The sequence below is a fragment of the Staphylococcus sp. GDY8P72P genome (assembly GCF_016890655.1).
Lineage (GTDB): Bacteria > Bacillota > Bacilli > Staphylococcales > Staphylococcaceae > Staphylococcus > Staphylococcus arlettae.
This window is the reverse complement of record NZ_JAFEQJ010000006.1, coordinates 376337-434007: the sequence shown is the minus strand read 5'-3', so window position 1 is coordinate 434007 and position 57671 is coordinate 376337. Positions and strand designations below refer to the sequence as shown.

General features: G+C 33.8%; 47 protein-coding genes (1 of these 47 cut by a window edge). 43 read left to right on the top strand and 4 right to left on the bottom strand.

Going from position 1 to position 57671, the window contains the following annotated elements; genetic code table 11:
• The 4 genes from pknB to JVU85_RS03215 all read left to right on the top strand — a co-directional run.
• Positions 1-1703 carry the 3' portion of a Stk1 family PASTA domain-containing Ser/Thr kinase gene (gene pknB / locus JVU85_RS03230; RefSeq protein ID WP_002510945.1) on the top strand. The gene continues 331 nt to the left of window position 1, outside the view, so 1703 of the gene's 2034 nt are visible here — the last part of the coding sequence; its start codon lies off the left edge, out of view; the stop codon is at positions 1701-1703.
• A gap of 208 nt (positions 1704-1911) precedes the next feature.
• Positions 1912-2787, top strand: coding sequence for a ribosome small subunit-dependent GTPase A (gene rsgA, locus JVU85_RS03225; RefSeq protein WP_021458909.1), 876 nt, complete (start codon positions 1912-1914; stop codon positions 2785-2787).
• Positions 2787-3431 carry a ribulose-phosphate 3-epimerase gene (gene rpe / locus JVU85_RS03220; protein ID WP_002510946.1) on the top strand — a complete coding sequence of 215 codons (645 nt, stop codon included), beginning with the start codon at positions 2787-2789 and terminating at the stop codon, positions 3429-3431. Before rsgA ends, rpe begins: the two co-directional genes overlap by 1 nt.
• Positions 3432-3435: 4 nt before the next feature.
• A complete protein-coding gene (locus tag JVU85_RS03215; protein ID WP_002510947.1) occupies positions 3436-4074 on the top strand; it encodes a thiamine diphosphokinase in 639 nt (212 codons plus the stop codon).
• Between the two features lie 60 nt (positions 4075-4134).
• Here JVU85_RS03215 and rpmB read toward each other — a convergent pair whose 3' ends face one another.
• On the bottom strand, positions 4135-4323 hold the full coding sequence (gene rpmB, locus JVU85_RS03210) for a 50S ribosomal protein L28 (RefSeq protein ID WP_002510948.1): 189 nt from the start codon (positions 4321-4323) through the stop codon (positions 4135-4137).
• Positions 4324-4559: 236 nt separating this feature from the next.
• On the opposite strand from rpmB, the gene JVU85_RS03205 reads away from it, so the two are divergent.
• The 5 genes from JVU85_RS03205 (at position 4560) to recG (ending at position 10516) form a co-directional block, all read left to right on the top strand.
• Entirely contained in the window at positions 4560-4931 is a 372-nt protein-coding gene (locus JVU85_RS03205; protein ID WP_002510949.1) for an Asp23/Gls24 family envelope stress response protein, read from the top strand.
• Positions 4932-4946: 15 nt separating this feature from the next.
• Complete coding sequence (gene fakA, locus JVU85_RS03200) at positions 4947-6605, top strand: fatty acid kinase catalytic subunit FakA (protein WP_002510950.1); 1659 nt, start codon at positions 4947-4949, stop codon at positions 6603-6605.
• A gap of 318 nt (positions 6606-6923) precedes the next feature.
• Positions 6924-7589: an L-serine ammonia-lyase, iron-sulfur-dependent subunit beta gene (gene sdaAB / locus JVU85_RS03195; RefSeq protein WP_002510951.1), complete on the top strand. Its 666-nt coding sequence runs from the start codon at positions 6924-6926 to the stop codon at positions 7587-7589.
• Positions 7590-7601: 12 nt separating this feature from the next.
• Positions 7602-8471 (top strand): L-serine ammonia-lyase, iron-sulfur-dependent, subunit alpha, encoded by an 870-nt coding sequence (gene sdaAA / locus JVU85_RS03190; protein ID WP_204172080.1) that lies wholly within the window; start codon positions 7602-7604, stop codon positions 8469-8471.
• Between the two features lie 2 nt (positions 8472-8473).
• Positions 8474-10516, top strand: a complete 2043-nt coding sequence (gene recG / locus JVU85_RS03185) for an ATP-dependent DNA helicase RecG (RefSeq protein WP_204172079.1) — start codon at positions 8474-8476, stop codon at positions 10514-10516.
• A 58-nt stretch (positions 10517-10574) separates the two neighbouring features.
• On the opposite strand, the gene JVU85_RS03180 is transcribed toward recG, so the two are convergent.
• Positions 10575-12155 carry a M4 family metallopeptidase gene (locus tag JVU85_RS03180; RefSeq protein ID WP_021458906.1) on the bottom strand — a complete coding sequence of 527 codons (1581 nt, stop codon included), beginning with the start codon at positions 12153-12155 and terminating at the stop codon, positions 10575-10577.
• 318 nt (positions 12156-12473) lie between these two features.
• Here JVU85_RS03180 and fapR point away from each other — a divergent pair, with 318 nt between their 5' ends.
• The 14 genes from fapR to rplS all read left to right on the top strand — a co-directional run bounded on the left by fapR (position 12474) and on the right by rplS (position 26375).
• Complete coding sequence (gene fapR, locus JVU85_RS03175; protein WP_021458905.1) at positions 12474-13043, top strand: transcription factor FapR; 570 nt, start codon at positions 12474-12476, stop codon at positions 13041-13043.
• Positions 13036-14016, top strand: coding sequence for a phosphate acyltransferase PlsX (plsX, locus tag JVU85_RS03170; RefSeq protein ID WP_021458904.1), 981 nt, complete (start codon positions 13036-13038; stop codon positions 14014-14016). The genes fapR and plsX overlap by 8 nt, the downstream gene beginning before the upstream one ends.
• Positions 14017-14943, top strand: coding sequence for an ACP S-malonyltransferase (gene fabD / locus JVU85_RS03165; RefSeq protein ID WP_002510958.1), 927 nt, complete (start codon positions 14017-14019; stop codon positions 14941-14943).
• A complete protein-coding gene (fabG, locus tag JVU85_RS03160; RefSeq protein WP_021458903.1) occupies positions 14936-15673 on the top strand; it encodes a 3-oxoacyl-[acyl-carrier-protein] reductase in 738 nt (245 codons plus the stop codon). Before fabD ends, fabG begins: the two co-directional genes overlap by 8 nt.
• Before the next feature lie 133 nt (positions 15674-15806).
• The gene (locus JVU85_RS03155; RefSeq protein ID WP_002510960.1) at positions 15807-16040 is read left to right on the top strand and encodes an acyl carrier protein; all 234 of its coding nucleotides are present in this window, start codon (positions 15807-15809) and stop codon (positions 16038-16040) included.
• A 219-nt stretch (positions 16041-16259) separates the two neighbouring features.
• Positions 16260-16973: a ribonuclease III gene (gene rnc / locus JVU85_RS03150; protein WP_369946027.1), complete on the top strand. Its 714-nt coding sequence runs from the start codon at positions 16260-16262 to the stop codon at positions 16971-16973.
• 54 nt (positions 16974-17027) lie between these two features.
• A complete protein-coding gene (smc, locus tag JVU85_RS03145) occupies positions 17028-20597 on the top strand; it encodes a chromosome segregation protein SMC (protein ID WP_021458901.1) in 3570 nt (1189 codons plus the stop codon).
• Positions 20594-21814, top strand: coding sequence for a signal recognition particle-docking protein FtsY (gene ftsY, locus JVU85_RS03140; protein ID WP_002510963.1), 1221 nt, complete (start codon positions 20594-20596; stop codon positions 21812-21814). Before smc ends, ftsY begins: the two co-directional genes overlap by 4 nt.
• Positions 21801-22136, top strand: a complete 336-nt coding sequence (locus tag JVU85_RS03135; protein WP_002510964.1) for a putative DNA-binding protein — start codon at positions 21801-21803, stop codon at positions 22134-22136. Before ftsY ends, JVU85_RS03135 begins: the two co-directional genes overlap by 14 nt.
• 14 nt (positions 22137-22150) lie before the next feature.
• On the top strand, positions 22151-23515 hold the full coding sequence (ffh, locus tag JVU85_RS03130) for a signal recognition particle protein (protein WP_002510965.1): 1365 nt from the start codon (positions 22151-22153) through the stop codon (positions 23513-23515).
• A gap of 717 nt (positions 23516-24232) precedes the next feature.
• Positions 24233-24499, top strand: coding sequence for a 30S ribosomal protein S16 (gene rpsP, locus JVU85_RS03125; RefSeq protein ID WP_002510966.1), 267 nt, complete (start codon positions 24233-24235; stop codon positions 24497-24499).
• A 180-nt stretch (positions 24500-24679) separates the two neighbouring features.
• Entirely contained in the window at positions 24680-25186 is a 507-nt protein-coding gene (gene rimM / locus JVU85_RS03120) for a ribosome maturation factor RimM (RefSeq protein ID WP_002510967.1), read from the top strand.
• Complete coding sequence (trmD, locus tag JVU85_RS03115) at positions 25186-25920, top strand: tRNA (guanosine(37)-N1)-methyltransferase TrmD (RefSeq protein ID WP_021458900.1); 735 nt, start codon at positions 25186-25188, stop codon at positions 25918-25920. The genes rimM and trmD overlap by 1 nt, the downstream gene beginning before the upstream one ends.
• A gap of 104 nt (positions 25921-26024) precedes the next feature.
• Positions 26025-26375: a 50S ribosomal protein L19 gene (gene rplS, locus JVU85_RS03110; RefSeq protein ID WP_002510969.1), complete on the top strand. Its 351-nt coding sequence runs from the start codon at positions 26025-26027 to the stop codon at positions 26373-26375.
• A gap of 55 nt (positions 26376-26430) precedes the next feature.
• Here rplS and JVU85_RS03105 read toward each other — a convergent pair whose 3' ends face one another.
• Positions 26431-29043 carry a YfhO family protein gene (locus JVU85_RS03105; RefSeq protein WP_021458866.1) on the bottom strand — a complete coding sequence of 871 codons (2613 nt, stop codon included), beginning with the start codon at positions 29041-29043 and terminating at the stop codon, positions 26431-26433.
• A gap of 5 nt (positions 29044-29048) precedes the next feature.
• Positions 29049-31646, bottom strand: a complete 2598-nt coding sequence (locus tag JVU85_RS03100) for a YfhO family protein (RefSeq protein ID WP_204172078.1) — start codon at positions 31644-31646, stop codon at positions 29049-29051.
• 294 nt (positions 31647-31940) lie between these two features.
• Here JVU85_RS03100 and ylqF point away from each other — a divergent pair, with 294 nt between their 5' ends.
• From ylqF to JVU85_RS03000, 20 genes are all read left to right on the top strand, one after another.
• The gene (gene ylqF / locus JVU85_RS03095) at positions 31941-32813 is read left to right on the top strand and encodes a ribosome biogenesis GTPase YlqF (protein ID WP_002510972.1); all 873 of its coding nucleotides are present in this window, start codon (positions 31941-31943) and stop codon (positions 32811-32813) included.
• Positions 32806-33591: a ribonuclease HII gene (locus JVU85_RS03090; RefSeq protein ID WP_002510973.1), complete on the top strand. Its 786-nt coding sequence runs from the start codon at positions 32806-32808 to the stop codon at positions 33589-33591. The genes ylqF and JVU85_RS03090 overlap by 8 nt, the downstream gene beginning before the upstream one ends.
• 95 nt (positions 33592-33686) lie before the next feature.
• Positions 33687-34853 (top strand): ADP-forming succinate--CoA ligase subunit beta, encoded by a 1167-nt coding sequence (gene sucC / locus JVU85_RS03085; protein ID WP_002510974.1) that lies wholly within the window; start codon positions 33687-33689, stop codon positions 34851-34853.
• A 21-nt stretch (positions 34854-34874) separates the two neighbouring features.
• Positions 34875-35783 (top strand): succinate--CoA ligase subunit alpha, encoded by a 909-nt coding sequence (gene sucD, locus JVU85_RS03080; RefSeq protein ID WP_002510975.1) that lies wholly within the window; start codon positions 34875-34877, stop codon positions 35781-35783.
• Positions 35784-36003: 220 nt separating this feature from the next.
• Entirely contained in the window at positions 36004-36879 is an 876-nt protein-coding gene (dprA, locus tag JVU85_RS03075) for a DNA-processing protein DprA (RefSeq protein ID WP_021458863.1), read from the top strand.
• A 212-nt stretch (positions 36880-37091) separates the two neighbouring features.
• Positions 37092-39158 carry a type I DNA topoisomerase gene (gene topA / locus JVU85_RS03070; protein ID WP_021458862.1) on the top strand — a complete coding sequence of 689 codons (2067 nt, stop codon included), beginning with the start codon at positions 37092-37094 and terminating at the stop codon, positions 39156-39158.
• A gap of 174 nt (positions 39159-39332) precedes the next feature.
• Positions 39333-40640, top strand: a complete 1308-nt coding sequence (gene trmFO / locus JVU85_RS03065) for an FADH(2)-oxidizing methylenetetrahydrofolate--tRNA-(uracil(54)-C(5))-methyltransferase TrmFO (protein WP_002510977.1) — start codon at positions 39333-39335, stop codon at positions 40638-40640.
• 108 nt (positions 40641-40748) lie between these two features.
• Complete coding sequence (xerC, locus tag JVU85_RS03060) at positions 40749-41639, top strand: tyrosine recombinase XerC (protein ID WP_021458860.1); 891 nt, start codon at positions 40749-40751, stop codon at positions 41637-41639.
• Positions 41640-41641: 2 nt separating this feature from the next.
• The gene (hslV, locus tag JVU85_RS03055) at positions 41642-42184 is read left to right on the top strand and encodes an ATP-dependent protease subunit HslV (RefSeq protein WP_021458859.1); all 543 of its coding nucleotides are present in this window, start codon (positions 41642-41644) and stop codon (positions 42182-42184) included.
• A gap of 115 nt (positions 42185-42299) precedes the next feature.
• Positions 42300-43703 (top strand): ATP-dependent protease ATPase subunit HslU, encoded by a 1404-nt coding sequence (hslU, locus tag JVU85_RS03050; protein WP_021458858.1) that lies wholly within the window; start codon positions 42300-42302, stop codon positions 43701-43703.
• A 25-nt stretch (positions 43704-43728) separates the two neighbouring features.
• Positions 43729-44502, top strand: coding sequence for a GTP-sensing pleiotropic transcriptional regulator CodY (gene codY / locus JVU85_RS03045; protein ID WP_002510981.1), 774 nt, complete (start codon positions 43729-43731; stop codon positions 44500-44502).
• Positions 44503-44721: 219 nt separating this feature from the next.
• On the top strand, positions 44722-45513 hold the full coding sequence (gene rpsB / locus JVU85_RS03040) for a 30S ribosomal protein S2 (RefSeq protein ID WP_021458857.1): 792 nt from the start codon (positions 44722-44724) through the stop codon (positions 45511-45513).
• A 92-nt stretch (positions 45514-45605) separates the two neighbouring features.
• Entirely contained in the window at positions 45606-46484 is an 879-nt protein-coding gene (gene tsf, locus JVU85_RS03035; RefSeq protein ID WP_204172077.1) for a translation elongation factor Ts, read from the top strand.
• A 135-nt stretch (positions 46485-46619) separates the two neighbouring features.
• Positions 46620-47342 carry a UMP kinase gene (gene pyrH, locus JVU85_RS03030; RefSeq protein WP_002510983.1) on the top strand — a complete coding sequence of 241 codons (723 nt, stop codon included), beginning with the start codon at positions 46620-46622 and terminating at the stop codon, positions 47340-47342.
• Between the two features lie 15 nt (positions 47343-47357).
• Positions 47358-47912, top strand: a complete 555-nt coding sequence (gene frr / locus JVU85_RS03025) for a ribosome recycling factor (RefSeq protein WP_167867919.1) — start codon at positions 47358-47360, stop codon at positions 47910-47912.
• Between the two features lie 253 nt (positions 47913-48165).
• On the top strand, positions 48166-48930 hold the full coding sequence (locus JVU85_RS03020) for an isoprenyl transferase (RefSeq protein WP_002510985.1): 765 nt from the start codon (positions 48166-48168) through the stop codon (positions 48928-48930).
• 16 nt (positions 48931-48946) lie between these two features.
• Positions 48947-49729, top strand: a complete 783-nt coding sequence (locus tag JVU85_RS03015) for a phosphatidate cytidylyltransferase (protein ID WP_031266489.1) — start codon at positions 48947-48949, stop codon at positions 49727-49729.
• 341 nt (positions 49730-50070) lie between these two features.
• A complete protein-coding gene (rseP, locus tag JVU85_RS03010) occupies positions 50071-51357 on the top strand; it encodes an RIP metalloprotease RseP (RefSeq protein WP_021458855.1) in 1287 nt (428 codons plus the stop codon).
• A 19-nt stretch (positions 51358-51376) separates the two neighbouring features.
• The gene (locus tag JVU85_RS03005) at positions 51377-53080 is read left to right on the top strand and encodes a proline--tRNA ligase (protein WP_002510988.1); all 1704 of its coding nucleotides are present in this window, start codon (positions 51377-51379) and stop codon (positions 53078-53080) included.
• A gap of 167 nt (positions 53081-53247) precedes the next feature.
• Complete coding sequence (locus JVU85_RS03000) at positions 53248-57564, top strand: PolC-type DNA polymerase III (RefSeq protein WP_204172076.1); 4317 nt, start codon at positions 53248-53250, stop codon at positions 57562-57564.
• Positions 57565-57671 lie beyond the last annotated feature (107 nt).

The following is a 57671-nucleotide window of genomic DNA, read 5'->3' as shown; positions in this document are numbered from 1 at the left end:
TGAATTTTACTAATCAAATTCTTGATGGTATTAAACATGCACATGATACGGGTATTGTACACAGAGATATTAAGCCTCAAAATATATTAATTGAAAAAGACAAAACACTTAAGATACTTGATTTTGGCATTGCTAAAGCTTTAAGCGAAACGACAATGACGCAAACAAATCACGTCTTAGGAACTGTGCAATATTTGTCACCAGAACAAGCAAGAGGTGAAGCAACTGATAGTGGTACAGATATTTATTCAATTGGCGTAGTATTATATGAAATGCTTGTAGGTAAACCACCTTTTAATGGTGAAAATGCAATTAGTATTGCTATTAAACATATTCAAGAAGCAATACCTAATGTTTCAGATCATCGTACAGAAATTCCTCAAGCATTAAGTAATGTAGTATTGAAAGCTACTGAAAAAGATAAGGCAGATCGCTATCAATCTATAGATGCAATGACAACAGATTTAAACAGTGCATTGTCATCTGAACGTGCCGCTGAGGATAAATATGTATCCGAAGATATGACAACTCAAACGATTGCTATTGATAAAGATGAAATAGCAAATAAAGCCAAACAAGAACAAAATAAAGACATCGACCAAACGATGCAAATACCAATTGTAGAACAACAAAAATTCCAGTCATCAGAAGAGCAAATCTATGCGGTGCCAACTAAAAAAAGATCCAAATATAAGAAGTTCTTTTATGCCTTCATATTCGTTTTATTATTATTTGGCTTGTTCGGTTTTATAGCTATGGGGATGTTTGGCAATAAATATTTAGAAACTCCTGATTTAAGTGGTAAAACAGAAAAAGAAGCTGAACAAACATTAAAAGATAATAATTTAAAATTAGGTGAAATATCTAGAGCATATAGTGACAAATATGATGAAAATAAAATCATTAAAACATCACCTAAAAAAGGTCAAAGATTAGAAGAAAAAAGCACAGTTGATATAGTATTATCAAAAGGACCTAATAAAAAAGAAATGCCGAATCTTTATGGTTTATCTAAAGAACAAGCATTAGATAAATTAGAAAATCTTGGTTTTGATAATGTAAAAGTCACTGAATCATATACGAAAAATAATACACCAAAAGGTTTAATTGAAGATCAAAATAAAACTGCAGGCGATAGAGTTAAATTGTCTAGCCAAATTAAACTAACGCAATCTTTAGGTGTTAAACAAGTACATGTCGACAATTACGAGAAAAAACCATTTAAAGAAGCGAAAGAAGCGCTAGAAGCCAAAGGTTTTGATGTTGCTGTAACCGAAGAGCGCAATCATGATAGCATTAAGAAAGACTCGGTTATTAGTCAATCTCCAAAAGATGAAGAAGTTGATGAAGGTTCAACAGTTAGTTTTGTAGTTTCTAAAGGTAAAGAAGAAAAAGATGACAAAGAAGACAAGGCTGACAAAGAAAAAGACAAAGAAGAAGACAAAGATGATGAGTCAGACGTAAAAACATATACTGAAACTTTCAATATAAATTATGGTGGCGAAGACGATGAGAGCCAAGAAGTTAAAGTTTATGTTCGTGACAAAGATCATTCTGGTTCTTCTGCAACTCAAACTTTCAAAATTAAAGATGACAAAACAATTAAAATACCTATGAAAATAGAAAAAGGTGAAACTGCAGGTTATACTGTCCGTTTAGATGGCAAAATAATCGCAGATAAAGACATACCATATGATTTTTAATAATTGATGGAAGGCTAGATAAAGTAGTGAATTGAGTGACTGAGAAGTGCTCGATTTGGCATAAAGTGAAGTTAAGTGCATGTATAAGCTTTACTTTATGTCATTACTACTTTTTATCTAACCTTTTTTAATTAATATTATTTATTATTTAATTTTATAAGCCTTTGCTATAATAATAGAAGTAAACATACTGAAGAGAGGTGCTAGATTGAAAACAGGCCGTATTATTAAATCTTTGAGTGGCGTTTATCGTGTAGATGTCGATGGTGAAATGTTTGATACTAAGCCTAGAGGATTATTTAGAAAAAATAAGTTTTCACCTATAGTGGGTGATGTAGTGGATTTTGAAGTTGAGAATATTACTGAAGGATATATACAAAATGTGCATACTAGAAAAAATGAACTTAAACGTCCACCTGTGAGTAATGTAGACCATTTAATTATAGTGATGAGTGCGATAGAACCATCATTTTCTACACAACTATTAGATCGATTTTTGGTTATTGCTCACTCATATCATATGCGGCCGCGCATTTTAGTTACGAAAAAAGATCTTTTGACGACGGAAGAAGTTCACAAAATTACAGAGCTTCTAACAATTTATGAAGCTATGGGTTACCAAACACAATTCGTTGGATTAGAAGATGATATTTCTGCAATTTTTGACGCTTGGGGAAATGGTTTAGCAGTATTAAGTGGTCAGTCAGGTGTTGGTAAGTCCACTTTATTAAATCACTTTTTCCCAGAGTTAAATATTGAAACGCAATATATCTCTAAATCATTAAATCGAGGTCGTCATACTACACGACATGTAGAATTGTATGAACGGCATAATGGTTTTATTGCAGATACTCCAGGTTTTAGTGCATTAGATTTTGATCATATTCAAAAAGAAGAACTAAAATCGTATTTTGTCGACATTGCTGAATATGGGGAGTTGTGTAAATTTAGAGATTGCAACCATATAAAAGAACCAAAATGTAATGTCAAAATTGAGTTAGAAAATAACAACATTGCCCAATTTCGTTATGATCATTATGTTCAATTATACAACGAAATTAGTAACAGAAAGGAACGATACTAATGGCAAAAATTTATCCTTCATTATTATCAGCAGATTTTTTAAAATTACAAGAAGAGTTAACACAAATAGAAGCATCAGGTGCAGATGGTGTCCATTTTGATGTGATGGATGGACAATTTGTTCCAAATATATCAATAGGATTACCTATTTTAGAAGCAGTACGTAAAGGAACAACATTACCCATTGATGTCCATTTAATGATTGAACAACCTGAACAATATGTTGAATTATTTGCGCAACACGGTGCAGATATGATTTCAGTACATGTAGAAGCAACACCTCATATACATAGGGTAGTGCAACAGATTAAAAATCAAAATGTGAAAGCTGGAGTGGTTTTGAATCCGGGTACACCTATAGATGCCATTAAACCAATTATAAACATGGTAGATTATGTTCTAATTATGACAGTGAATCCAGGTTTTGGTGGCCAGGCATTTATCGAAAATAGTCTAGCTAAGATAGAAAGTTTAGCTGAGTTGAAATCACAACTAAATTTAACTTTTGATATTGAAGTTGACGGTGGCATTAATGATATGACAGCTCAACAAGTCATTAACAAAGGCGCAACAATGTTAGTCGCTGGTTCCTATTTCTTTGGACATAATGATTATGCAACTGCGACAAAACAACTGAAAGGTTGATAATATGAAAGCTAAAATTCTATGTGGTAACCGTAATTTGCCGGCTCAATTACTCGAAACCGCAAATGATGACCACTGGATTGGTGTAGATAGAGGCGCGCTCATTTTAATACAACATGACATTACACCTAAGCTGGCTGTCGGAGATTTTGATTCAGTCACAGATAAAGAAAGAATGTTACTTGTTGAAACGCTGAACATAAACCCCGTTGAGGCTGAAAAAGATGATACAGATCTAGCACTAGCAATAGCAGAAGCAATTGATGCAGGATATGATGATATAGAAATATATGGTGCTACTGGGGCGCGATTGGATCATTTTATGGGTGCTTTGCAAATTTTAGAAAAGCCTGAATATCATCAAGGTAATGTCAATTTGCGTATCATTGATGCTCAAAATGAAATACAATATTTACCACAGGGTCAGCACATAGTTAGTAGAGATGAATCTTATCAGTATGTATCTTTTATACCAGTCATTTATCCAGTTACGATTACATTGCAACATTTTAAATACGAATTATTCAATCAGACATTAGCACTCGGTTCTACATTAACAGTGTCTAATGAGTTGAATGAGGAACGGGGCAAAGTGATAATCGATAATGGTAGTTTGTTAATGATTAAAAGTAAAGATGCTTAAACATAAAAAAAGACCAATCCTCCACATAAGGACTGGTCTTTTTAATGTGCATTATATTTATTAAACTCTAGTAACTTTACCAGATTTTAAAGCACGTGCAGAAACCCAAACTTTTTTAGGTTTTCCGTCTACAAGAATTCTAACTTTTTGAAGGTTAGCATTCCATCTACGTTTAGTAGAATTTAAAGCGTGTGAACGATTGTTACCAGTTGAAGCTTTACGACCTGTTACGTAACATTGTTTGCCCATGAAAGTACCTCCTTTAATAAATATAAATACACGTGTCTACTACATACTTGGATAATATATCATAAATTGAAAGTCATGGCAATAAAATTATAAATATTTAACATTGTACTTTTACAGTGAATAAATTATGCTATAATTATACGATGTGAAATATTGTAGATTTTTCTACGATGCGTTAATTGTAATTCTAAACAATCAAACATCTGTTGAGGGAAAATTTTGAGGGGGCCTATAAAATGACATTGGAAATTAAAAATGATTATGGTAATATCAATATTTCAAATGAAGTGATAGCTAACGTTGTTGGTAGTAAAGCAGTGGAATGTTATGGCATTGTAGGAATGGCTTCAAGACAACAAGTTAGAGATGGCATTGCAGAAATACTTGGGCATGAAAATTATGCTAAAGGTATTGTGGTTAAAGAAAATTTAGGTGAAATAGTTGTGGATATGTATATTATCACAAGTTATGGTGTCAAAATATCTGAGGTCGCAAGTAATGTTCAATCTACAGTTAAATATACATTGGAACAAACATTAAAAATAAAAGTAAAAGCAATTAATATATACGTACAAGGTGTGCGCATAAATAACGGCATGAAAAACTAGGAGGATATTATAGAAATGGTTAGCACAATTAATGGTAAGCTTTTTGCCGATATGATAATACAAGGGGCGCAAAACTTATCAAAACATGCAGACTTAGTGGATTCACTCAACGTGTATCCTGTTCCTGATGGTGATACGGGGACAAATATGAATTTAACAATGACTTCAGGAAGAGAAGCAGTCGAGCACAATTCATCCAATCATATAGGAGCATTAGGAAAAACATTTTCAAAAGGGCTCTTAATGGGTGCGCGAGGTAATTCAGGTGTGATTTTATCCCAAATTTTCAGAGGTTTTTGTAAGGCACTTGAAGAAAACGAAGAAATCAATGCACAACAACTCGCTGAAAGTATACAGGCTGGTGTTGACACAGCTTATAAAGCAATCATGAAGCCAGTTGAGGGGACAATATTAACTGTAGCTAAAGATGCTGGCAGTGCAGCAATTGATAAAGCACAATCGACAGAAGATTGTTTGGAACTTATGTCTTTCGTTGTAGAAAGTGCCAAAGAATCTTTAGATAATACACCTAATTTACTACCAGTATTAAAAGAAGTAGGTGTAGTTGATAGTGGCGGTAAAGGCTTAGTATTGGTCTATGAAGGATTTTTAGCGGCTTTAAAAGGTGAAACTATAGAAGATAATAGCCAAAAAATAGACGCTGAATCATTAGTGACTGAAGCACATGATTTTCATGGTGTGATAAATACTGAGGATATCGTTTACGGTTACTGTACTGAGATGATGGTTAAATTTGATGAACAAGCTAAAACATTTGATGAAAATGAGTTTAGAGAAGATATGAGTCAATTTGGCGATTCATTATTAGTAATTAATGATGATGAAATTGTAAAAGTTCATGTACATACTGAAAAACCTGGTGATGTCTTTAATTATGGTCAGCAATACGGCGAATTAATTAAATTGAAATCCGAAAATATGCGTGAACAACATCGAGAGGTAATTAAAAAAGAACAAAACAACCAAACAGCTCAAACTGAAACTACCACTTCTAACGTAGAAACTGCAGTTATTACGATTTCTATGGGTGAAGGTATCTCTGAGTTATTCAAATCGATGGGTGCTACACATGTAATTCATGGTGGTCAAACGATGAATCCATCTACGCAGGATATCATTGATGTGATTAAACAATCAAATTGTAAACGTGCGTTGATTTTACCTAATAACAAAAATATTCAAATGGCTAGTGAACAAGCAGCAGATATTGTAGATGTAGAAGCACTTGTAGTGCCTACACGTTCAATTCCACAAGGCATTGCAGCGCTGTTTAATTATGATAAAGAAGATACGTTAACTGACAATAAAAAACGTATGCTTGAATCATTATCTGTAGTTAAATCCGGTGCAATTACTTACGCGGTAAGAGATACTACAATTGATGGTGTGGAAATTAAAAAAGATGCATTTATGGGCTTAGCAGAAGACAAAATTGTGACAAGTAATGTTGAGCAAAATATAGCGGTTCAACAATTACTACAAGACATGATTGAAGAGGACAGCGAAATCATTACTATTATTGCAGGAGCAGAGGCTGATGATGATACGACTGCAGCCATTGAACAATGGTTAGAAGCGGAATACCCAGAAATAGAAATGGATTTACATCATGGTCAGCAACCAGTATATCCTTATTTATTTTCAGTGGAATAAATTAAAAGGTAGCTGGTACAGTATCTTTTAATAATATGGTTTTGTTTAAATTAGTTTTTTAGGCGTTTAAATCATAACAAGATACTGGTTAGGGCGGGAATAGGAAATCAATTTTTGTTGGATTTGATTTCACTTCCGCTCTTTTTTGTGCTGTTTATTTAAAGTTTCATCGTTGAGCAATGGTTGAAGTAGCATTATGAATAAGCATTATAACCAGTTTCGGTTTATAAAAGCTTACTCTCTTGTTATAATAATGTAGCATTAGGAAATGTAAGCGCAACACTTTAGAAACATTAAAATTAAGAGTGGGGTATAATTATGAAATATAAAAGTGTATTTGATATTATAGGTCCGACTATGGTTGGACCATCATCGTCACATACTGCAGGTGCTGTAAGAATTGGTTTAGTAGCCAAAGACTTATTTGGTCAAGTTCCAAAACAAGTAGATATATATTTATATGGTTCTTTCATGGAAACGTATCAAGGGCATGGTACGGACGTTGCACTTGTAGGTGGCTTATTAGGTTATGATACAGATGATGATCGTATTAAAAGTAGTTTACAAACAGCAGAAGAGGTCGGAATGAAAGTAAACTTCATAGAAATGGCAGAAGAACGCTCACATCCCAACACTGCTATTCTAAATATGCGTGATGGTGAAAAAGAAATTTCTGTAGAAGGTGTGTCTATTGGTGGAGGAAAAATAGAAGTAGTGGCGATCAATGGCTTTAATATCGCTATCAGTGGTAATTATCCAGCACTACTAGTCTTCCATAAAGATACATTTGGTACGATAGGGCGTGTTGCGAATATTCTTGGGGATTCGAGCATTAACGTTGGTAGCATGCAAGTCTCAAGAAAAGAAAAAGGCGATCAGGCATTAATGACTTGCGAATTAGACGATGCTATAAACGAAGATATTATAGAAAAAATTAAAAACGTCGATGGTGTAGTGACTGTTTCACTCATGGGCGACGCCTAATGGAGGTATAGCATGTTTAAAAGTGTAAAGGAATTAGTGGAAATTTGTGAAACAGAAAATAAAAAAATTCATGAAGTAATGTTAGAACAAGAAATGAGTATCACTGGACTAACAGCTGATGAAGTATATGCAAATATGGATAAAAACTTACAAACTATGGAAAATGCATTGGATGAAGGACTTGAGGGCGTGACATCAACTACTGGTTTAACTGGTGGTGATGCAGTACTTATTAAAAATTATATTGCTAGTGGTCAATCATTAGCAGGTAATACGCTCTTAGATGCAGTAAGCAAAGCAGTTGCTACAAATGAAGTTAATGCTGCTATGGGCAAAATTTGTGCTACACCAACTGCAGGTTCTGCTGGTGTCGTTCCAGGTGTATTATTTGGTTTGAAACCGAGTTTAAACCCGTCAAGAAAAGATATGTTAAATTTCTTATTAACTTCAGGTGCTTTTGGTTTTGTTGTAGCTAATAATGCATCAATTTCTGGTGCAGCAGGTGGTTGTCAAGCAGAAGTAGGGTCTGCAGCAGCAATGGCAGCCGGTGCTACAGTAGAATTAGCTGGAGGTACGCCACAACAATCGGCCGAAGCTTTTGCAATTTGTTTGAAAAATATGCTAGGTTTAGTATGTGACCCTGTCGCTGGATTGGTAGAAGTACCTTGTGTAAAGCGTAATGCAGCGGGTGCATCAAATGCGATAGTTTCAGCAGATATGGCACTTGCTGGAGTTACATCAAGAATACCGACCGATGAGGTTATTGAAGCAATGTATAAAATTGGACAAACAATGCCTTCAGCTTTACGTGAAACTGGACGTGGTGGTTTAGCTGGAACACCTACAGGGCAACGTTTAAAACAAGAAATATTTGGTGATTAATTATGTCAAAAGTCAATTTAATAGAGAGTCCGTATCCTTTAACTAAAATAAAAGGTTTGGGGCCGAAGCGTTTGGTAGTATTAAATGAATTGAATATCCATACAGTTGAAGATTTAATTTTATATTTACCAATGCGCTATGAAGATAATACTGTAATTGACTTAAATCAAGCAGATGATCAATCTATGGTGACAGTTGTGGGTGAAGTTTATTCAACACCAACTGTCGCTTTTTTTGGTCGCAATAAGTCAAAGTTAACTGTACATATAATGGTCAATCAAATTGCTGTTAAATGTGTATTTTTTAATCAACCCTATTTAAAGAAAAAAATTGAGTTACATCAAATGGTCACTATTAAAGGGAAGTGGCAACGTAATAAACAGGAAATTAATGGTACTCGTATGTTCTTTCAACAAAGTAATACAGAAGAACAATTTGAACCTGTTTATCGGATAAAAGAAGGTATCAAGCAAAAACCATTACGTGAGATGATTCGTCAAGTATTACAAGATGTTACTATTCACGAATGGCTGTCAGATGAACTAAGAAAGAAATACAAGTTGGAGTCGTTGTCTGACACGTTAAAAGCTTTACATTTTGCAAAAGATAAACAGTCATTGATGAAAGCACGTCGAACGTATGCATTTACTGAATTATTCATGTTTGAATTACGTATGCAATGGTTAAACCGCTTAGAAAAATCTTCGGATGAAGCAGTTGAAGTAGAATATAATATTACGTTAGTCAAACAATTTATTGAACGCTTACCTTTTGAATTAACAGATGCGCAAAAAAATAGTGTGAATGAAATTTTTCGTGATTTAAAGGCACCTATTCGCATGCACAGACTACTGCAAGGTGATGTGGGATCAGGCAAAACTGTGGTTGCTGCAATTTGTATGTACGCCTTAAAAACGGCCGGCTATCAATCTGCGTTAATGGTACCGACTGAAATATTAGCTGAACAACATGCAGAAAGTTTAGTTCAGTTATTTGGTGATACTATGAATGTAGCTTTATTGACAGGTTCAGTAAAAGGGAAAAAACGAAAATTATTGTTAGAGCAATTAAAAGCAGGAGAGATAGATTGTTTAATTGGGACACATGCTTTGATTCAAGATGATGTTGTTTTCCAACAAGTTGGTTTAGTGATTACCGATGAACAGCATCGTTTTGGAGTGAATCAACGCCAATTATTACGCGAAAAAGGCGCTATGACTAATGTATTATTCATGACTGCGACGCCTATTCCTCGTACATTAGCTATTTCTGTATTCGGTGAAATGGATGTCTCATCAATTAAACAGTTACCAAAAGGACGAAAACCTATCATCACTTCATGGTCAAAACATGAAGCATATGAACAAGTTCTAAATCAAATGACAGCAGAATTACAGAAAGGTCGACAAGCATATGTCATATGTCCACTCATTGAGAGTTCTGAGCATTTAGAGGATGTTCAAAATGTTGTTGCCTTGTTTGAATCATTGCAACAATATTATGGTGAACAACGTGTAGGCTTATTACATGGAAAGTTGACTGCAGACGAAAAAGATACTGTAATGCAGCGGTTTAGTAATCATGAAATTGATATTTTAGTATCGACGACAGTAGTAGAAGTAGGTGTGAATGTACCTAATGCTACATTCATGATGATATACGACGCCGACCGCTTTGGACTGTCGACGCTTCATCAGTTGCGTGGTCGTGTAGGACGAAGTGAACATCAAAGTTACTGTGTATTAATTGCCTCTCCAAAAACTGAAACAGGGATAGAGCGAATGACAATTATGACACAAACAACAGATGGTTTTGAATTAAGTGAGAGAGATTTAGAAATGCGTGGACCAGGTGACTTTTTTGGAGTAAAACAAAGTGGCTTGCCTGACTTTTTAGTTGCTAATGTTGTAGAGGACTATAAAATGTTAGAAGTTGCGAGAGATGAAGCTGGTGAGCTGATACAATCAGGAGCGTTTTTTACTGATGCGTACACCCATTTAAGAGTATTTATCGAAGAAAACTTATTACATACAAGTTTTGATTAAATAATAATAACTAGAGGCTAGGACAAATTTTTGTCCTAGCCTCTAGTATTAATTAATATTATGACTCTGTGACACCTACATCATTCCATGCTTTGTCTACAGCGTCTACTTCTGAGCTATCTTCTCCATAAAGTTCTGTTGCGGCTTTAGTTAATGCGATTTTCGCATCTACAAAGTTAGAATTAGAACTTAAGTATTGTGTTAAAGCTAGATAATAAATTTCTTGAGCTTTGTCTTTACCAATTGCTTTAATAGTTAAATAACCAGCTTTATTTGGAATACCACTATTTGTATGGACGCCGCCATTATCATCAGTACCTGTATAATATTGATCCATATGTGCAGGTTGATTATAATCTTCCGGATTGGATAAACTTCTTAAAGCATCACCGTCTTTACCTGGAGTATATATATCTTCACCCAACAACCAATTTTCCGGATCTACAAAGTACCCAAAGACATCAGAAAATGATTCGTTTAATGCACCTGATTGATCTTGATAAGTTAATTGAGCTGTTTTTTCAGTAACGGCGTGTGTTAATTCGTGTGCTACAACATCTTTAGATCCAGAAAATGGTGCGAATTGCTCACCATCTCCATCACCATAAATCATAAATTGTCCAGTCCAAGCCGCATTATTATAATCCTTACCATAATTTACAATGGATTGTATTTTTGCGCCGTTATTATCATAACTATCTCTATCAAAATTATTTAAGTAATAATCATAAACCTTATTAGCATAAAAATGTGCATCGACACCTGCACGTTGTTTTTGATCAGTGAATTCTGCAGTATCATTTAATATTTCATTATAGTTGATTTCACTTTGATTTGCGGTAAAAGTTTGAATTGCACCATTATGTGTTGTATCTAAAAGAGAATATTTATTATTTGCTTTATCAATATGTAAAGGTTTCTTAGTATCTCCATTCACACCCGTACCACTGCCTTCAGTAGCAATATTTTCAATGACGTTTTGTTTTTTGATAACTTCGCCTGTTTGTGCATCAATTTGTATTTTCCAATGTGCAGGTTTAGGATCGATATAATTTAAGTCAATATTATAAACTAAACGCTGTTTGTCACTGTTAATTGTGAGTTCATTATTACTCACGATGTCATAGCCTTTTGCGTTTTTAACTTTATCTTGGGATTGATTAATTGCGTCAAAGGCTTTTGTAACCGCACTGTCTTTTGACAGTTTAGCTGTATTGTCGGCTGTGATATGTGGCTTATCAATGCTACCATTAATTAAAGATACATTATTATTTTTGTCGATATGAACTTTAATCGTACTATCTTCAACTGTGACTCCATCTACTTTTGGCTTTAAACTGTAGTGCGTTGTACCATTTTTATCTTGTTGTTGATTAATAACTTTATATTGAGCGAATGGATTTTTGACCTGAGCCTCTTTGTGCTTTTTCGATGAATGTTCTATGATTTGCTGTGCGTTATTTTGCAATAATTGCTCTACATCATTACTATTTGATATTGCTTTTTGTCCAACTTCTTTTTGGAGTTGTTGACCTTTCAAACTGTTACTTTTAGTTAATGATTCAGCATGAATACTATTATTTGAAAGTAAAGCAACAGCCGAAAATGAAACTAATGATAAAGTTATAAATTTTTTCATTACTAGCCTCCGTAACTTCAGTGGTCTGAATTTTTGTATAAACATTTTCACATTTAAAGTAAAATTAAAAAGTGAAATTAAATAAATTGTACGTTTATATTATTTGAAATTCAATAGAAAGACAAAAAGAAATCAAAAAAATTAGAATTTTTCATAAAATTTAATGGTGGAAAATTTTAGAGTGCTCATGGTAGGAATTTTCGTTTTTAGCAAATTTTGATAAACTATGCTACATAATTGTTGAGGATTAGAAATAGAAAGTGTTATGATATGTGAGGAATGTTTAAGACTTGGTACTAAATAATAGGAGGGTTCGCCATGAAATTAAAAAAACAGGCAAGACAAGAAGCAATCAAAAATGAAATTGAACGCAACCCTTTTATTACAGATAATGCTTTAAGCGATAAATTTGCAGTGAGCATTCAAACGATTCGTTTAGACCGTACGCAATTGAATATTCCTGAACTTAGAAAACGTATTAAACATGTAGCTAAAGAAAATCATGATAGAATTCGCTCCATTGATGGCAGTGAAATCATTGGGGATGTAATAAATGTAGAGCCAAATAAGCAAGCTGTGTCGATGATTAATATAGGCGAAGACTCAGTATTTTCGCGGAACTATATTGCTCGAGGCCATGTGTTATTTGCTCAAGCAAATTCCCTGTGTGTTGCATTAATACATAAACCTATTGTTTTAACTAGAGAAAGTAAGGTAACATTTTTAAAACCAGTAAAATTAAATGATGTGGTAACCGCAGAAGCTTATGTTATCAATAATGACCATAAATATTATGAAATTGAAGTAAAATCATACGTAAAAGAGCAACAAGTTTTTGGTGGCACCTTTAAAATGTATTATACAAGTGAGGATGAAGGAAATGGTTAAAATTGCGATTGATATGATGGGTGGAGACGATGCTCCTCAAATCGTGCTTGAAGCTGTAGAACAAGCAGTGAAAGATTTTGAAGATTTAGAAATCATTTTATTTGGAGATGAACAGCAAAATACAATTCAACACGATCGTGTTGATTTTCGCCATTGTAGTGAAAAAATTACGATGGAAGACGAACCCGTACGTGCAATTAAAAAGAAAAAAGATAGCTCAATGGTGCGCATGGCAGAAGCTGTTAAATCAGGTGAAGCTGATGGCTGTGTTTCGGCCGGTAATACAGGTGCTTTAATGTCGGCTGGTTTATTTGTAGTAGGACGTATTAAAGGCGTTTCTAGACCAGCATTAGTATTAACATTACCAACAATTTCTGGTAAAGGTTTCGTATTTATGGATGTAGGTGCTAATGCAGAAGCTAAACCAGAACATCTATTACAATATGCGCAATTAGGTAATATATATGCGCAAAAAATTAGAGGTATTAAACAACCTTCAGTAGGGCTATTAAATATTGGCACAGAAGCTGCAAAAGGGAACTCGTTAACAAAAACTACTTTTAATTTAATGGAATCCCAAAATGAGTTCAATTTTAGTGGTAACGTTGAAGCTAAAAGTTTAATGGAAGATGCAGCTGATGTTGTTGTCACAGATGGGTACACTGGAAATATGATTTTGAAAAATCTCGAAGGTGTAGCTAAAGCTTTTGGTAAAATGTTTAAACAAACGTTACTAAGTAGTTTTAAAAATAAATTGGCAGCATTGGTCTTACGCAAAGATTTAACACAACTAACACAAAAAATGGACTATGCTGAATATGGAGGTTCAGTATTGCTCGGAATTGATGGTATTGTGGTTAAAGCACATGGTAGCTCAAGTGCCAAAGCCTTTTATTCAGCTATTAAACAAGCGAAAATAGCAGGTGAACAAGAGATTGTCAAAACAATGAGAGAAACGGTTGGTGAAGCATAAATGGGTAAAACAGCAATTATTTTTCCAGGTCAGGGATCACAAAAAGTTGGTATGGGTCAAGACTTATACAATGTGGATGATTCTGCTACAAACATCTTAAACCAGGCACAAACTGCTTTAGATTTTGATGTATTAGAAACAATGTTCACAGATTCAGAAGATAAATTGGGCCAAACAGAAAACACACAACCAGCATTATTAACGCATAGTGTAGCGTTACATGCAGCATTAAATGACATTGATGCAGATTTTACTATGGGTCATAGCCTTGGTGAATATTCAAGTTTAGTAGCAAGTGGTGTATTGCAATTCGAAGACGCAGTTAAAATTGTAAGAAAACGTGGCCAGTTAATGTCTGAAGCATTTCCTAATGGTGTAGGTAGTATGGCAGCAGTACTTGGCTTAAATTACGAAGAAGTTGATAAAATTTGTCAGTCATTATCTTCATCTGAAGAGTTAATTGAACCTGCAAATATAAATGCGCCAGGACAAATTGTTGTGTCAGGACATAAATCGTTAATTGACAAGCTTGTAGCTGAAGGAAAAGAACTAGGTGCCAAAAGAGTAATGCCTTTAGCTGTTTCAGGACCATTTCACTCATCTATGATGAACGTGATTGAAGCACAATTTTCAGAGTACATTAATCAATTTGAATGGCACGACGCTGCATTTCCAGTCGTTCAAAATGTCAATGCTAAACCAGCTACAGATGCAGCAACGATTAAACAAAATATGATCCAACAATTATATTCACCAGTACAATTTATCCAATCAACAGAATGGTTAATTGAACAAGGTGTAGATCATTTTATTGAAATTGGTCCTGGTAAAGTATTATCTGGGTTAATTAAAAAAATCAACAGAGATGTTAAATTAACTTCTATTCAAACAATTGATGACGTAAAAGGATGGGTTGAACATGAGTAAAAGTGCATTAGTAACAGGAGCATCTAGAGGTATTGGTCGTAGTATAGCACTACAACTTGCCGAGGAAGGATATAATGTAGCAGTCAATTACGCAGGTAGTAAAGATAAAGCAGATGCAGTTGTTGAAGAAATTAAAGCTAAAAATGTAGATAGTTTTGCAATTCAAGCAAATGTTGCTAACGGTGATGAAGTTAAAGCAATGATTAAAGAAGTTGTGAGTCAATTCGGTTCAGTGGATGTACTAGTAAACAATGCTGGTATTACACGTGATAATTTATTGATGCGTATGAAAGAACAAGAGTGGGACGATGTAATAGATACAAACTTAAAAGGTGTCTTCAATTGTATCCAAAAAGTAACACCTCAGATGTTGAGACAAAAAAGTGGCGCAATCATTAATTTATCAAGCGTTGTTGGTGCTTTAGGTAATCCTGGTCAAGCGAATTATGTAGCAACTAAAGCAGGTGTTATAGGATTGACAAAATCATCTGCACGAGAACTTGCATCTAGAAATATTACAGTTAATGCAGTGGCACCGGGCTTTATAGTTTCTGACATGACTGATGCTTTAAGTGATGAACTTAAAGATCAAATGTTAGAACAAATCCCATTATCACGTTTTGGTGAAGATACAGATATCGCTAACACAGTAGCATTTTTAGCGTCAGATAAAGCAAAATATATTACTGGACAAACGATACATGTAAATGGTGGCATGTATATGGACTAATATTAGTCCTTTATATATGACATATAAGCTTGTCATTTTGCCCATTGTGTTTCTAAATACTACTTGTATTTCATAGGATAAAATGGGAAAATAAAAAGGTCTATCCTTAGACCTTAAAAGGAGGTGAATCGACGTGGAAAACTTCGACAAAGTAAAAGATATCATCGTTGACCGTTTAGGTGTAGATGCTGACAAAGTTACTGCTGAAGCATCATTTAAAGACGATTTAGGCGCTGACTCACTTGATATTGCTGAATTAGTTATGGAATTAGAAGATGAATTTGGTACTGAAATTCCAGATGAAGAAGCTGAAAAAATCAACACTGTTGGTGACGCTGTTAACTTTATTAACAGTCTTGAAAAATAATAAATTAAAATCTGAGCCACATTTACATGGCTCAGATTTTTTTCGTACAAACATTTATAAACTAAAGTAAGATGTATTTCATTAAATCAAGTATAGAAAGAATCATGAATATCTTAGTTTTCTCTTTAGTTTTGGAAGAAATTAACGTAAAATCTACTGTGTATGACTTATTTATGTTTACTAGGAGGTAGTGTATTGACCAACAACAAAAAGATAGAAATGGTTAAAGATTTTAGAGAGAGATTTCAACACAAGATGACTGAATTAAACCTACAATATAATAATGTCGAATTGTATCAACAAGCATTCTCTCACTCAAGTTTTATAAATGATTTTAATATGAATCGTTTAGAACATAATGAACGTTTAGAATTTTTAGGAGATGCGGTATTAGAATTGACGGTTTCACGTTATTTGTTTGATAAATACCCTGAGTTACCAGAAGGGAATTTAACGAAAATGCGTGCCACAATAGTTTGTGAACCCTCACTTGTAATATTTGCCAAAAAAATACGACTAAATGATTTGATTTTATTAGGTAAAGGCGAAGAAAAAACAGGGGGACGTTTGCGCCCTTCACTTGTTTCCGATGCGTTTGAAGCTTTTGTAGGTGCATTATATCTTGATCAAGGATTGGATTCAGTGTGGTATTTTGCTGAACGGATTATTTTCCCATTTGTTGAAGCTGATGTATTAGATGGTGTCGTAGATTTTAAAACGCAATTCCAAGAGTTTGTACACCAACAAAATAAAGGTGACGTAACGTATCGACTCATTAATGAAGAAGGTCCAGCGCACCACAGGTTATTTACATCTGAAGTTATTTTAGAAGATACAGCTGTAGCTGAAGGAAAAGGTAAAACAAAAAAAGAATCTGAACAAAAAGCAGCTGAAAAAGCATATAAAACAATGAAAAGTAAGTTGTCATTATAAAAGTAACCAACTGAACACTAGGTGAAATTGAAATGACTTATTAAGGAGAATAGCATGGTATATTTAAAGTCGATAGACGCATTTGGTTTTAAGTCATTCGCTGAACATACAAATGTTGAATTTGATGAAGGTGTAACAGCGATTGTAGGCCCAAATGGTAGCGGTAAAAGTAATATAACTGATGCAATTAAATGGGTATTAGGGGAACAATCAGCGAAATCTTTACGTGGCGCAAAAATGGAAGATATTATTTTTTCAGGAGCGGAACATCGTAAAGCACAAAACTATGCAGAAGTAAGATTAAGACTAGACAATCACTCTGGTAAATTGCAAGTTGACCAAGATGAAATAACCGTTACACGTCGTTTATATCGGAGCGGAGAAAGTGAATATTATTTAAATAATGATAGGGCGAGATTGAAAGATATCATTGACCTGTTTTTAGACTCTGGTTTAGGGAAAGAAGCATTTAGTATTATTTCACAAGGTCGTGTAGATGAAATTTTGAATGCCAAACCTATTGACCGTAGACAAATATTAGAAGAGTCAGCAGGTGTGCTCAAATATAAAAAACGTAAAGCCGCGTCAGTTCAAAAACTAGATCAAACTGAAGATAATTTGAACAGAGTAGAAGATATATTATATGACTTAGAAGGTCGAGTAGAACCTTTACGTGAAGAAGCGACGATTGCGAAAGAATATAAGCATTTAACTAAAGAAATGGAACAAAGTGATGTAATAGTCACGGTACACGATATTGAAAGTTATAACCAAAATATTAATGAATTAGATACAACATTAAATCAACTTAAAAGTAAACAAGAGGCTAAAGAAGCTGAAAAATCACAACATGCACGTACTATCGAAAAAAATAAAGGCGAAAGATACCGATTAGATGAAGTTATCGAGTCGTTAAATCAGCGATTAGTCGATGCAACAGAGGCAGTAGAAAAATATAACGGACAATTAAACGTATTAGAAGAGCGCCAAAAAAACCAATCAGCAACGAATGCAAGATTTGAAGAAGAACAAGCTAATTTAGCAGATCAAATAGCGCAATTAGAAGAAGAAAAAACGCAAGCACAAGATCAGTTGCAAACTTTAGTAACAAAACAGAAAGACTTAACTACTGAAATTAACAAATATGAGTCCCAACTTTATGTAACTGATGAGCAACATGACGAGAAATTAGAAGAAATTAAAGACCAATATTATACGCTCATCTCTGAACAATCAGATGTGAACAATGACATACGGTTTTTAGAACATACCATTCAAGAAAATGAAACAAAACAATCGCGTCTTGATTCAAGATTACTTGATGTCTATGAACAATTGAAAACAATTCAAGCAGATATTACACAAACACAACAAAATTTTGATGAAGCACAAGGCAAGTTGAAAAAAGTTGAACGAGATTTATCGCAGTGTGAGCAACAGCTAACACAAACGAAAGCACAGCAAAAAGAATATGAAGATAAGTTACATCAAGCTTATCGTTACAATGAGAAGTTGAAATCTAGAATTGATAGTTTAGCTACTCAACAAGAAGAATACAGCTTTTTCTTTAATGGTGTAAAACATATTTTAAAAGCAAAAAATGACAAATTAACTGGAATTCATGGTGCAGTAGCTGATGTCATTCAAGTACCATCACAGCTTACAAAAGCGATAGAAACAGCTTTAGGTGCATCGTTGCAACATGTCATCGTAAACTCAGAAAAAGATGGTCGTGCGGCGATACAATACTTAAAGCAACAAGGATTAGGGCGTGCAACATTTTTACCACTTAATGTCATACAACCAAGACACCTTGCTACAGATATTTATCGTACTGCACAACAAGCAACAGGATTTATGTCAGTAGCGGCAGAAGCAATTAACACCGACCAACAATACGAAAAAGTCATTCAAAACCTTTTAGGCAATACGATTATTGTAGACGATTTAAAAAATGCGAACGCATTAGCACGAGATATTAAATATCGTACACGTATCGTGACGCTAGAAGGTGATATTGTTAATCCAGGTGGTTCTATGACTGGTGGCGGTGACAGAAAATCAAAAAGTATATTAGCACAAAAAGATGAGCTAACAACTTTACGTCAGCAACTGTCCGACTATCAACAACAAACCACTACTTTTGAACAACAATATAAAGCGTTGAAAACACAATCTGATGAATTGAGTGAGCAGTATTTTACTTATAGTAAAGACTATAATGAGGTGAAAAAAGTTGCTTATGAATATGAATTGGAATTAGATAAATTACGTAAAAGTGAAGCGCATATTAAAAATGAACACGAAGAATTCGAGTTTGAAAAAAATGATGGTTATCAAAGTGAAACGAGCAAAGCAACGTTACAAAATAAGAAAAAACGTTTGGCCGAAATTACAGAAGCGTTAGCACAACTAGAAAATGATATCGAAGTCTATACTAAGTTATCAAAAGAAGGTAAAGAAAGTGTTACGCAAATGCAGCAGCAATTGCATCAAAAACAATCAGATATGGCTGTAGTCAAAGAAAGACTTAAAGGGCAACGCCAAACTGTTGAACGTATCGACAAGCAGTTACAATCTGCTACGGAACAGCAATCAAAAATTGAAGAACAAATTGCCTTCTTCAACTCTGAAGATATGACGGGTCAAAAAGCATTTGATAATGTACGTAAAAATATAGAACAAAGTAAAGCCGAAAAAGAACAGTTTACGGAACAGCTTAATGATGTAAAAGCGCAACGTGTGACTATCAATGAAGAAATAGAGGCTAACGATATTAAATTGGAAGAAGCTAATAGAGATATTTTATCCATCGAAAATCGTTACCAAGACATCAAAGCTGAACAATCACGACTAGATGTATTAATTAATCACGCAATTGATCATTTATCTGAACAATATCAATTAACATTTGAACGTGCACGAGACTTATATGATAATGAAGAAGAAATCGAAACACTACGTAAAAAAGTTAAATTAACCAAAATGTCAATTGAAGAATTGGGCAATGTTAATTTAAATGCGATTGAACAATTTGAAGAAATTAATGAGCGTTATACATTTTTAAATGAACAACGTACAGATTTAAGAGAAGCAAAAACTACTCTTGAGCAAATTATTACGGAAATGGATCAAGAAGTTAAAGACCGCTTTAAAGAAACATTTCATGCAGTACAAGGTCATTTTGAGGAAGTATTTAAAACTTTATTCGGTGGTGGACAAGCAGAATTAAGATTAACAGATGATGATTATTTAGCAGCAGGTGTCGACATTATAGTCCAACCGCCAGGGAAAAAATTACAGCATTTATCCTTACTAAGTGGTGGAGAGCGTGCGCTAAGTGCGATTGCTTTATTATTTGCAATATTAAAAGTACGTTCAGCACCATTTGTTATACTTGATGAAGTAGAGGCCGCACTAGATGAGGCAAATGTGATTCGCTATGCTAATTATTTAAAAAATCTGTCTGATCAAACACAGTTTATTGTAATTACACATAGAAAAGGCACGATGGAATATTCAGATCGTTTGTATGGTGTTACGATGCAAGAATCAGGTGTGTCTAAATTAGTAAGCGTTAATCTTAATACGATCGATGACGTCATGAAGGAGGAACAGTTATGAGTTTTTTTAAACGATTAAAAGATAAATTTACAGGTTCGGAACAACAAAACGAAACACTTGATGAACAAGAACTACAGCAAGATGAAACACTGGATACTCAAGAACAAACAACTGATGAAACAAAGAAAAAGCCTAAAAAATTAAAAGAAGCTGACTTTGATGAAGATGGTCTAATATCGATTGAAGACTTTGAAGAGATCGAAGCTCAACGTTTAGGTGCGAAATTTAAAGCTGGTTTAGAAAAATCACGACAAAACTTCCAAGAACAATTAAATACTTTAATCGCACGATATCGTAAAGTTGATGAAGATTTCTTCGAAGCTTTAGAAGAAATGCTCATAACTGCTGATGTTGGTTTTAATACAGTAATGGAACTTGTTGATGAGTTACGTGATGAAGCACGAAAACGTAATATCCAAGAAACAGAAGATTTACGTGAAGTAATTGTTGAAAAAATAGTAGAAATTTACCATCAAAATGATGATCAATCTGAAGCTATGGATCTACAAGATGGAAGACTTAACGTTATTCTAATGGTTGGTGTTAATGGTGTAGGTAAAACAACAACAATTGGTAAGCTAGCACATCGTTATCAAGCAGAAGGCAAAAAAGTTATGCTTGCTGCTGGAGATACTTTTAGAGCGGGAGCAATTGAGCAACTCAAAGTATGGGGAGAACGTGTTGGTGTAGAGGTCGTTAGTCAAGCAGAAGGTTCTGACCCTGCGGCAGTTATGTATGATGCGATTAACGCTGCTAAAAATAAAGATGTAGATATATTAATTTGTGATACAGCTGGTCGTTTGCAAAATAAATCCAATTTAATGAATGAATTGGAAAAAGTAAAAAGAGTCATCGGACGTTCTATTCCAGAAGCACCACACGAAGTATTATTGTGTTTGGATGCTACTACTGGACAAAATGCCTTATCTCAAGCAAAATCATTTAAAGACGTAACTAATGTAACAGGAATAGTATTGACTAAGTTAGATGGAACAGCCAAAGGTGGTATTGTGTTAGCTATACGTAATGAGTTGCACATTCCAGTTAAATATGTCGGATTAGGTGAAAAACTAGATGACTTACAACCGTTTAACCCTGAAAGTTATGTTTATGGCTTATTTGCAGATATGATTGAAGAAAATGTGGAAGAACTACCAGCAGAAGATACTTCTGATGATGTTACCGATGATGAGGGTCAATCACATGACACAAAATGATTTAATTAAAACTATTCGAATGAATTATTTATTTGATTTTTACCAAGCGTTGTTAACTGAAAAACAGCGTAATTACTTGCAAATGTTTTACTTAGAGGATTATTCTTTAAGTGAAATTGCAGATACTTTTAATGTGAGTAGACAAGCTGTTTATGATAATATTAGAAGAACTGGCGATTTAGTTGAAGATTATGAAACTAAATTAGGACTTTATCGTAATTTTGAAAAGCGAAAAGACTTATATGACCAAATTAAACAACACAGTGATAATGCAGAGCGTGTTTTATCATATATTAAACAATTAGAAGAAATTGATGAATAGAGGAGGGATTCGATATGGCGTTTGAAGGATTATCCGATCGTTTACAAGATACGATGCAAAAAATCCGCGGCAAAGGAAAAGTAACAGAAGCCGATATTAAGATGATGATGCGCGAAGTTCGACTCGCATTGTTAGAAGCCGACGTTAACTTTAAAGTTGTAAAAGACTTTGTCAAAACAGTGTCAGATCGAGCACTAGGATCAGATGTAATGAAATCATTAACACCTGGTCAGCAAGTGATTAAAATAGTTCAAGATGAATTAACCCAGTTAATGGGTGGCGAAAATTCAACTATTACAATGGCCAATAAGCCACCAACAGTAGTTATGATGGTAGGTTTACAAGGTGCAGGTAAAACAACAACAGCAGGTAAATTAGCTTTACTTATGCGCAAAAAATATAATAAAAAACCGATGTTAGTTGCAGCAGACATCTATCGACCTGCAGCAATTGATCAATTGCAAACAGTAGGTAAGCAACTAGATGTACCAGTCTATAGCGAAGGCGATCAAGTAAAGCCTCAAGAAATTGTGGAAAATGCCTTACAACATGCTAAAGAAGAACATTTAGATTTCGTAATCATTGATACAGCAGGTAGATTGCATATTGATGAAGCTTTAATGGATGAATTACAAGATGTTAAAACAATTGCGAAACCAAATGAAATCATGTTGGTTGTCGATGCTATGACTGGGCAAGATGCTGTCAATGTTGCACAATCATTTGATGAGCAATTGGAAGTTTCAGGAGTTACATTAACAAAATTAGATGGTGATACACGTGGTGGTGCAGCATTATCAATCCGCTCGGTAACGCAAAAGCCTATCAAATTTGTTGGTATGAGTGAAAAATTAGATGGCTTAGAACCATTCCACCCAGAAAGAATGGCTTCTCGTATTTTAGGTATGGGTGATGTTTTAAGCTTAATTGAAAAAGCTCAACAAGATGTCGACCAAGATAAAGCGAAAGACTTAGAGCAAAAAATGCGAAGTTCTTCGTTTACACTAGATGACTTTTTAGAACAATTAGACCAAGTGAAAAGCTTAGGACCACTTGATGATATTATGAAAATGATTCCTGGTATGAATAAAATGAAAGGATTGGATAATTTAAATATGAGCGAAAAGCAAATCGATCATATTAAAGCTATTATTCAATCTATGACACCAAATGAGCGAAATGATCCTAATACTTTAAATGTGTCGCGTAAAAAACGTATTGCTAAAGGTTCTGGACGTTCTTTACAAGAAGTGAATCGTCTTATGAAACAATTCAATGAAATGAAGAAAATGATGAAACAATTTTCTGGCGGTAAAGGTAAAAAAGGTAAGAAAAATCAAATGGAAAACATGTTAAAAGGTATGAATTTACCATTTTAAACGATGTGACTGGGACATAAATCCCATTGTCAAAATAAGAAGACGAATCCTTAATATGGATTCGTCTTTTTGATATTTAAAGCTTTACGATTTTGACCGTGCGTGCTTGCCTAGGGGTATGGTTCGAGCCTGTAGTCTCTCACACATACTATTCCCCTGGGCGTCAGCACGTTACAAAATCAGTACAATATGTATTTTGTTATTTAAAAAACAAGACACATTCGTATCATTTAATAAATATTACAAAAATAAATAAACGATGTACTTTAAGTATAAAGTTTCTCGTATGACTTAAATGACATTATCAATGAAAATTTAATTTGATATTTAAAGCTTTACGATTTTGACTGTGCATGCTTGCCTGGGGTATGGTTCGAGCCTGTAGTCTCTCACTCATATTATTCCCCGGGCGTCAGTACGTTACAAAATCGGTGCACTATGTATTTTATTATGCAAAAATTAGGATCTTCAAAACAAACAAAAGTTGAACTATAACTTGGTTTTGTCTTGATGGTATTGTATATACAAAATCGCAATATAATATTATATCGACTTTATGTAATAAATGATGTCTCGGACTCATTATTTTAGCTCAATAGCACAAATATTATTTTCTTTTAAATAGTAAAGAGAAAACTCTTTACAACTTAACTATTAACTGGTAATATTATTTCTTGTAGAAAATAAATTATAGAAATCAAAGGAGAGAATCAAACAATGGCAGTTAAATTACGTTTAACACGTTTAGGTTCAAAAAGAAATCCATTTTATCGTATAGTAGTAGCAGACGCACGTTCACCACGTGACGGTCGTATCATCGAACAAGTAGGTACTTATAATCCAAATAATGTAAATGCTCCAGAAGTTAAAATTGACGAAGCATTAGCATTAAAATGGTTAAATGATGGTGCTAAACCAACAGATACTGTACGTAATATCTTATCTAAAGAAGGTATCATGAAAAAATTCGACGAGCAAAAATAATCGTTGATTATAAAGTGTGATATTTAAGAGTACCATATAGGGTACTCTTTTTTTATAGGCTAAAGTTGAATTTACTCATAGGCAACTGTAACAAAATATATAAACAGAGACTATAGCATGTTATAATTTACGTGATTAATAAAAGTTTGAAGATGAGTATTTTATTTCGGAGGAACATATATGAAAGTTGAAGTAGGTAAAATCGTCAATACACATGGCATTAAAGGTGAAGTAAAAGTAAAATCAAATTCAGATTTTACAGATACACGTTTTCAACCAGGCGAAGTGTTAACGATAGAACAAACACACAAAGAACCAGTAATGTTAACTGTAGCATCACATCGTATGCATAAGGGCCTACATATGCTTACATTTGAAGGTATTAATAATATCAATGATATTGAGCATTTGAAAGGGCAAGTATTATTGCAAGAACGCGATCATGAGGAAATTGAGTTAGCTGAAAATGAGTTTTATTATTCAGATATTATTGGCTGTACTGTCTTTGATGATGAAGATACCCCGATAGGTAGAGTTATCGAAATTTTTGAGACAGGTGCAAATGACGTATGGGTTGTAAAAGGAGATAAAGAATATCTAATACCTTATATTGCTGATGTGGTTAAGGAAGTAGACGTGGAAGGTCGTACAATCCATATAACACCACTGGAAGGATTGTTGGATTAATGAAAATTGATTATTTGACGCTATTTCCGGAAATGTTTGATGGAATATTGAATCATTCGATTATGAAGCGAGCACAAGATAAAGGGGTCTTGCAAACGAATACTGTTAACTTTAGAGATTTTGCTGAAAATAAACACAACCAAGTAGATGATTATCCCTATGGTGGTGGACAAGGAATGGTATTGAAACCTGAGCCAGTATTTAATGCTATGCAAGTAGTTGAACATACTGAAGCAACACGTGTCATTTTGATGTGTCCACAAGGTAAACCATTTAATCAAGCGTTAGCACAAGAACTAAGTGAAGCAGAACATTTAGTATTCATTTGTGGTCATTATGAAGGTTATGATGAACGAATCCGTACACAGCTAGTAACGGATGAAGTATCTATTGGTGACTATGTTTTAACAGGTGGTGAATTGCCCGCCATGACTATGACTGATGCTATCGTTCGTTTAATACCTGGTGTATTAGGTAATCAACAATCACATGAAGACGATTCTTTTCAAGATGGTTTGCTTGAGTTTCCACAGTATACTCGTCCAAGATCGTATTTAGGACATGATGTGCCAGATGTATTGCTCTCAGGCAACCATGCACATATAGAGCAATGGAGACATGAACAAAAGCTGATTAATACTTGGGTTAAAAGACCTGATTTATTAGAACAGTATCCGTTAACAACAGAAGACCAAAAAATATTAGAAACTTATAAAAAGCAATTGAAAAAATAAATAGTCTGTGCTAACATAATTTAAGTGTGCAAAGCACGAAAATCACTATGGTCCGCTGCTATATATTTGTCAAGGCAAGAACATAGGCTGAAGGAGAGAAAAAAATGACTAATCACAAATTAATTGAAGCAGTAACTAAGTCACAATTACGCACTGATATACCTTCATTCCGTCCAGGTGATACTTTAAAAGTTCACGTACGTATTATTGAAGGTAATCGCGAACGTATCCAAGTATTCGAAGGTGTAGTTATTAAACGTCGTGGTGGCGGCGTGTCAGAAACTTTCACTGTTCGTAAAATTTCTTCAGGTGTAGGCGTGGAACGTACATTCCCTGTACACACTCCTAAAATTGAAAAAATTGAAGTTAAACGTCGCGGTAAAGTACGTCGTGCTAAATTATACTACCTACGTAGCTTACGTGGTAAAGCTGCTAGAATTCCTGAAATTCGCTAATCAGTATAAGACGAATAAAAAGACGAGCCTATATTTAGGCTCGTCTTTTTTGTGTTTAATGTTGCTTTTTGCGTACCCATATCGTGAAGCCAATACTCAATAATATGCTCAGTCCAGATATGGTAATTAATACCCAAAAATGTGGGGGTCTATAGTGTAATGTTAATTTTTCTTGACCCTTTTCAGCAGGTATTACAGTCATAATACCATTACCCTTTAGGACAGGGATTTCTTTACCATTACTTTTGGCATACATGCCATCACGATAGGCCATAGGTAATACGATATATCCTTTATCTTGTTTACGTTTCGTCACAGTATAACCATCTCGACGTTGTGCAACATCGACTTCGTTTAGAGATTGTGCACTACGACGTAAAGTATTATAATTTTCGCCATAAATCCCTTTAATGCGATACTTATAAGTACCTTGAGCTAATTTTAACTTTAAGACATCATTAGCTTTAACTCGCATAGTTACTGGGTTAACCAAGCGTCGATATTTATAATCTAATTCATTACGAGTTTGTTTATATTCATTAATGCCTACATAATGTTCTTTATTTGGTGCGAGTAACTGAATGTCTAATTCTACATACATATCTTTATACTGCTTAGCTATAGACTGTGGTAGCTTAAACTCGACACCCCCGTTATTTTTTGTAACGACAAGTTGCTTTTTATCATTTATATATGCATTTTGCATGGATTGCTCTGCTTTAGATAACAAATTATCATTAGCTTCAAATGAAGAGTTAACATATTTATCGTTATTGAATGTAACGCCTTGTAACATTGCTTGTTCTTTATCTAATGGTGATTTCAAATCAGATTGGTCGTACACTTTGTTAGTAATATGTGCACTAGGATAATCGATTTCATTTTTAGAATGTATAAATTCAGCTTTACCATCTTTTATAAGTTGATGTTCTTTAAAACCATAAGTCATATTAAGATCATTAGGACGACGTATACGATCTTTGACATTCCATAGCGACATTAAATTTGCACGGTTTGATAATAAGCGATAAGTACTATTTTTGTCTGTATGCATATTGATTTGTAATTGTTTATCGTAGTAATTTAAAATATCCCCATCAAAAATACTTGAGTATAGAGCTATACCATTAAAATGGTAAATCATCGGAGAATTCAGTCCATATTGTGACATGTAATCAATTCTGTTTAATGGATCATTTGGGTAAGACTTATTAATTGAGTCGATTTTTTGTGCTAATACTTTGCTTCGATAGGAAGAATCATCCAAATCAGCAAATGTATTTTCATATTTTTTGATGTTATTAAAATGGTAATCGTTAACGATTAAAGCTTGCTGTATTACAAATAGAGCTAAAAGTATAGGTAGTGCCCATTTTTTAGTAATAAGTGGCTTATTGTAAATCAAGCACCCAACAAAAATCATAATGATTATACACACAATCATCCAATTCATTTTCTGTGCTGTAACTGTGATTGACATAGTTACTATAATCAATAAAGCTGGTATACAAGCATATATATATGATTTTAACGTTAATTCCGCCATATATTGAACAAATAAAGCTATTAAAATAGCAGTAGTTAGTGCGAATAAATAAATCCATCTACGTTGTGGTGTTGAAAATCCATTGAACATACTATCGAAATAAGGTGTTAAAGCTCCGAGGAGCATTATCCAAGTTGCAATGGCAAACATTTTATAATAATAATGTCTGTATAATTTAAAAGCAAATAATGCAACTAAAGCAAAAGCAGTGACAGTAATATAAAAGCCATTGGAAAAGAAATGTGTTTGGCGTGCAAAATCAGTAAAAAGATTAATTTCAAATTCAGGATTAGCTTTGCGATCATTATTTAAAAATGAAGATACTCCCGTATAAAATCCCCAAATAGCTACTAATGTACTTAATACTACTGCAATAGTTATCGTATAAAATTTTTGCCATCGCGTTACGATATCGTTTGGGTGTACAATACAGAGTCGATAAATAAAATAAAAACTTAAAGCAACCGCTTGAAAATAACTAAAATAAAAATTTGAAAATAACGTTAAGGCAATGGCAAAAATGAATAAGCCAAGCTTACGTTGCTTGAAATAACGTTCAATTCCTAATAAAGACAACGGTAAGAAAATGAGTAAATCACCATAAAATGACCAGGTAAAATTAAAATAAATGACAATAGTTGACGCGCCATATAGTAGGGCAGCTAAAAATATTGTGCTGAATTTTAAGTTTAAAGATCTAAAGTAATAAAAAGCTAAAGTATAAGTAACTACCGTTTTAACGAATGCAACGATGAGCTGGTTACCAGGCCAAAATCCAATGTCACTAGGATTTAAATGAAATAATTGTGTTGCTAACCATACAAAAATAAAGTTTATATATGTAAATGGAGAGGTGGCATAGTAATAAGATAAGTCTTTAACATAATCGCCACCTAATCCGAAAGAATGATCATAAAAGCTCTGGAAAGACGTAAAGTGCTCATATAGATACATTTGAAATGGCATCATCTGGCGAAACCCATCGCCATTACCGCTAAAAATAACCCCTTCAGTAAGAAAACGATAAATATAAGGTGTAAATTGCAACAAGGCAACTAAAATCCCCATTGCTATAATACAACACAAACGTGTTATTTTATTTGTCCATAATTGTTTTAACATGCCAACTATCCTCTTTTCTTTTTATGGATCGTGCTTTTTTTATATAACATAAATCGGAAAATAACACTAATGACTATACTAACTAAAGATATAATTATCATAGTAAACCAAAATGGTGGTTTATATTTAATAATGATAGTGTCGTTATTTGAACGTACTGGTACACCAGTCATGAAGTAATTTACTTTTTGTGGAGTGACTTTTTTACCATCCACGAAAGCTGTCATTCCTTGACGATATGGAATATTAATTTGTGCCATACCGCTCTCATGTTTTCCTAAATCAACTTTTACCCCGTTGTTAATATCATGATAATGGTGCGATTGTTGTTGTTTTGTCGCTTGCTTGAGTGTATCGTAATTTTCTCCATGTAATTGAAGTAATTGGAATTGATACGTTCCATATGGACTTATATCAATTAAAATATTACCGTCACTATCTGGTTGGGTTCTGTAAAGCTGTGTGTATACGCCGGTTTTATAAGTCGAATTGTTAAATAAACGATTATTTTGATATTGATTAAGTTGTACTGAAAAATTACTGTCAGGTAGCCCACGCTTAATTTTCATTGTCAGATAAAAATCATCGTACTGCTTTCTTATTTTTTGAGGTATATGTAGTTTTATTTGTCCGGAATTTTTAGTAACTTTGATTTTATTTTTACGCTGTTGTTGAATATTATCAGTTGTAATTGTTACATCATTCAATAAATTTTTGGATTTTTGCTGTAAAGCTACACCTTTATGCGGTAAGACAATTCCTGTTAACATAGCATGTTCACGCGCGATTGGCGTATGCAGTTTGCGAGCGTCATAAATTTTATTACTGACACGGACAGCTGGTAAAGGTAATTGGTTTTTATAAATTTCATATTGCCCTTGATGTTCGACTTTTTTAAAATATGACGGTACATTTGATTGATGTTCCTTGCGCATTAAATATTTTACAGATAATAAACTCGCTAAATTTTGTCTACCATTCGTTGATTGATAACGGCTGACAGATTCATTAACCATATTAATTTTTAAATGATCGTAATAAAAGTCTAAAATATTATGATGAAAAATACTGGAATATAGACTTAAACCTTTAAAGTGTTGATACATAGGTGTGTTATCTTGTTCATCGACACGCCAGTCAATACGTTCATCATCGTTTTTAGTTGTTTGCATCTTATTTACAAGTTCACGCTGTTGTTGTGAATTATACATACTACTTTGTACGTAATTTTTGTTTGCCCGCTGTTGGTGGTCTGCAAAATAAATTTGGTATTTGATAAAAACAAAAGATACTAACAATAATAATATAATAATTGACAGACTATACAGTGGTGTTAGTTTTACTTTGTATTTAGGTTGTTGTAATAGCAAAATTAATAAACCTATAACACATACTATTGGTACGAAATAAACCCAAGATACAACAGTGTCAACAAGCCAAGCGCTCGTAAAAATGACGCCTATGGCAATTACTGAAGTCGTACAATAGTGCCGGATAGATAAAGTCTTAAAATATTTTACATAACTTCCAATGAGCATAGCACTACTAAATGCTAATAAATAATGCCACCGTTTCTGAGGAGCGGAAAAACCATTAAATACTTGATCGATATAAGGGATAAATGCAGCTATTATACAAAATAGAGTACATAAAGCAAATAATTTAAAATAAAAATGTTTATACAACTTAAATGCCAATAATGCTTGAATTGTAATAAAGATAACGACAATTAAGTAGTTATCATAAAATAAATTAGTGTTTTTATCTAACGGTTCAAACAAAGGGACCTCTCCGTTAAATGGGATACGACGATTATTTACAAAACTCATAACTCCATGGAAGAAGAAAAATAAGCTACAACCTAAACCTAATAATGCAGCTATGAATAACACACTAAAATGCTTAATAGAAAGTTTAATATCATTTTTATGTCTAAAAATTAAACGTAATGCCAAATAAATAATACCAGTTAAGCATTGGTAATATGCAAAATAAAAGTTATTAATCAAAGATATGGCAACTACGATGATAAATAAACCAATTTTTTTATGTTGTAAAAACCTTTCTATTGCTAGTAAGAGCAAAGGTAATAATATAAAAATGTCACTGAAAAATGGCCAATATACAGTGAATCTAAAATATAATGGTGATAAGACAAATAAAGCTGCAACTAAAATAGCAACTTGTCTATTACGTAATATGTAGTGAGCATAGTAAAAGGTTGCGCACATTGCTAAAAATGCTTTGGCAATAGACAGCACTATGGCATTTGTCATCCAAAACATTACATCAGAAGTTGGCATATGTATAAACAGTTTGCAAATAGAGATAATAATGACATTGATAATAAATAAAATATTAGTAGAAAAATAATATGCTAAATCAGTAAAAAAATCTCCACCTAATCCGAAATCTGTGGCGTAGAACCAATTGCCTTGAGACCAATTATCATATAAAAACATTTGTATTGGAATCATTTGTTCCATACCATCATTTGGGCCAGTAAATAAAATACCATCCACCCAAAATCTATAAATAATATAGCTATGTCCTATCACTGCTAGTACAAATAATAGCATGAATATTAGTAGTTTTTGTCTCATTCTATAACTCCTGTGAATTGGATATATAAAGCGATAAAAATTCAATTAAGAAATATGTAGTTACAAATCATTTTGCACTATAACAACGTATACAGTAACTATACCCGTATTTCTTAGAAGCAACAGCGTGATTTGAAAATTTGTGATTAACATCTAAATAAAATGTTGAACATAAAGAAATGCTATCATAATTTACGTTATCATATTAAAATATGTAATGGACATAATATAAACAAAGGTAAATTCGAAATAACTAAATCTAAATATAATTTTTAAAAGTGAAAGGTGATGTTTATGGTAATACAATGGTACCCAGGACATATGGCCAAAGCCAAAAGACAAGTGACTGAGCAACTTAAAAAAGTAGACGTAGTATTTGAGTTGGTTGATGCACGTATACCATATAGTTCGCGTAATCCAATGATTGATGAAGTGATCCAACAAAAACCACGTGTAATTATTTTGAATAAAAAAGATATGGCAAACTTGAAAGAACTAGAAAAGTGGCAATCTTATTTTTCAGCACAAGGTAATTTTCCTGTAGCAGTTGATGCTAAGCATGGTAAAGGGTTAAAACAAGTAGAACAGGCAGCTATTCAAGCAACAGAAGATAAGTTTGCTAAAGAGCGTGAAAAAGGGTTGAAGCCACGTGCAATTAGAGCGATGATTGTAGGAATTCCGAATGTCGGCAAATCTACATTAATTAATAAATTAGCAAATCGAGCAATCGCTAAAACTGGAAATACACCAGGTGTAACGAAACAACAACAATGGATCAAAATTGGGAAGTCGTTACAATTATTAGATACACCAGGCATATTATGGCCTAAATTTGAAGACCAACTCGTAGGAAAAAAATTAAGTATAACAGGTGCGATTAAAGATAGTATTGTTCATTTAGATGAAGTTGCTATATATGGATTAGAATTTTTAAAACAACATGATTATGAAGGCTTAAAAAAACACTATAATATCGAAGTAGCGATAGATGCCGAAAACTTAGAATGGTTTGATGCTATTGGACGACGCAGAGGGCTATTACAACGTGGTAATGAAGTAGACTATGAAGCGGTTATTGAATTAATTATCAATGAAATTCGTAATGCTAAAATAGGCACTTATACTTTCGATGTTTTTAAAGAAATTGAGCGTGACTATTTTGAGTAAACAAACGATTAAAGATATCAAAAAAGAATTACAAACAATTACATCTTTAGAAAGTTTAGCGCAAAGTGAACATCAACTAGATGAACGAAAAGGTGTAAAACTAGCTATAACCCAAAGGCAGAAACAATTAGAAAAAGATGTAAGATTACGTGAACAATATGTTGAGATGACTCAGTTTGAGACTAATATAGCTAAACAACATCAGGACGCAGTGATATGTGGTATTGATGAAGTTGGCAGGGGGCCTTTAGCAGGACCAGTGGTGACGTGTGCAGTTATTTTAGATCCAACATATGACTTTATTGGAATTAATGATTCAAAGCAATTATCTGCCGATAAACGACAACAGCTACAACAAGAAATTCAAACAAACGCACTTGACTATGCCTATGGTGTCGCTTCAGTAAAAGAAATTGATACTTTGAATATATATCAAGCGACTAAACTGGCAATGCTCCGTGCAGTACAAAAGCTAACGGTAACCCCATCACACTTGCTTATTGATGCTATGGAAATTGATACAGATATTGCACAAACATCACTGATAAAAGGGGATGCGCGTAGTATCTCTATAGCAGCTGCTAGTATTTTAGCTAAGGAATATCGTGATCAATACATGAAAGATTTGGCAGAAACATATCCAGGTTATGCTTTCGAAAAAAATGTAGGTTACGGTACTCAAGCTCATTTAGATGGGATTACACGTTATGGTGTGACAGAGGTTCATCGAAAATCATTTGAACCGATAAAATCCAAGGTTAAAAACTTAGAAATTTAAAATAATTCTAAAGAAGATGGCTGAAACAGTTTACAATAGCGCTTACATTTCTTATAATTGAAATGCACTTAACCTAAGAAACAGGAGGATGGAGAATGAATATCCACGAGTATCAAGGTAAAGAAATTTTTCGTTCCATGGGCGTTGCTGTCCCAGAAGGACGCGTAGCATTTACTGCTGAAGAAGCGGTAGAAAAAGCAAAAGAATTAAGTTCAGAGGTATATGTGGTAAAAGCACAAATACACGCTGGCGGTAGAGGTAAAGCTGGTGGTGTAAAAATTGCGAAATCACTATCTGAAGTTGAAAGTTACGCTAATGAATTACTAGGTAAACAACTAGTAACTCATCAAACAGGTCCAGAAGGAAAAGAAATTAAACGCCTTTACATAGAAGAGGGCTGCGATATTCAAAAAGAATATTATGTTGGATTTGTTATCGATCGTGCGACAGATCGTGTAACACTTATGGCATCAGAAGAAGGCGGTACTGAAATTGAAGAGGTAGCTGCTAATACACCGGAAAAAATCTTTAAAGAGACTATTGATCCGGTAACAGGTTTAGCTCCTTATCAAGCTAGAAGAATCGCATTCAATATTAATATTCCAAAAGAGTCTATTAATAAAGCAGCGAAATTTTTAATTTCACTGTATAACGTATTTATTGAAAAAGATTGTTCAATTGTTGAAATTAATCCATTAGTAACTACAGGTGATGGTGATGTTTTAGCTTTAGATGCAAAAATTAATTTCGATGACAATGCGTTATTTAGACATAAAGATATCCAAGAATTACGCGATTTAGAAGAAGAAGATCCGAAAGAAATCGAGGCTTCTAAATACGATTTATCTTACATCGCATTAGATGGAGATATTGGTTGTATGGTTAATGGTGCAGGTTTAGCAATGGCAACAATGGATACTATTAATCACTTCGGCGGTAATCCGGCTAACTTCTTAGATGTAGGGGGCGGCGCTACAAAAGAAAAAGTTACTGAAGCTTTTAAAATTATTTTAGGCGATGATAATGTTCAAGGTATCTTCGTTAATATCTTCGGTGGTATTATGAAGTGTGATGTTATCGCGGAAGGTATTGTAGCTGCTGTTAAAGAAGTAGAACTAACATTACCATTGGTAGTTCGTCTAGAAGGTACAAATGTTAAAGAAGGTAAAGCAATCTTGAAAGATTCAGGACTTGCTATTGAACCTGCTGCAACTATGGCTGAAGGCGCACAAAAAATCGTTAAACTCGTTAAAGAAGCGTAAGGAAAGGATGGGAGCACTAAGATGAGCGTATTTATAGATAAAAATACAAAAGTAATCGTACAAGGTATCACAGGGTCTACTGCCCTTTTCCATACAAAACAAATGCTTGAATATGGTACACAAATTGTAGCAGGTGTAACACCTGGTAAAGGTGGACAAGTTGTTGAAGGTGTACCAGTATTTAACACAGTAGATGAAGCAAAAGAACAAACAGGTGCAAATGTATCAGTAATCTATGTACCAGCACCGTTTGCTGCGGATGCAATTTTAGAATGTATTGAAGCTGAATTAGATTTAGCAATCTGCATCACTGAGCATATTCCTGTAGTTGACATGGTTAAAGTTAACCGTTATGCAGAAGGTAAAAAGACACGTGTCGTAGGACCTAACTGCCCAGGTGTTATTACTGCTGACGAATGTAAAATTGGTATTATGCCTGGTTACATTCATAAAAAAGGTCACGTAGGTGTTGTATCTCGTTCAGGTACATTAACTTATGAAGCTGTACACCAATTAACAGAAGAAGGTATTGGTCAAACTACAGCAGTAGGTATTGGTGGCGACCCTGTCAACGGTACTAACTTCATCGATGTATTACAAGCATTTAATGAAGACGATGAAACAAAAGCAGTAGTAATGATTGGTGAAATTGGTGGTACTGCTGAAGAAGAAGCTGCAGAATGGATAAAAGCGAATATGACTAAACCAGTCGTTGGCTTCGTAGGTGGTCAAACTGCGCCTCCAGGAAAACGTATGGGCCATGCTGGTGCCATTATTTCTGGTGGTAAAGGTACTGCAGCAGAAAAAATCAAAACATTAAATGAATGTGGCGTGAAAACTGCTGATACACCATCTGAAATTGGAACAACATTAATTGAAGCTGCTAAAGAAGCAGGCATTTATGATCAATTATTAACTGTGAAACAATAATATTTAGAGTGCACAAATCCCGAAATATGTCGGGGTTTGTGCTTTTTGAGGTGCAGTAAATTCACGATGTAACACACTGTGACAACACAAGACAAACGTGTTGTCGCAGTGTGTTTTTACTTGTTAAAATTGGATGTCAATTCAGTGGAAAGTTAAATGTAATTGTAATATTAGAAAGTATAACGCCTTATCTATAATACATAGTAGAGGAGGTAACGTTATGTACCAAAAACAATATCTACGATTACTCTATAGTGGCTTAACTACCCAACAAATTTATAAATTAATAAATCAATTTCCTAATTTCTTCACAATTAATAACAGCAAACAAACCTCTGCTTTGAGAGGGTTTCTGACTACCACAAAGATCAATAACTATCATAAGCCACTGCAAAAATTTATATCGCTCGATGATAGTGATATTGCACAGCATTTATATCAATCACAAGTTAGCACAATATCCATTGATCACACTGCTTATCCCCAAATTTTAAAGGAAATAACTGATCCCCCATTTATATTATTTTATCAAGGACAGCGTGACTTGTTGCACAACATTCAAACAATCGCTATCGTCGGTTCAAGAAAAGCGAGTGCCTATACTACAAAAGTTTTGCAGAACTTATATCCTGCATTTAAAAACCATGGTTTAACTGTCGTTTCAGGTTTAGCAAAAGGTGCCGATCATATTGCACATCAGCTAGCATTAGATTATCGTATTCCTACCATTGCAGTATTAGCGTTTGGACATCTCGTTCATTATCCTAAAGAAACTTTATGTACACGGAAAACGATGGAACAAATAGGGGTGGTTATTAGTGAATATCCACCATTTCAGCCAGTGCGCAAATATCACTTTGCACAACGTAATAGGCTAATTAGTGGGTTAGCAAAAGGATTGTTCATAACGGAATCAACTATTAAATCGGGGACTCAAATTACTGTAGATTGTGCTTTAGACCAAAATAGAGATGTATACGTAGCACCGGGAGATATGTTTAATGTATTAACACAAGGCAATATGTATATGGCTCAGCAGGGTGCAAAAGTTGTATTAAGTGCGAAAGATATTTTAATTGATTATATGGAAAATTGATATTTTTATTGAATTAATTGTATAAATGTACTAATGTATAGATACTTTGTAAAAATAAATGTGAAAATAGCGTAGGTTAACACTTTTTGCTTTAGGTAAATAAATAGTTGTTATTGATTTAATAATTAAAAACATTGACAAAATCAAAATACACCGTTTATTATTTATCTTTGTAAATTAGATGTAAAAAAATTGTGCAAGGGGGAACTACTTTGGCAGAAAATTTAGTCATAGTTGAATCGCCTGCAAAAGCTAAAACCATTGAAAAATATTTAGGTAAAAAATATAAAGTAATAGCATCTATGGGACATGTTCGAGATTTGCCTCGTAGTCAAATGGGCGTAGATGTGGATAATGATTATGAACCCAAATATATTACAATACGTGGGAAAGGTCCTGTTGTAAAAGAATTAAAAAAACATGCTAAAAAAGCGAAAAATGTTTATTTAGCAAGTGACCCAGACCGTGAAGGTGAAGCTATTGCTTGGCATTTAGCTAATATATTAGATTTAGAAGATTCAAATGAAAATCGAGTAGTCTTTAACGAAATTACTAAAGATGCAGTGAAAGATAGCTTTAAACATCCAAGAGGCATTGAAATGCAATTAGTGGATGCCCAACAAGCTAGAAGAATATTAGACCGTTTAGTAGGTTATAATATATCTCCAGTATTATGGAAAAAAGTTAAAAAAGGTTTGTCTGCCGGAAGAGTACAATCGGTGGCTTTACGACTTATTATTGATCGTGAAAACGAAATTAGAAACTTTAAGCCAGAAGAATATTGGAAAATTGAAGGTGAATTTAGATATAAAAAATCTAAATTTAACGCTAAATTTTTACATTTAAAAAATAAACCATATAAATTAACAAATAAACAAGATGTTGAAACAATAACGACACAATTGGATGGCGATCAGTTTGAAGTAACGAAAGTTACGAAAAAAGAGAAAACACGTTATCCATCAAATCCTTTTACTACGTCTACTTTACAACAAGAAGCAGCGCGTAAATTAAACTTCAAAGCACGTAAAACGATGATGTTAGCGCAACAATTATATGAAGGTATTGATTTGAAAAAACAAGGTACAGTAGGTTTGATTACTTATATGCGTACGGATTCAACACGAATTTCAGATCAAGCTAAAGCAGAAGCTAAACAATATATTCAAGATACTTACGGTAATACGTACACATCAAATCGCAAAGCTAAAGGGCAAGGCGATCAAGATGCCCACGAAGCTATAAGACCGTCAAGTACATTACGTACTCCAAATGAAATGAAAGATTTCTTGACTAGAGATCAACACCGTTTATATAAATTAATTTGGGAACGCTTTGTAGCAAGTCAAATGGCACCAGCTATTCTAGATACAGTTGCTTTAGATTTAACACAAAATGATTTGAAGTTTCGTGCGAATGGACAAACAATCAAGTTTAAAGGATTTATGACACTTTACGTCGAAGCAAATGATGATGGTGACAACAAACAAGAAAATAAATTACCTAAAATAGATGAAGGTGAAATGGTTACAGCTACAAATATCGAACCATCACAACATTTCACACAACCACCACCACGTTATACTGAAGCAAGATTAGTTAAAACATTAGAAGAATTGAAAATAGGTAGACCATCTACTTATGCACCAACGATTGATACGATTCAAAAACGTAATTACGTTAAAAATGAAAGTAAACGTTTTGTACCAACAGAACTTGGTGAAATAGTTTATGAACAAGTAAAAGAATACTTCCCGGAAATTATCGATGTTGACTTTACAGCTAATATGGAAACATTGTTAGATAAAGTTGCTGAAGGCGAAATCGAATGGAAGAAAGTAATTAGAGACTTCTTTAGTAGTTTTAAACAAGATGTAGAACGTGCTGAAGAAGAGATGGAAAAAATTGAAATAAAAGATGAACCAGCAGGGGAAGATTGCGAAGTTTGTGGCTCTCCAATGGTTATAAAAATGGGGCGTTATGGTAAATTCATGGCATGTTCGAATTTCCCAGATTGTAGAAATACAAAAGCTATCATTAAACCTATTGGTGTTACTTGCCCTAAATGTAAAGAAGGCGATGTAGTAGAACGTAAATCCAAGAAAAATCGCTTGTTTTATGGTTGTTCAAAATATCCAGAGTGTGACTTTATTAGTTGGGACAAACCGGTAGGAAGAGAATGTCCTAAATGTAGTGAATACTTGGTAGAACGCAAAAAAGGTAGAAGTAGTCAGGTTGTATGTTCAAACTGTGATTATAAAGAAGAAGTACAAAAATAATTGAATAATTGCTGTTATCTAGTATAGGAAAGATGTTAATATGTATTAGGATTAACTTTTGACTATCAAAGATAACAATAAGCAACTAACGATATCAGTAATGATTTTAGTTTTATAGTTATGTTATTACTATTGGTATCGTAGTTGCTATTTTAATGTATTGGAGGATTTTATATGTCACAAACAGTCAATGTTATAGGTGCAGGTTTAGCCGGCTCAGAAGCAGCATTTCAACTTGCTGAAAGAGGCATCAAAGTAAATTTAGTCGAGATGAGACCAGTTAAACAGACACCTGCACATCATACAGATAAGTTTGCAGAACTTGTTTGTTCTAATTCTTTACGTGGCAATGCATTAACAAATGCAGTAGGTGTATTAAAAGAAGAGATGAGACAACTTAACTCTTTAATTATCGAAGCTGCAGATAAAGCACGTGTGCCAGCTGGCGGAGCATTGGCAGTAGATCGTCATGATTTTGCTGGTTATATCACTGAAACTTTAAAAAATCATCCTAATGTTACGGTAATAAATGAAGAAATAAATAGTATTCCTGAAGGTTATACAATTATTGCAACGGGACCACTAACAACAGATAAACTAGCAGCTGAAATCGTGGAAGCGACTGGTAAAGATCAATTGTATTTTTACGATGCTGCTGCCCCAATCGTTGAAAAAGATTCAATTGATATGGACAAAGTATATTTAAAATCACGTTATGATAAAGGTGAAGCTGCATATTTAAACTGTCCGATGACCGAAGAAGAATTCAATCGATTTTACGATGCATTATTAGCAGCTGAAGTTGCACCAACAAATGAGTTTGAAAAAGAGAAATATTTTGAAGGCTGTATGCCATTTGAAGTAATGGCAGAGCGAGGACGCAAAACTTTACTTTTTGGACCGATGAAACCTGTTGGTTTAGAAGATCCTAAAACAGGTGAAAGACCATATGCAGTGGTACAGTTACGTCAAGATGATGCCGCTGGTACTTTATATAATATTGTTGGTTTCCAAACTCATTTAAAATGGGGCGCTCAAAAAGAGGTAATCCGTTTAATACCTGGCTTAGAAAATGTTGATATTGTACGTTATGGTGTGATGCATAGAAATACATTTATCAATTCACCGGATGTATTGTCGGAAACATATGCATTAAAAGGTAGAGACGGATTATACTTCGCAGGTCAAATGACAGGTGTAGAAGGTTATGTTGAAAGTGCAGCTAGTGGTTTATTAGCTGGTATAAATGTTGCGCACAAATTGCAAGATAAAGCTGAAGTTATTTTTCCACGAGAAACAATGATTGGTAGTATGGCTTATTATATTTCGCATGCGAAAAATGAAAAAAACTTCCAACCTATGAATGCGAACTTTGGATTATTGCCTGCCTTAGAAAATCGTATTAAAGATAAGAAAGAACGTTATGAAACATTAGCTCATCGTGCATTATCTTATTTAGAACACTACAAACAAACATTATAACTGTATACAGTGTTCGGAAAATTATGAATATTAGACACAATTTAATAGTTATTTTTAGCAGTCCCCTCCAACAATATGCTACAATGCTACATGATGGAGGGGTTTTTATTGGAAACAATTCAAGAAGCGTATCTTTATATGTTAAAAGTAGAACGTCAATTTTCTGAACATACACTAAAGTCATATTATGACGATATTGTGCAATTCAATTCATTTTTAGAGCAAGAATATTTGAATTTAAATACGTTTGAATATAAAGACGCAAGAAACTTTTTAAGTTTTTTATATTCAAAAAACTTGAAAAGAACTACAGTTTCGCGTAAAATTTCAACGCTGAGAAGTTTTTATGAATACTGGATGACACAAGATGAGACAGTTGTGAATCCATTTGTTCAGCTTGTACACCCTAAAAAAGAACAATATTTACCCCACTTTTTTTATGAAGAAGAAATGGAAGCATTATTTCAAACTGTTTCGACTGATGCTAAAAAAGGTATGAGAGACAGGGTGATATTAGAATTACTATATGCTACAGGTATTCGTGTATCAGAATTGGTAAATATTAAAATACAAAACTTAGATATGCAGACGCCAGGAGTTAAGGTGTTAGGAAAAGGTCATAAAGAACGATTTGTACCTTTTGGTGAGTTTTGTAGACAAAGTATTGAAGTTTACTTGCAGGAATTTAAACCTAAACTAAATAGTAATCATGACTTTTTATTAGTTAATATGAATGGGGCACCTATTACTGAGCGTGGTGTACGTTATGTATTAAATGATGTGGTAAAAAGAACGGCAGGAGTTACAGAAATACATCCCCACAAATTACGTCATACATTCGCGACACATATGTTGAATCAGGGTGCGGATTTAAGAACTGTACAATCATTATTAGGACATGTAAACCTGTCTACGACGGGACGATATACTCACGTATCAAATGAGCAATTAAAGAAAGTATATTTAAATGCACATCCACGTGCAAAAAAGGAGAGTTAACAATGAGTACTTCATTACATGCAACAACAATTTATGCTGTGCAACACAATGGTCATTCTGCTATGGCCGGAGATGGACAAGTGACTTTGGGAGAACAAGTAATTATGAAGCAAACTGCTAGAAAAGTAAGAAGATTATACGATGGTAAAGTTCTTGCTGGTTTTGCTGGTAGTGTGGCAGATGCTTTTACATTATTTGAAAAATTTGAGACTAAACTCCAACAATTTAGTGGTAATTTAGAACGTGCTGCTGTGGAATTAGCTCAAGAGTGGCGTGGAGATAAACAATTGAGACAATTAGAAGCCATGTTAATTGTGATGGATAAAACTTCTATTCTTGTAGTTAGTGGTACTGGTGAAGTTATAGCTCCAGATGACAATCTAATCGCAATTGGCTCAGGTGGTAACTATGCTTTGAGTGCAGGAAGAGCTTTGAAACGACATGCGACACATATGACAGCTAAAGAAATGGCCTATGAAAGTCTAAAAGTTGCATCTGACATTTGTGTATTTACGAATGACCAAATTATAGTAGAAGAATTATAGTCATAGTTGTTTAACGTAAAAAAATCAGAATTACATGAAATTTGAAATTAATTCTAAAGTAATTCGTTGTTATAACATCAATTTTTGTGTTTAGAAGATGGAGGGAATCATTACTATGGATGATAATGGAATTAAATTAACACCGAAAGATATAGTATCAAAATTAGATGAATATATTGTCGGTCAACATGATGCCAAACGAAAAGTAGCCATAGCATTGCGCAATCGTTATAGAAGGAGCTTGCTTTCAGACGAGGAAAAACAAGAAATTGCACCTAAAAATATTTTAATGATTGGACCAACAGGTGTTGGGAAAACAGAAATTGCCCGTCGAATGGCTAAAATTGTAGGCGCACCTTTTATTAAAGTTGAAGCAACTAAATTTACAGAAGTAGGCTATGTTGGTCGTGATGTTGAAAGTATGGTTAGAGATTTAGTTGATGTTGCTATTCGTTTAGTTAAAGAACAAAAGAAATTATTAGTTAAAGACGAAGCTGAGCAAAAAGCTAATGATAAACTAGTGAAACTGCTTGTTCCGAGTATGAAGAAGAAAGCAAGTCAAACATCTAATCCGTTAGAATCACTATTTGGTGGTGCCATGTCAAACTTTGGTCAAAATAACGAAGAAGAAGAGGAACCACCTACAGAAGAAATTAAAACTAAAAGATCTGAAATTAAAAGTGAACTGTTGAAAGGTAAACTTGAAGAAGAAAAAGTTAGAATTAAAGTTGAACAAGATCCAGGTGCCATGGGTATGCTTGGTACTAACCAAAATCAGCAAATGCAAGATATGATGAATCAACTTATGCCTAAGAAAAAAGTAGAACGAGAAGTTCCGGTTAAAACAGCACGTAAAATTCTTGCAGATGAATTTGCAGATGAGCTCATTGACCAAGAAACTGCGAATCAAGAAGCAATTAGTTTAGCAGAGCAAATGGGTATCATTTTTATCGATGAAATAGATAAAGTTGCAACAAGCAACCAAAATTCTGGCCAAGATGTTTCACGACAAGGTGTACAACGTGATATTTTACCGATTGTTGAGGGTGGCATGGTTCAGACTAAATATGGTACTGTAAGCACCGAGCATATGCTGTTTATAGGTGCTGGAGCCTTTCACGTATCAAAACCAAGTGATTTAATTCCTGAATTGCAAGGTAGATTTCCAATTCGTGTTGAATTAGAAAGCTTATCAGTATCTGATTTTGTGAGTATATTAACTGAGCCTAAGCTATCACTTATTAAACAGTATGAAGCCTTATTACAAACAGAAGATGTAACAGTTAATTTCACTGCAGATGCTGTTCAACGATTAGCGGAAATTGCCCACCAAGTAAATCAAGATACAGATAATATTGGCGCTAGACGCTTACACACCATTTTAGAAAAAATGTTAGAAGATTTATCGTACGAAGCACCAAATATGCCAAATGCTGTTGTCGATATTACACCACAATATGTGGACGATAAATTAAAATCTATTTCAACTAATAAGGATTTAAGTGCATTTATTTTATAATTTAAATTAAAAAGGAGAAGCAATAATGAGTCTATTATCAAAAACAAGAGAACTTAATACACTTTTACAAAAGCATAAAGGTATTGCAGTTGATTTTAAGGACATGGCGCAAACGATTAGTAGCGTAACAGTGACAAACGTATTTATCGTATCTAGAAAAGGAAAAATTTTAGGATCAAGTTTAAATGAACTATTAAAAAATGAACGTATTATTCAAATGCTCGAAAATCGTCACATTCCAGCAGAGTATACAGACAAATTAATGGATGTAAAAGAAACTCAATCTAACATCGATATTACAAACGTATTAACAGTTTTCCCACCAGAAAACCAAGAATTATTTGCACAAAGTAAAACAACTATTTTCCCAATCTTAGGTGGGGGAGAACGTTTAGGTACACTTGTACTTGGACGTGTACAAGATGACTTCTCAGAAAATGATTTAGTCTTAGGTGAATATGCAGCGACAGTAATCGGTATGGAAATTCTACGTGAAAAACATAACGAAGTAGAACAAGAAGCTAGAGACAAAGCTGCAATTAATATGGCGATAAATTCTTTATCTTACTCAGAGAGTGAAGCTATCGATCATATCTTTGAAGAGCTTGGAGGCAAAGAAGGATTATTAATCGCTTCTAAAGTAGCTGATCGTGTAGGTATTACTAGATCAGTAATTGTAAATGCGTTAAGAAAACTTGAAAGTGCCGGAGTTATAGAGTCTCGTTCTTTAGGAATGAAAGGGACATTTATCAAAGTTAAGAAAGAAAAGTTCTTAGATGAACTATCGCGCTTTAAATAATTAAGACTAAAAACGACGTAATATTTTACAATGCGTCGTTTTTAATTTGAAAATCTTTAATATTATTTTATTGCTTTATATATTTTCTTATGATATATTTAATAACGGCTAAAGAGCCAATACGCACATAAACAGTAGAAGTATAAAGGGTGCGCTGTTAATACGTCGTGTTTATACGAGCTGTTTATGGAGGTAAAAACCAATAGGAGGATTTTAATTATGGCAGTAATTTCAATGAAACAATTACTAGAAGCAGGTGTTCATTTCGGTCATCAAACACGCCGTTGGAACCCTAAAATGAAAAGATACATTTTCACTGAAAGAAATGGTATCTACATTATCGATTTACAAAAAACAGTGAAAAAAGTTGAAGAAGCTTATAACTTCATCAAGCAAATCTCTGAAGATGGTGGACGTGTACTATTTGTTGGTACTAAAAAACAAGCACAAGAATCAGTTAAAGCTGAAGCAGAACGTGCTGGTCAATTTTACGTAAACCAAAGATGGTTAGGTGGTATTTTAACTAACTATAAAACAATTTCTAAACGTATCAAACGTATTTCTGAAATTGAAAAAATGGAAGAAGATGGCTTGTTCGAAGTATTACCTAAAAAAGAAGTAGTAGAACTTAAAAAAGAATATGACCGCTTAAACAAATTCTTAGGTGGTATTCGTGATATGAAATCTATGCCTCAAGCATTATTTGTTGTTGACCCTCGTAAAGAGCGTAACGCAATTGCTGAAGCACGTAAACTTAACATCCCAATCGTAGGTATCGTGGATACAAACTGTGATCCTGACGAAATCGATTACGTTATCCCAGCAAACGATGATGCTATCCGTGCCGTTAAATTATTAACTGGTAAAATGGCAGATGCAGTCTTAGAAGGTCAACAAGGTGTATCTAATGAAGAAGTAGCAGCTGAACAAAATATTGATTTAGAAGAATCAAAAGAAGAAGCTACTGAATCAGCATCAACTGAAGAAGACACTTCTGTTGAATCAAACTAAGAATAATGTAAAATGGGTGATAAGATAATGAAGCTTATCACCTTTTTTTAAAAATAAATATTATAATTCATGAAATAATGGAGGAATTCGAAATGGCAATTTCAGCTAAACTTGTTAAAGAATTACGTGAAAAAACTGGCGCTGGTATGATGGACTGTAAAAAAGCGTTAACTGAAACTGATGGAGATATTGATAAAGCAATTGATTACTTACGTGAAAAAGGTATCTCTAAAGCAGCTAAAAAAGCTGATCGTATCGCAGCAGAAGGCTTAGTACATGTAGAAGTTAAAGGAAACGATGCAGCAATCGTTGAAATTAACTCAGAAACTGACTTTGTTGCTCGTAACGAAGGTTTCCAAGCATTAGTTAAAGAAGTTGCTACACAAGTACTTGAAACAAAAGTTGATTCTGTAGAAGCTTTACTTGAAACTAAATTAGCTGATGGTAAATCAGTAGATGAGCGCATGAAAGAATCAATTGCTACAATTGGAGAAAAATTAAGCATTCGTCGTTTCGCAATGAAAACTAAAACTGATAACGATGCTTTCGGTAGTTACAAACATATGGGCGGACGTATTGGTGTGCTTACAGTTGTTGAAGGTACAACAGACGAAGAAGCTGCTAAAGATGTTGCTATGCATATCGCAGCTATTAACCCTAAATATGTTTCATCTGAACAAGTTAATGAAGATGAAATTGCTCACGAAAGAGATGTATTAAAACAACAAGCATTAAATGAAGGTAAACCAGAAAATATCGTTGAAAAAATGGTAGAAGGTCGTTTACGTAAATATTTACAAGAAATTTGTGCTGTAGACCAAAACTTCGTAAAAGATCCAGATCAAACAGTTGAAGCTTACTTAAAATCTAAATGTGGAAAACTTGTTGACTTCGTACGTTATGAAGTAGGCGAAGGTATGGAAAAACGTGAAGAAAACTTTGCTGATGAAGTTAAAGGGCAAATGAAATAATCTTTCATAATGTTGAACAAGAAAGAAGACACCTTTTGTGCCTCCGTATAAAAGACAACCTTTTGTATTGGAAGACCTATTGTGTCTTCTTTACTTGTATCAATTACATATCATTACAATAGAGAGGATAAGACAATGGCTGAAACTTCAAAATACAAACGTGTTGTTTTAAAATTAAGTGGAGAAGCACTTGCAGGTGATAAGGGTAGTGGTATTAACCCTATGATAATTAAAAGTGTTGCGAGTCAAGTTGCTGAAGTTGCAAAGATGGATTGTGAAATCGCTGTAATTGTAGGTGGAGGTAATATTTGGAGAGGTAAAACAGGTGCCGATTTAGGAATGGACCGTGGTACGGCTGATTATATGGGTATGTTAGCTACAGTAATGAATGCATTAGCATTACAAGATAGTTTAGAACAACTAGAGTGTGATACTCGAGTACTTACATCTATCGAAATGAAACAAGTAGCAGAACCATATATTCGTAGACGTGCGATTAGACACCTAGAGAAAAAGAGAGTAGTCATTTTTGCTGCTGGTATTGGTAATCCATATTTCTCTACAGATACAACAGCGGCATTGCGTGCAGCTGAAGTAGAAGCTGATGTAATTTTAATGGGTAAAAATAATGTTGATGGTGTTTATTCTGCAGATCCGAAAATCGACAAAGATGCGATTAAATACGAACATTTAACACATATCCAAATGTTACAAGAAGGGTTACAAGTAATGGATTCAACTGCTTCTTCTTTCTGTATGGATAATAATATTCCATTAAATGTCTTCTCAATTATGGAAGAAGGAAACATTAAACGTGCTGTAATGGGCGAGAAAATAGGAACATTAATTACAAAATAATTTGAGGTGTAAAAAATGAGTGACATAATTAACGACACTAAAAGTAAGATGACAAAGACTATAGACAGTTTTTCTAGAGAATTAGCTAACATTAGTGCAGGTAGAGCCAACTCAAATCTACTAAATGGTGTAACTGTAGATTATTACGGAGCGCCAACACCAGTTCAACAATTAGCGAGTATCAATGTACCAGAAGCACGTTTATTAGTTATTTCACCTTATGATAAATCATCAGTTGCAGATGTAGAAAAAGCAATCATCGCTGCTAATTTAGGTGTAAATCCTTCAAGTGATGGTGAAGTAATCCGAATTTCAGTTCCAGCTTTAACTGAAGAACGACGTAAAGAGTTAGTTAAAGAAGTTAAAAAAATCGCTGAAAATGCGAAAGTTGCTATTCGTAACGTGCGTCGTGACTCAAACGACTACTTGAAAAAACAAGAAAAAGATGGCGATATCACTGAAGATGATTTAAGATCACAAACAGATGATGTTCAAAAATTAACTGATGATTCTATTAAAGAAGTTGACAGACTGTTAGAAGAAAAAGAAAACGATATTATGTCAGTATAATCATGGTTATTACTGTACCGATGACGATTTGTTCATGCATAAGTTAGTATACGTATTTGAAACTAGCATGTGTAATAATGCTTTCATACAAGTGTAGAGAGTATTATGTTATATATGGACTGTATCAAATCAGACTTTGGTACAGTTTTTTATTTGTTTATGCAACGTACTTATTTATTATGATAAAATGGTAGATAATTGTATAAATAAGCTATTATAATATACAGAGATGACCATGCTCGGAGGAAATACCATGTTTAAAAATCTTAAAAATAAGAAGAAATCACAGTCAATTCAAGAACATAGTGATTCAGACTTACATAATATACCAGAACATATTGCGATTATTATGGATGGTAATGGTCGTTGGGCAAAAAAACGAAAATTACCACGTATTAAAGGCCACTATGAGGGCATGCAAACAGTAAAGAAAATTACTAAAGCCGCAAGTGATATGGGAATTAAGTATTTAACACTTTATGCGTTTTCGACAGAGAATTGGTCAAGACCTGAAAGTGAAGTTAATTATATTATGAATTTGCCTGTAAACTTTTTGAAAACATTTTTGCCTGAATTAATCGAAAACAATGTTAAAGTAGAAACAATTGGATTCATCGATAATTTACCTTCTTCAACATTAAAAGCCATTGATAAGGCGAAAGAAGATACGAAAAATAATACGGGCATGAAATTAATTTTTGCAATTAATTATGGCGGACGCGCGGAAATTGTGCATAGTGTGAAATCACTATACGAACAGTTGTCAAAAGAACAAGCATGTGCTGAAGACATTACTGAAGCATTAATTTCAGAACATTTATTTACTAATAAGTATCCAGATCCTGACTTATTAATTAGAACATCTGGAGAACAACGTATTAGTAATTTTTTAATTTGGCAAGTGTCATATAGTGAATTTATATTTAATGAGAAACTGTGGCCAGATTTTGATAAAAATGAATTAGAAAATTGTATAAAAATTTATCAGTCACGCCAGAGACGTTTTGGTGGGCTATAAAAGATAGGAGAATAGTATGAAAGTTAGAACTTTAACTGCGATAGTTGCCCTTATTGTCTTTCTACCTATACTACTAAAGGGTGGATTCATACTGATGTTGTTTTCGTATTTGCTTGCTTTTATTGGATTAAAAGAATTGTTGAATATGAATATGATTAAGTTTTTATCAGTTCCTGGTATCATATGTGCACTAGGTATATTAATTATTATGTTGCCGCAAGATGCTGGCACGTGGGTCAATGACTTTCAATTAAAATCTTTAATTGCGATTAGTTTTATACTTTTAAGTTATACAGTATTATCTAAAAACAGATTCAGCTTTATGGATGCAGCTTTCTGTTTGATGTCAGTGGCATACGTAGGAATAGGTTTTATGTATTTGTATGAAACTCGCTCTGAAGGATTACACTTCATATTGTTTGCATTTTTAGTTGTGTGGTTAACTGATACTGGTGCATATATTTTTGGACGCTTAATGGGCAAGCATAAATTATGGCCTGTAATTAGCCCTAACAAAACGATAGAAGGATTTATTGGTGGATTATTCTGTAGTTTATTGGTGCCATTAATAATGATTTTATTTGTGGATTTTCAAACTGTAACATGGTTATTACTGATAATCACAATTATCTTAAGTGCATTTGGACAATTAGGTGATTTAGTAGAATCAGGATTCAAACGCCACTTTGGTGTAAAAGATTCTGGTAGATTGTTACCAGGACATGGTGGGATATTAGATCGTTTTGATAGCTTTATGTTTGTATTACCACTCGTTAACATTTTATTGATACAAGTGTAGGAGTTAATGAAATAGTTCAAGTTAAATGATCTGCACTCGTATGGAAATAAAATTGAATAATGTTTATAAAGTTGTAGCGAAGGAGTTAATGAGGTAAAATAACTAACAGTCATTGTAAAGTTATTTTATTTCTTAACTCCTTTTAACAAGGTGAAATTTAATAGTCACTGATTCATAGTAAAGTACTTTAATGTTAGTGTGAAAATTGCTTAACTAATGAAGTGTTATAATAATATTCATGTGTATAACATGATACAATTACTGTTCAACTTGAATGATTTAGACAGGTTGTAACACACATTTAAACATAATCTTAAATAAAAATACGAGGTGTAGTTAATTTGAGTTTCTTAGTAACGATATTTGCATTTATTGTCGTTTTTGGTGTACTCGTATCTGTTCATGAGTATGGACATATGTTTTTCGCTAAAAGAGCGGGTATTATGTGTCCTGAATTTGCCATAGGTATGGGGCCGAAAATTTTTAGTTTTAGAAAAAATGAAACATTATATACGATTAGATTATTGCCGGTTGGTGGTTATGTTCGTATGGCTGGAGATGGTTTAGAAGAACCGCCAGTCCAACCTGGTATGCATGTTAAAATAAAAACAAATGAGCAAGATGAAATTACGCACATTATTTTAGATGACCAACACAAGTTTCAACAAATCGAAGCGTTAGAAGTAAAACAGTGCGATTTTAAAGCTGGCATGTTTATTGAAGGTGTCACTGCACATGATCAAGAACGTCATCATTTTAATATTGCGAAAAAAGCTTATTTTGTGGAACATGGAAGTTTAATTCAAATTGCGCCACGTAATCGTCAATTCACATATAAAAAGCCATATCAAAAATTCCTTACACTATTTGCTGGGCCACTTTTCAATTTCTTGCTTACTTTAGCATTGTTTATTGGACTTGCCTATTATCAAGGAACACCAACCAATACAGTAGATAATGTACAAGGGAATTCACCAGCCGATAAAGCTGGCTTGCAAAGTGACGATACAATTGTAAAGATTGGTAGTCATAATATAGATGATAAAAGTGATATAGATGAGGCATTGCAAGACAATAAAGACAAAACAACGCAACTTACCATTAAACGAGATGGTAAAACCGAAAATTTAAATATAAAACCAAAGAAAATAGAACAGCAATTAACAAAAACTAAAACAGAAACACGATATATTTTAGGTTTTGAATCTCAAACAGAACATACAATATTTAAGCCGATACTGTCAGGAATTACACAATCTGTAGAAGCTGGTAAATTGATATTTACTGCGATTGTAAGTATGATAGCAAGTATTTTTACAGGTAATTTCTCATTCGACATGTTAAATGGTCCGGTAGGTATTTATCACTCGGTAGATTCAGTGGTGAAAACTGGTATTATTAATTTAATTTCATGGACTGCATTATTAAGTGTTAACTTAGGTTTAATGAACTTGTTACCAATTCCGGCGTTAGATGGTGGCCGAATTTTATTTGTTATTTATGAAGCTATTTTTAGAAAACCTGTAAATAAAAAAGCTGAAACAACGATCGTAGCTATTGGCGCAGTCTTTGTTTTAATAATTATGGTATTAGTAACGTGGAATGATATACAACGTTATTTCTTATAAGATTAGGAGGAGCAATTAAATGAAACAATCTAAAGTTTTTATACCAACAATGAAAGAAGTACCTGCTGGTGCAGATGCATTAAGCCATCGTTTATTGTTGAAAGCTGGACTAATAAAACAAAGCACAAGTGGTATTTATAGCTATTTACCATTAGCGGCACGCGTATTAAATAATATTGAAACAATTGTGCGTGAGGAAATGGAAGCTATCGATGCAGTTGAAATTTTAATGCCAGCATTACAACAAGCGGAATTATGGGAAGAATCAGGTCGTTGGGGGTCTTACGGTCCAGAATTGATGCGTTTAACAGACCGTCATGGTAGAGAATTTGCCTTAGGACCTACGCATGAAGAAGTCGTAACATCGATTGTGCGAGATGAACTGAAATCTTATAAGCAATTACCATTAACATTATTCCAAATTCAATCTAAATTTAGAGATGAAAAGAGACCTAGATTTGGGTTATTACGTGGCCGTGAATTTATTATGAAAGATGCTTATTCATTCCATGCAGATGAAGCATCACTAGAAACAACATATCAGGATATGTCACAAGCATATACAAATATATTCCGTCGAGTAGGCTTAAACGTCCGTCCAGTAGTAGCTGATTCTGGTGCTATCGGTGGTAGCCATACACATGAATTTATGGCGTTGAGTGATATTGGAGAGGATACGATTGTTTACAGTGAAACAACAGACTATGCTGCCAACATTGAAAAAGCAGAAGTAGCTTATGTACCGAATGTTAAACACGATGATGTTAAAGAGTTAACAAAAATCGAGACACCTAATGTTCACACTGCTCAAGAGTTAGCTGATTTCTTAAATAAACCATTAGATGAAATTACAAAATCAATGATTTTCAAAGTTGATGGTGAATTTATCATGGTGTTAGTAAGAGGTCATCACGAAATAAATGATGTGAAACTAAAAGCTTACTTTGAAACAGATCACATTGACTTAGCGACACAAGCTGAAATTGTAAATTTACTTGGTGCTAATCCTGGTTCATTAGGTCCGATTTTTGAAAAAGATATTAAAATTTATGCAGATAACGCATTACAAGATTTAAATAATATTGTAGTCGGTGCCAATGAAGATGGTTACCATTTACTAAACGCTAATGTCGATAGAGATTTCACTGTAGAAAATTATGGGGACTTCAGATTTATTCTTGAAGGTGAATCATTAGCAAACGATGCTGGTATTGCAAAATTTGCAGAAGGCATTGAAGTAGGACAAGTGTTTAAATTGGGTACAAAATATTCTGAAGCAATGAATGCAACATTTTTAGATAACCAAGGCAGAGCACAACCATTATTAATGGGTTGTTACGGTATTGGAGTGTCTCGTACGTTGAGTGCAGCTGTTGAGCAAAATAATGATGATAGTGGTATTATCTGGCCAAAAGCAATAGCACCTTTTGATATACACGTCATAACATTGAATCCGAAAAAAGATGAACAACGTGAATTGGGTGACCAATTGTATGATGACTTACGTCAATCTTTTGATGTGTTATATGATGATCGTAAAGAACGTGCGGGTGTTAAATTTAATGATGCTGATTTAATTGGACTTCCAGTTAGAGTAGTCGTTGGTAAAAATGCGGCAGAAGGTATTGTCGAAGTAAAACGTCGTGACACTGGCGAAAGTGAAGATGTAGCTGTGTCTGAATTGGTAGATTATGTTACAGCATTGTATGCTCAAGTAAAATAAAACAGAAGCAAAACATACTAATTTTTGCTATAATATATAACGTATTTTAAATGTTCGAAAGTAAATGCATCATTGTAACTGTACAATGGTGCATTTATTATAGTTATAAATGCTAAATGTAGAGGTTTAATCATAAAAGTGTAATATAAAGTAAGGTGGTTTTCGTCATGACAATGACAAATCAGGAAAAATTTAGAATCCTAGCTGACCAAATAAAAATTGCAAACCAACTTGATTCTACTATCCTAGAAAATGGTGAATTAAAAAGGATAGATGTGTCATCAAAGAATAGGACATGGGAATTTCAAATTGCGTTGCCACATTTTTTATCCATTGAAGATTATCTGTTATTTACGAATGCTATAACTGAAGAATTTAAAACAATAGCCGATGTTAGATGGAGTTTTGAAATTACAGATACGTCACAACAAGATGAATATGCATTGAAGTATTTCAGTCATTGTATCGACCAAACACAACTTTCTCCAAAAGTAAAAGGACAGCTTAAGCAAAAACGTTTAATTATGTCAGGCGATGCTATTAAAGTTATGTGCCAAAATGATGTGGAACGTAACCATTTTGATAAAGCATGTAATGGTAGCTTAGTTAAAGCATTAAAAACATGTGGTTTTAACATTAATAAAGTGATATTTGAAACCGATAATGTCAGTACGGAAGATGATTTAGCTTCATTAGAAGCACATATACAAGAAGAAGATGAGAAAAGTGCTAAGGAAGCCACTGAAAAACTTGAAAAAATGAAGGCTGAAAAAGCCAAACAGCAAGATAATAATGAAAGTGCTGTAAGTAAGTGTCAAATAGGAAAACCAATTCAAGTTGAAAATGTGAGACCTATAGAATCGATTATTGAAGAAGAATTCAAAGTTGCTATTGAAGGTGTTATTTTTGATATTAACTTAAAAGAGTTAAAAAGTGGACGACATATTGTCGAATTAAAAGTAACAGATTACACAGATTCATTAGTATTAAAAATGTTCACACGTAAAAATAAAGATGATTTAGCACACTTCAAGGCATTAAGTGTAGGTAAATGGGTTAGAGCACAAGGTCGTATTGAAGAAGATACTTTTGTGCGTGACTTAGTGATGATGATGGCAGATATTGAAGAAATAAAAAAAGCATCAAAACAAGATAAAGCAGAAGACAAAAGAGTTGAGTTTCATCTACATACAGCAATGAGTCAAATGGATGGCATCCCTAATATTGGATCTTACGTAGAACAGGCTGCTAAATGGGGGCATAAAGCAATTGCTGTTACAGACCATAACGTAGTTCAAGCATTTCCAGATGCACATAATGCAGCTGAAAAGAATGGAATTAAAATGATTTATGGTATGGAAGGTATGTTAGTCGACGATGGTGTACCAATTGTCTATAAACCAACGGATAGAAATTTAAAAGACGCTACGTATGTGGTATTTGACGTTGAGACGACTGGATTATCAAACCAATACGATAAAATTATTGAACTTGCTGCGGTGAAAGTGCATGATGGTGAAATAATTGATAAATTTGAACGCTTTAGTAATCCACATGAGCGTTTATCAGAAACTATTAAAAATTTAACTCATATATCTGATGACATGTTAGTCGATGCGCCAGAAGCGGATGAAGTATTAACAGAATTTAAAGAATGGGTCGGAGATGCTATATTTGTAGCTCATAATGCATCATTTGATATGGGCTTTATCGACACAGGATATGAGCGTGCTGGATTAGGTGCATCAACAAATGGTGTTATTGATACGTTAGAGCTATCCAGAACAATTAATACCGAATACGGTAAACATGGATTGAATTTCTTAGCTAAAAAATACGGCGTAGAATTAACACAGCACCATAGAGCAATTTATGATACCGAAGCAACAGCATACATTTTCATTAAAATGTTGAAACAGTTAGAGTCACTGAATGTATCGAATCATCAAGATATTAATAAATCATTATCAAATGAAGATGCATATAAACGTGCACGTCCAAATCATGTAACATTAATTGTACAAAACCAAGAAGGTTTGAAAAATTTATTTAAAATTGTTAGCGCGTCATTGGTACAGTACTATTACAGAACGCCTCGTATACCGCGTTCTTTATTAGATGAACACCGTGAAGGCTTGTTAGTAGGTTCAGCATGTGATGAAGGTGAAATTTTTACTGCAGTTATGCAAAAAGATCAATCACAAGTGGAAAAAATTGCTAAATACTATGATTTTATTGAAATGCAACCACCTGCACTATATCAAGATCTAATTGATCGAGAATTGATAAGAGATAATAATACTTTACACGAAATATATGAACGTCTTATTCAAGCAGGTGCTGCGGCTAACATACCAGTGATTGCGACAGGTAATGCGCATTATTTATACGAACATGATGCCATCGCACGTAAAATTTTAATTGCCGCTCAACCTGGTAACCCATTAAATCGTTCGACACTACCGGAGGCGCACTTTAGAACTACAGATGAAATGCTTGATGAATTCCATTTTCTAGGTGAAGAAAAAGCTTATGAAGTAGTTGTAGCGAATACTAACGCACTCGCAGATCGTATTGAGCGTGTCGTACCTATTAAAGATGAACTTTATACGCCACGTATGGACGGTGCAAATGAAGAAATTCGCGAAATGAGTTATGGCAATGCTAAAGCGTTATATGGTGAGGATTTACCACAAATAGTTATCGACCGTTTAGAAAAAGAGCTAGCGAGTATTATCGGTAACGGTTTCTCAGTGATTTACTTAATTTCACAACGGTTAGTGAAAAAATCATTGGATGATGGCTATCTTGTAGGTTCTCGTGGTTCTGTAGGTTCAAGCTTTGTTGCTACTATGACAGAAATTACCGAAGTAAACCCATTACCACCTCATTATATTTGTCCTAAATGTAAAACAAGTGAATTCTTTAATGATGGTTCTGTAGGTTCTGGTTTTGATTTACCAGATAAATCTTGTGAAACATGTGGTAGCGAGTTAATTAAAGAAGGACAAGATATTCCATTTGAAACATTTTTAGGTTTTAAAGGCGACAAAGTACCTGATATTGACCTTAACTTCAGTGGTGAATATCAACCAGAGGCACATAACTACACTAAAGTGTTATTTGGTGAAGATAAAGTGTTCCGTGCGGGTACGATAGGTACTGTAGCTGAAAAAACAGCTTTTGGTTTTGTAAAAGGATTTTTAAATGACCAAGGCATCCATAAACGAGGTGCAGAAGTTGATCGTTTAGTAAAAGGATGTACTGGTGTTAAGCGTACAACTGGGCAACATCCAGGTGGTATTATCGTAGTGCCTGATTATATGGATATTTATGATTTTACACCGGTGCAATATCCAGCTGATGATCAATCATCTTCATGGATGACAACACATTTTGATTTCCATTCGATACACGATAATGTATTGAAGTTAGATATTTTAGGACACGATGATCCAACGATGATTCGTATGTTACAAGATTTATCAGGTATTGATCCAAAAACAATACCAGTAGACGATAAAGCAACTATGGGTATATTTAGTTCTCCTGAGCCTTTAGGTGTAACAGAAGATGAAATATTATGTAAAACAGGAACTTTCGGTGTACCAGAGTTTGGTACAGGATTTGTTAGACAAATGTTAGAAGACACAAAACCTACTTCTTTTTCAGAATTAGTTAGAATTTCTGGACTATCCCATGGTACTGACGTGTGGTTAGGTAATGCACAAGATCTTATTAGATCAGGAACATGTGATTTATCCAGCGTTATTTGTTGTCGTGATGATATTATGGTGTATTTAATGTATAACGGCTTAGAACCATCATTAGCCTTTAAAACAATGGAGTTTGTGCGTAAAGGTAAAGGTTTAACAGATGACATGGTAGAGGCTATGGTAGATAACGAAGTACCAGATTGGTATTTAGATTCATGTCGTAAAATTAAATACATGTTCCCGAAAGCTCACGCAGCTGCATATGTATTAATGGCGGTAAGAATTGCTTACTTTAAAGTACATCATCCATTATTTTATTATGCAAGCTACTTTACAGTAAGAGCTTCTGACTTTGATTTAATTTCTATGATTAAAGATAAAGAAGGTATCAGAAATACGGTTAAAGATATGTATAGTCGATATATGGACTTAGGAAAAAAAGAAAAAGACACACTAACAGTATTAGAAATAATGAATGAAATGGCACAACGTGGCTATAGAATGCAACCTATCAGCTTAGAGAAAAGTAAAGCTTTCGAGTTTGTTATAGAAGAAGATAGTTTAATTCCTCCATTTATTTCGGTACCAGGATTAGGTGAGAATGTTGCGAAACGAATCGTAGATGCACGTGAAGAAGGTCCATTTTTATCGAAGGAAGATTTAAACAAAAAAGCCGGTTTATCACAAAAAGTTATTGACTACCTTGATGAATTAGGTTCATTACCAAATTTACCAGATAAAGCACAACTATCAATTTTTGATATGTAAAATTAAGCATGTATGAAGAAAATAAAGTTAAGCTAAATATTTATGTAAGATATGTAAATATACACTTCAGCTCAACGTTAATACGAGCTTGCATATATACTTATTTG

Coding starts and splice junctions, on each gene's coding strand:
- trmFO (WP_002510977.1), top strand. CDS start 39,333: ATGTCACAAACAGTCAATGTTATAGGTGCAGGTTTAGCCGGCTCAGAA.
- JVU85_RS03100 (WP_204172078.1), bottom strand. CDS start 31,646: ATGAGACAAAAACTACTAATATTCATGCTATTATTTGTACTAGCAGTG.
- JVU85_RS03000 (WP_204172076.1), top strand. CDS start 53,248: ATGACAATGACAAATCAGGAAAAATTTAGAATCCTAGCTGACCAAATA.
- ftsY (WP_002510963.1), top strand. CDS start 20,594: ATGAGTTTTTTTAAACGATTAAAAGATAAATTTACAGGTTCGGAACAA.
- hslU (WP_021458858.1), top strand. CDS start 42,300: ATGGATGATAATGGAATTAAATTAACACCGAAAGATATAGTATCAAAA.
- plsX (WP_021458904.1), top strand. CDS start 13,036: ATGGTTAAAATTGCGATTGATATGATGGGTGGAGACGATGCTCCTCAA.
- trmD (WP_021458900.1), top strand. CDS start 25,186: ATGAAAATTGATTATTTGACGCTATTTCCGGAAATGTTTGATGGAATA.
- pyrH (WP_002510983.1), top strand. CDS start 46,620: ATGGCTGAAACTTCAAAATACAAACGTGTTGTTTTAAAATTAAGTGGA.
- JVU85_RS03215 (WP_002510947.1), top strand. CDS start 3,436: ATGAAAGCTAAAATTCTATGTGGTAACCGTAATTTGCCGGCTCAATTA.
- recG (WP_204172079.1), top strand. CDS start 8,474: ATGTCAAAAGTCAATTTAATAGAGAGTCCGTATCCTTTAACTAAAATA.
- fakA (WP_002510950.1), top strand. CDS start 4,947: ATGGTTAGCACAATTAATGGTAAGCTTTTTGCCGATATGATAATACAA.
- sucC (WP_002510974.1), top strand. CDS start 33,687: ATGAATATCCACGAGTATCAAGGTAAAGAAATTTTTCGTTCCATGGGC.
- sdaAB (WP_002510951.1), top strand. CDS start 6,924: ATGAAATATAAAAGTGTATTTGATATTATAGGTCCGACTATGGTTGGA.
- fapR (WP_021458905.1), top strand. CDS start 12,474: ATGAAATTAAAAAAACAGGCAAGACAAGAAGCAATCAAAAATGAAATT.
- JVU85_RS03205 (WP_002510949.1), top strand. CDS start 4,560: ATGACATTGGAAATTAAAAATGATTATGGTAATATCAATATTTCAAAT.
- rpmB (WP_002510948.1), bottom strand. CDS start 4,323: ATGGGCAAACAATGTTACGTAACAGGTCGTAAAGCTTCAACTGGTAAC.
- frr (WP_167867919.1), top strand. CDS start 47,358: ATGAGTGACATAATTAACGACACTAAAAGTAAGATGACAAAGACTATA.
- JVU85_RS03015 (WP_031266489.1), top strand. CDS start 48,947: ATGAAAGTTAGAACTTTAACTGCGATAGTTGCCCTTATTGTCTTTCTA.
- ylqF (WP_002510972.1), top strand. CDS start 31,941: ATGGTAATACAATGGTACCCAGGACATATGGCCAAAGCCAAAAGACAA.
- ffh (WP_002510965.1), top strand. CDS start 22,151: ATGGCGTTTGAAGGATTATCCGATCGTTTACAAGATACGATGCAAAAA.
- JVU85_RS03020 (WP_002510985.1), top strand. CDS start 48,166: ATGTTTAAAAATCTTAAAAATAAGAAGAAATCACAGTCAATTCAAGAA.
- sdaAA (WP_204172080.1), top strand. CDS start 7,602: ATGTTTAAAAGTGTAAAGGAATTAGTGGAAATTTGTGAAACAGAAAAT.
- codY (WP_002510981.1), top strand. CDS start 43,729: ATGAGTCTATTATCAAAAACAAGAGAACTTAATACACTTTTACAAAAG.
- fabD (WP_002510958.1), top strand. CDS start 14,017: ATGGGTAAAACAGCAATTATTTTTCCAGGTCAGGGATCACAAAAAGTT.
- sucD (WP_002510975.1), top strand. CDS start 34,875: ATGAGCGTATTTATAGATAAAAATACAAAAGTAATCGTACAAGGTATC.
- dprA (WP_021458863.1), top strand. CDS start 36,004: ATGTACCAAAAACAATATCTACGATTACTCTATAGTGGCTTAACTACC.
- JVU85_RS03005 (WP_002510988.1), top strand. CDS start 51,377: ATGAAACAATCTAAAGTTTTTATACCAACAATGAAAGAAGTACCTGCT.
- rimM (WP_002510967.1), top strand. CDS start 24,680: ATGAAAGTTGAAGTAGGTAAAATCGTCAATACACATGGCATTAAAGGT.
- rpe (WP_002510946.1), top strand. CDS start 2,787: ATGGCAAAAATTTATCCTTCATTATTATCAGCAGATTTTTTAAAATTA.
- smc (WP_021458901.1), top strand. CDS start 17,028: ATGGTATATTTAAAGTCGATAGACGCATTTGGTTTTAAGTCATTCGCT.
- JVU85_RS03180 (WP_021458906.1), bottom strand. CDS start 12,155: ATGAAAAAATTTATAACTTTATCATTAGTTTCATTTTCGGCTGTTGCT.
- rpsB (WP_021458857.1), top strand. CDS start 44,722: ATGGCAGTAATTTCAATGAAACAATTACTAGAAGCAGGTGTTCATTTC.
- hslV (WP_021458859.1), top strand. CDS start 41,642: ATGAGTACTTCATTACATGCAACAACAATTTATGCTGTGCAACACAAT.
- rplS (WP_002510969.1), top strand. CDS start 26,025: ATGACTAATCACAAATTAATTGAAGCAGTAACTAAGTCACAATTACGC.
- JVU85_RS03105 (WP_021458866.1), bottom strand. CDS start 29,043: ATGTTAAAACAATTATGGACAAATAAAATAACACGTTTGTGTTGTATT.
- tsf (WP_204172077.1), top strand. CDS start 45,606: ATGGCAATTTCAGCTAAACTTGTTAAAGAATTACGTGAAAAAACTGGC.
- rnc (WP_369946027.1), top strand. CDS start 16,260: ATGGTTAAAGATTTTAGAGAGAGATTTCAACACAAGATGACTGAATTA.
- fabG (WP_021458903.1), top strand. CDS start 14,936: ATGAGTAAAAGTGCATTAGTAACAGGAGCATCTAGAGGTATTGGTCGT.
- JVU85_RS03135 (WP_002510964.1), top strand. CDS start 21,801: ATGACACAAAATGATTTAATTAAAACTATTCGAATGAATTATTTATTT.
- rpsP (WP_002510966.1), top strand. CDS start 24,233: ATGGCAGTTAAATTACGTTTAACACGTTTAGGTTCAAAAAGAAATCCA.